Genomic DNA, 57671 nt, shown 5'->3' with positions numbered 1-57671 from the left:
TCACGCTGCTGACTGGCGGCTGCTACTTTCATCACGCCGACAGCTTCGCGATGATGCGCGGCGGCCATATCGACATTTGCGTGCTCGGTGCCTTCCAGGTCTCGGTAGCGGGCGATCTCGCAAATTGGCACACGGGTGAAGCGGGTGCGATTCCGGCGGTCGGCGGGGCGATGGATCTCGCCGTGGGCGCACGGCAGACTTTCGTGATGATGGAGCTTTTCACCAAAGGCGGCCAATCGAAGCTGGTCGAGGCCTGTACCTATCCGCTCACGGGGCTGGCCTGCGTTTCGCGCGTCTACACCGACCACGGCGTCTTCGAAGTGGGGTTGCAGGGCGCCGGGATTCTGCGCCTCGCCGATGGACTCGGCGCCGCGCAATTGCAGGACATGATCGGGATCGAACTCCCCGACAGGCGACTGAGCCGCTGAGCAGGTCGCGGTGCATCGCCGCCGCGTCGCAAAATCAAAAAAATGGATGGGAGAGGGCGGTGATGAAGCCAGTCGAGGAGCGTCGGAACGAATTTGCGACCGCATGGCCGGTGCTCGTCGCCGCCACGATCGGGCTCGCCATTGGCGTCCACGCGCTACCCTTCTACACGGCGGGAACCTTCATGGCTCCGCTCGCCGAGGAGTTCGGCTGGACACGCGCCGAATTATCGATCGGTCCCATGCTGCTCACGCTGGTCCTCGCGCTCGGCGCCCCGGCGGTGGGTGGTATCATCGACCGCTGGGGTGACCGCCTGCTGATCCTCTTTTCGCTCGCGAGCCTTGTGATCCTTGTCTTCCTGATGACCCGTCTCGACGGCAACATTCGCGAATATTGGCTGCTGTTCGCAGCGATGCCGCTCCTCGGTGCCGGTTCGGGAACGCTGGCCTTTTCGCGTATCGTCAGCGCTACTTTCTTTCGCCAGCGCGGGACCGCGCTCGGCATCGCGCTCACCGGAACCGGTCTCACCAGCGCCCTCGGGCCGGCCTTCTTCTCCGGGATTATTGAGACCGAGGGCTGGCGGCACGCCTATATGGTGATGGCGATCATCATCGCCGTGATGACACCGCTCGTCCTTCTGCCGCTCTGGCGGCGACCGCCTGCGGCAGCGGCGCCGGGAACCTCCGGGAAGGCTGCGCCGTCGCTCGATGGCGAAGCCACCTTCGGTGAGGCGCTGCGCAGCAGCATCTTCTGGCGCCTCGCCATCGCCTTTCCGCTCGTCAGTTTGAGCTCGATCGGGATGGTCGTCCATTTCGTGCCGCTGCTCCGCGATTCGGGCATGGCGGCCGCGGAAGCAACCGCGACCGCAGGGCTCATCGGTGTTGCGATGATCGGGGCGCGCCTCGTGTCGGGCGTGCTGATTGACCTCATATTCGCGCCCTGGGTCGCATCGGGCGTAATGGCGATCTGTGCCGCCGGTCTGGTTTTGCTCGCGCTCGATCCTGTAACCTTTGCGTGGTGCGGGGCGGTCGCGGTCGGCTTCGCGATCGGCATCGAATTCGATCTCATCGCTTATATGGCGGCGCGCTATTTCGGCTTGTCGGCCTTCGGTCGCATCTACGGCGTGCTCTACGGGCTCACCGCGCTCGGGGTGTCGGGATCCTCCCTGGCATATGGCTATTGGTCTGAAAGAGCGGGAAGCTATTCACCGGCATTGCTCTGCGCCGCTATGCTGCTCGTCGGTTCGATCTTCATTTTCCTGACGCTGCCGAAATTCCGCCACGAGGAATAGATCCGGCGGCGAACGCGGTTTTTCCTGAACTCCTCCCTGCCTGCGCCGGCGTCTTTCGCCGGAGCAGGCTTTTTTATTCTCGGTCGATTTTCCAGCGGGGATGCAGCGGCCAAAAGGATGTCGGATGGCCCCGGCGCCAACGCGCCGCCGGCCAATCGCTTGTCGAGCCCGCCGCCAGGGAATCCCGTACGGCGCCTGCCGGTTTTTGCGCGGTGGAAAAGGCTCGCAGGCCTGGAGGTCGGTGGTCATTGAGGCCGTCGTCCTCATTGCCGAAAGTTCGATTGTCCGAATTGGACATCTTGCCTCTCGTTCGGGCGCGCGGCCCCAATATGCTGGCCTCAAGTCCGAAGAGACGGTGTGAGCGTAGCGGCCCCGGCCCGCGCTCCGCACGGGAGAGGGAAGCAAGATGGATCGACAAGACCCGAGCGCCGCGCTTGATCGCCGCAGCGTCATGACCGGCTTTCTCGGGGCGGCGGCCGTGCTCGGCGGTGGGCGTGCGATGGCACAGGTCACGGGCGTATCGCCGGAAAGCGGACATCTACCGCTACCGCGGCCGCTCGGATCGCTGCCCTATCTCGACAAGCGTTTGTACATCCAGAATATGGAGGTGATCGCCGAAGTCGATGCGCCCTTCATGTCGGGCGGCGAACCATTGATGACGATGTGGGCCAAGGGTCACCGGCGGATGATCAACTGCTGGTTCGGCGGGTGGGTCGATGTCACCGACGCCCGCAACCCGGTTCACATCAAGACCGACTATATCACCGGGCTTTCCTCGATCGCTTATAATGAGAAGCTCAAAAAGTGGCTGTCGATTGAGGCGGCAACCCAACCCTTTTCCGACCCCATGCCGAACGCCCCGCTGGGAAAATATCAACATGACGTCGCCGAGCGCGTGCGTGCGAGCAAATCGCTGCGGGGCATCCGCGTCCGAGACGTCACCGATCCGTTGAACGCCAAATTGCTTGGCGAGTTTAGCGTCGGCGACGGCGCCTATGGCACCCACATGAATTTCTACGACGGCGGCCGCTACGCCTATCTCGACGCCGGCTGGGGCGACGAGCTGCGGAGCGAAAATGCCGCATCGCTCAGCGGCTCGGGCATGATGGTCGTCGACCTCTCCGACCCGGCGAACGTCAAGGAAGTGTCGCGCTGGCACATCCCCGGCAGCCTCCTCGCCGAGCAAGCCGAATATGAGCAGCAATGGTGGGCCGGAAGCCATGCGGCCTGGTCGCAGTCGCACGGCGGCCCGAGCGTGCCGATGCGCGTCGAGGAGGGGGGACGCTGGGGCTATGGCGGTTTCGGCCATTTCGGCATGGTCGTCTTCGACCTGTCGGACATCCGCAACCCGCGGGCCGTGGGCCGGGTACGCTCGGATCATCAGGGTCTCGGCACCATTCCCTTCCATACTTGTCTACCGTTGATCGCAGATGCCCGTTTTCCGCAACTTCGCAACAAGGTCGTCGGACTTTGCGAGCCGCTCGATCCCGACTGCCGCGAGAGCCCCGCGCTGAGTTGCATCGTCGATGTTGCAGACCCGGCGAAGCCACGGATCGTGAGCTATCTGCCCAAGCCCGCCGCGCCCGTGGACGCACCCTATAGCGATTTCTGCCTCGCGCGCGGTCGTACCGGCCACCACAACAGCCAGACCTTCGTCGCCCCCGGCAAGGCGCGACCCGACATCCTCGTGATCGCATCCTTCAATGCGGGGATTCGCGTCCTCGATATCGCCGATCCGACCAACCCGCGCGAGATCGCCTATTTCGTACCTCCGCAGACCGGCGACATCGAGAATTATCGCAGTTGGTATCGCGGCCAGGGCGAGAATGTCGTGGTCGAATGGGATCGCAACATCATCTGGTTCGGCACGGCGGGCAAGGCCTACGGCCTGTCCTGCCCGGCGCTTGGGGCTCCAAAGACGGCGCCGCAGAAAATAGCGCGCTGGACGCTCCCGCATCACAACCGTGGCTGGGATGGCTGAGAGCATCCCGTTCGCAGCCATCGCCCGTTCGGCATTCCGTCGCGCATGACAAGGGCCGCTCACATATTTGCCCGGTCGAACTGTCGCCGAAGCGGGAAAGGCCTCGCGCCGCAGATGCACGCAAAACCCCACGAAACACATCAAAACCAACGGTCTGAACAGGCCGGAATAAGAAGAAAGAGGAGGATATATTGTCTGATTTCAATCGCATGAGAAGCTATCGGGGGGCGTTGTTCGCTTGCTGCGCTTATGGAGCGCTGCTCGGCGCTCCGCCCGCGGCGCACGCACAGGCCGAGGCAGCGGAACCTGCCGCCCAATCGGAAACGCAAATCGAAGACATCGTCGTAACGGCCCGGCGCCGTGCGGAATCGCTCCAGGATGTGCCCGCCACCGTCGTTGCCGTCACCGCGGACCAGCTTGCCGAGACCGGTGCGCAGCGGCTCACCGACATTCAGTCGATGGTTCCCGGGCTGATCTTCAAGAATTTCGGCCCCGGCCTCAGCGTGATCTCGCTGCGCGGCTCGGGCAACCGTCTTGGCGCGGGATCGACTGTCGGCGTGTTCCAGGATGGGGTCAATCTGGGCGGAAGCCAGCTTTCGAAGGGCGCGATTGATCTCGAGCGCGTGGAAGTTGCCAAGGGACCGCAGAGTACTCTCTACGGACGCGCAACCATGGCCGGCGCGATCAACTTCGTGACCAAGAATCCCACCTCCGACTTTGAAGGGTCGGCGGAGATCGGCATTGGCGGCAGCTCGGCCGGCGATGAAATGCTGTGGCATGGCCGCCTGATCCTGTCCGGGCCGCTGGTCAGCGACACGCTGCTCGCCCGCCTCGTCATCTCGCGCGACAAACGCGACGGCTTCCTGCACGACCCGGTCACCGACTGGCGCGGTCTGGGCTATGACCGCACCTTCGTACGCGGCAAGCTGCTCTGGTCGCCAACGCCCGATCTCGATGTCAGCCTGACGGCCGAGTTTACGCGCGACGAACCCACGCTGGGCGCCGCCTACACCTATGCCGATCCGCCCAATACCCAGGTTCCCTTTGCCCCGTCATCGGGAGCCAACGCCTGGGATTATACGGCCAAGCCGCTGTTCTTCGGCAAGGACTTTTGGGACACGCGCTTCACGAGCAAGCCCTATGGCAAGCTTCGCGACAACAGCTATGTCCTCCAGGTTGACTGGCGGACGCCGATCGGAACCCTGACCTCGACGACGGCCCTGTCCAAATATAGCCAGGACGGGCAGAATGATGTGGATATGAGCCAATATCCGGTAGTCGAGTTCCAATATCCCGGCAACGGGAAACGCTTCAATCAGGAACTGCGGCTCGCAGGGGGCGATCGGCTCCGCTATCTCGTCGGCCTCTACTATCTCCGGACCAAGGGCTTCATCGGTCAGAGCATCGTCTTTGGACCGGGGGCGTCAGGCTATATCTCGGGTCTTACCAGGCAATATCAGCCCAGCGACCAGACGCTGCACTCCTATGCCGGCTATTTCGATCTCGACTATGATATCAGCGATCAATTCAGCATCTCGGGCGGTCTTCGCTTCGGTCGCGACAAGATCGAGCAGACCAATCAGGTCGTCTGGACCACGCGAGCCGGTAACGTTGTCAATGTGTTCGGACCGTTCACCCGCGATGTTGCCTTCAACACCTACGAAGGCAATGTTTCGGCGTCCTACAAGATCAATTCCGATGCGCTCGTCTATGTGCGCTATGCCCGCGGTACGCGGCCGGGCGGTCTTAACAACGGCAATTCGGTCGCGATCGCGTCTCTGCCCTATGATCCCGAATATGTCGACGCCTTTGAAATCGGGACCAAGGCCACGCTGTTCGACGGTCACCTTCGCACCAACGCGGCGCTGTTCTACAACAAATATCATGATCTTCAGGTCGGCCGAAACCAGGCGATCGGCAATCCTCCGGCGGTGTTCAACACCACCGCCAATGCCGCGGGCGCGCGCTCCTTCGGGCTCGATCTCGACGGCGAGCTGATCGTAGCCGACGGTCTGAAGCTGACCTTCGGCTACACCTATAATGACGCCAAGATCACCAATTTCGTACTCGCCGGGGCGACATCGGCGCGTGAGGATCTCAGTGGCCTGCCGATCCTCCGCTCCCCAAAAAACTCGGGCAACATCGGGTTGCGGTACGGGCATGAGTTTGGCGATGGCAGCGAACTCAATCTCGGCACCAGCCTCTACTTCAGCAGCCGCTATGCCAATGACTATATCGTGCCTCCGACAGCCGGACTGCCCGTCCAGCTTTTCGAGACGAAGCCCTACCAGACGGTCGGCCTGAACGCGTCCTACAAGTCGGGTCCTTGGGAACTCAGCGGCTATGTGAGCAACCTCTTCAACGAGCAATATCTCGCCTCGGGGTCGGCCAACTATTATAATCAGCTGACCTTCGGAATGCCGGGCGAGCCCCGGGCCTTCGAGGTGACCCTCAAGGTCAATTTCTGATAACTTGGTGATCGGCTACAACAAGGAAGTAGGCCGGGTGGACCCATTCCACCCGGCCTTTTCATTGCGGAGACCCGAAGACGTCGGTCGCGTTTTTTGCGAAGGGCGCTCGATGGTGTCGCGGATCATTCGTTCCGCGTTGCCGATCCGGACTCCAGTGTGAACGGCCCCGCTCTGCCGACTGCGCTGACTTGCCCAATCGGGGTCCAGTGAAGGAACGGACGGAGAGGGAAGGTGGGCCGGTCGACTATGCGCTTCGGTCCGGCACTTTTCCGCCTTGGACGGCGTGAGGCTGGCCGCTGCCGATAGATGTAATGATCGCTTCGAGAAGCGCAATATTGTCGATCATTTCCTGCCCGGTGATCGGATAGGGGGCTTCGCCGAGTATGGCGCGAGCGAAGGCGTCCAGATTGTCGCGCACCGGTTCGGCCTTGCCGACGGTAACCGTCTCGATCGGTTGGCCCGTAACGCCCTTGATGACGACCCACCCGTCCGGCGCTTCGACATGCGCGCGATCGCGCACCTCAACCCAGCCCTTGCTCCCGTAGACCGCGAAACGCGAAACAAACGGCGTCGCGAGTGTTGCGGATATATAGGCGGTGCCCCCACGGGCGAAGCGGACATAGGCGCTCATGGTGTCGCCCGACGGAAGCTCCGAGACCAGATTTTCGCTGGTCGCGCTGACGCTCGCGGCAGGACCCATCAGCCTGACCGCGAGGTCGGTGAGATGAATACCCGTCGCGGTCATACCCCCCGCCGGCGCCTGCTTGGGGTCGAGGCGCCAGTTCGCACTGTCGAGCCCCAGAAATTTGTCATGGCTGAAATTCGCCTCGATCTGCAGCAGACGGCCAAGCTCGCCGTCGGCTGCAGCGCGCAGGATGTCGGCGATCGGCGGCTCGAAGCGGCGCTCATGACCCATGCCGAGGACGAGCCCGGCCGCTTCGCACAGTCCGACCGCCCGCACCGCGCCTTCGCGGGTCAGCGCCAGCGGCTTTTCGCAGAAGATATGCTTGCCCGCCGCCGCGGCCGCTTCGATTTGCGCCGCGTGGAGTTCGTGCGGCGTTGCAAGGATAACGGCGTCGATCGCTTCGTTGGCCAGAACCGCGTCCATCGTCGCATGAAGCGGAATGCCATGCGCCTTCGCGAAGGGTTCGGCACCGGCAAGGTCGGGCTCGACTATGGCGGCAATCCGGAGCGTTCCAGCCTGTTCAAGGAGCAGTTCCGCCATCTTCCGGCCCCACCATCCAAGGCCGACGAGCGCCGCGCTGACTGTCTTCATTTTGCTATCCTTCGACTGAACATGGAGAGGGGCAGCCAGAGGGGCCGCGGGTCACAGGCGAGATAGGACGAGATCCTTCTCGACGCGCCAGGGCACGTCCGCTTCGCCCGCAGGCTCGAACCGGACGATCAGGCTGTCCTTGACGCCGAAGACCGCGTCGGACTCGAGATAGGGATCGCCTGCTGCGAAGATATGCGTCGTGAGGGTTTTGAAGCCGGGCGCCGAAACGATCATGTGGAGGTGGGCAGGGCGCCAGGGATGACGCCCGAGCGCCGCGAGCATTTCGCCCACCGGCCCGTCGTGCGGAATGGGGTAGGGGACGGGTTTGATCCCGAGAAACTCGAAGCCACCATCGATGCCGGTGACGAACAGTCCGCGATTGTTCCATCGGGGCTGCGTGTCGGGTTGCTGGACGTCATAGAAGCCCTCGGCATTGTCGGACCAGATGTCGAGCGTCGCTCCGGCTATCGGATGTCCTGCGAGGTCGAGAACACGGCCTCGGTAGCGGCAGGCTTCGCCGCCGCCATCGAGCGAAATGCTCTCGCCCATTGCTCGTCGCGGCGCCCCCACGACATGAAACGGGCCGAGAACGGTCGTCTCGGTCGCGCCTTCGGGGCGGCGATTGGTGATGGCATCGACGAGCATCGACACGCCGAGCGCGTCGCTGAGCAGGATGAACTCCTGCCGCTCGATCGAGCAGATCTGGCCGGTCCTGGTCAGGAAATCGATCGCGGTCGCCCATTCGCCGGGTGTCAGCTCGACGTCCCTGATGAAGGCGTGGAGGTGCCGCACCGCCGAGGCCATGACCTGGCGTAGCCGGGCGTCGGTCTCCGGTGCGATACGGTTGTTTACCGCGTCGACGGAATTATGCTCGGTAAAGCGGCTGGTCATCGCTCGCTCCGGGTGGATCGGGGGCGGTCGCCTGCCCAGGCCCGCTGGAGCAGGCCGCGGAGCGCCGTGCGCTCGACGGCGCGCGGGTTGGCATAGGGATTGGCGGTCGCGAGTTCGCCGGCCCGGTCGAGGTCATCCTCATCGAGACCGAGCGCGCGAAGCGAGGTCGGGGCGCCCAGCGAGTCCGAGAAGGACCAGAGACCGGCCGCGAAATCCTCGCCGAAAATGGAAACGAGCGGCGCCAGTTCGCGCGCCGCGGCGGCTGCGTTGAACGCCACTGCATGGGGCAATATGACGGCGTGGGTCTCGGCGTGCGGCAGGCCGAAACTGCCCCCCAGCGTATGGCAAAGCTTGTGATGCAGCGACATGCCGACCGCGCCGAGCACGCTTCCGCAAAGCCAACTCCCGTAAAGCGCGTCGGTTCGCGCTGCGAGATCCTGCGGGTTTCGGACAATCGCCGGCAAGGCGCGATGGAGCGCGCGGATGCCCTCCTCGGCCATCGCCGAGGAGACGAAGTTGGCGTCGGCAGCGTAGAGCCCTTCGATCGCATGCGCCATCGCGTTCAGCCCGCTGGTGACGCTCATCGCGACCGGCAGGCTCAGACTGAGTTCGGGGTCGTAGAGCACGAGGCCCGGAAGCAGCCGCGGTTCGCGGATCGTCGTCTTGAGACCATTTTCGGTTTGACCGAGAACCGGCGTTACCTCGGAGCCCGCGTAGGTTGTGGGCAGCGCGATCTGGGGCGCTCCGGTTCGAAGCGCAATCGCTTTGGCAAGGCCGGTGGTGCTGCCGCCGCCGATGGCAAGCACGGCATCCGCCTCCAGCTCTCCATATATCGCCACCGCCCGTTCGGTGATATCGGTGGGCGTGTGCATGACCGCGCCGTCGAAGATCCCCGCGACGCGGTTCCCGAGCATGGCCGCGACCGCTTCGGCGCCATCGCGCTGAACTTCGGTAGAAAGCAGCAGCAGGCGGCGGACGCCGAGCGCGTCTATTTCCGCCGGAAGCCTTGACGCCACCCCCGCGCCGAAGACGATCCGGGCGGGGAGCGTCGTGAAGACGAATGGCGCCTTGATGGTCACCGATTGTCGACCCGCTTGCTGAAGGGGTGAATCTCGATCCGTTCCCAGATGTTCGCGACGTTGAAGGGGTCGGCCGCGTTGAAGGCTTCGACTTCCGCCTTGGATCCGGCCTCGACGAGGAAGCAGGATCCGATCATCGTCTCGCCATCGTCGGCAAGCAGCGGCCCCGAGACGAGCGTCTTCATGGCCGCGCCGGCAAGATAGGTCTTGTGCGCATCATAATGGGCGAGCCGCCGTTCGGGGCCGCCGGGATAATCGAGCGCATGGATGATGAAGAACAAGAGCCTCTCCTGATCGGTTGTCGTCTGTTCGCCAAGATTATCCCGTCGCCATCGGGCGGGCAGCGGACGAGATGTCCAGTTTGGACATTTCACGCCTTCCTTTGAGCGGCCGGGAAGGGTCTCCATCGTTCGCACCAACGATAGGAGGGAAATGAGGATGACGGATCGGCCGCAGCGCGTAGGGTGGATCGGCATCGGCAAGATGGGCGCTCCGATGAGCCTGCGCGTGCTGCGCGGTGGCTATCCAGTGACCGCGCTTGATCCGTCGCCTGCCGAAATCGACACGCTGGTTGCCGAAGGCGGACAACGGGCCACGAGCCTCGCCGAGCTGGTGCGGGCGAGCGACCTGATTTTCCTCACCATTCCCAACGATCATGCACTTGAGCGTGTCGTTTTTGGCGACGACGGCATTCTTGACGCGCTTGATGCGACGAAGCTGGTGATCGAGATGAGCACCATATCTCCCGCATTGTCGGCGAAGGTCGCGGCAGCGCTCGGCTCGGCCGGAGCGGGCTATCTGCGTGCGCCCGTGTCGGGCAGCACGGTCACGGCGATGGATGGAAAGCTGACCGTTCTCGCGTCAGGGAGCGCGGCGGACTATCAGGCCGTGCTGCCTGTCCTGTCCTGCTTCTCGATCCGCCAGTTTCTGGTCGGCGCGTCCGAGGAGGCCCGCTATCTGAAGCTCGTGCTCAACCTGATGCTCGCCGGCACCGCGGCGCTGGTTGCCGAAGGTCTGACCTTCGGCGAGAAGGGCGGGCTTTCGGTCGCAACAATGCTGGATGTCATCGGGGAGAGCGTGGTGGGATCGCCGGTTATCGGCTATAAGCGCAATATGCTTGTCCAGCGCGATTTTACGCCGGCTTTCGCCGTTTCGCAGATGATGAAGGATATCGATCTCGCGCTCGATTCGGCGAAGACCGACCATGTTCCGATGGCGCTCACCGCGCTCATCCGGCAGCAATATGAAGCGGCGCACGCTCAGGGTCATGGCGCGCGCGACTTTTTCATGCTGCTCGAACAATGCGAGCGTGCCGCCGGCCTTACCGTGTGAATGACCATGAACTCCTTCGGCTGATCGACTTTCTCGCCGAAACGCGAGCGCCGTTACCGCGCCTTCTGCCGGTCGCCGACGACAGCCCAATATGGAATGTGACGCTCCAACTCGTGACTCACGAGATACGTGGGCAGCCCATGACCATCTCGTCGCTCGCGCAGGCGTCGGGCGTTCCCCACGCAACCGCGATGCGTCTGATCGCCAAGATGACAGAACAGGGGCATATCGTACGCCGACCTGTCGGCCGAAACGGGAAACGGCACACATTGCATCCGGCCGAGCATCTTTTGGCGGGGTTTCGGGACTATGCCGGCGAGGTCAAATCGCTGTTGGCGCGGGTCATCGGCATGCGCGAAAGCGGCGAGGCCGAGGCCGATTTCTACTTTGGCGGGGCGCCGATAGCGCCAGTCAAGCCGCGACAATCCGCTCCGATCCGCTTTCTCGTCAGCGATGATAATTATTTCCAAGCGTTGCGCGGAGCGTGGTCGGACCTTCGCGTCAATCTCGCTTCGACGCGCGATTTCGATCTCCGGCCGCTTCCCGACCTGCGCGCCGAAATCGTCACGAACGCGGCGCGCGCCGTGTCGAGCTACGACATCGTTGCGCTCAACGCGCCCTGGCTGGCCGAGCTCGCATCGCAGGGGCTGCTTCTCCCGCTTGAGGAGGTTTCCGAGGCGTTCAGAGAAAATCTACGGCAGGTGCATCCGGTCCTGCTCGGCCGCGGATGCTGGGATGGCCGGCGCTATGCGATCCCGATCTATGCCACGTCCTATATCGCCGCCTTGCGCCGGGATTTGCGCGAGGAGCAGGGCGTCCGGACGCCGCGCACGCCCGACGATCTCCTGGCGCTCGCACGCCGGCTGCACCGGCCTGCCGACGATCAATATGGCATCGTCTGGGATGCTGCGCGCGGCATGCCGCTGGCTTCGAGCTTCCTGATTTTTCTCGGTGCTTTCGCTGGTCCTCCCGATGCGGGGCGGGACGAGGCGGAGCAATTGGTGACGCGACTGCGGTCGCCGGCGGCACAGGAGACGCTGTCCTACATGCACCGGCTGCTGGAGGTTTCGCCTCCCGGGCAACTCGAGCGGGCATGGGATGCCAATCTCGATCTCTTCAATTCGGGGCGCGCCGCCATTGCCTATGGCTGGTCGATGCGGGCTGTCCGCATGGAGCATGACGTCCAGTCGGTCGTGAAAAGGCGTGTCGAATATCATGCGCCGCCCGTCGCTCGCGGCAGGCCGGTGGGTCCGCTCGGCGGCTTCTATCTGGCGGTTCCGGCCAATATACCCGAGGCAAGGCAAACCAAGGCGATCGCCCTCCTCGAGCGTCTTGCGGAAGATGTCGGCATCACGTCGGGATCGCAGAGCGGCTATCCGCTTGCACCGCGGTTTCTGGCGGCCGCCGAACCCGGCACCCGGGCAGGGTCGCCTATCCTCCGGCTGGTCGAGAAGCTTGCGCACGACCATGCGCTGGTCGGATGGCATCGACCCCAGCTTCCCGGTTATACTTATTTTGAACGCGTAGTCGGCGATGCCGTGTTTGCGGCGCTGAGCGGCGGTGCGAGCGACCTTGATGCGCTGGACGTCATATCGAAATCACTCGAATCGGCGATGCGCGCGCCTTAGTTTTCAGCGTTGCTATTCCTGTGTCTCAGCGACTGCGGCGCGGATCCAGTTGGAGAATTCGCAGGCGAGATGCCAGCGGTGGCCGCTGATGACCGACGGCAGGATGAGCGAAGGGAATTCCACCGTCAGCTTCGCGCGAAAGCCCCCGCCTTCATTCCGGAACTGGTGCCGCACGCCGCCGATCGCCGCGCCGTTCGGGGCTCGCGCGACGCCGGCCACCTGGACGGGGTAGGCGGGGTCCGGTTTCGACCGGAGGCTTGAGAGATCGGCATAGTCGACGAAGAAACGGGCGGGCAGGGGAGCGCCGCCATTGGTCTCGATGACCTCTTGACGACCGGAAGCGTCGGTCGCGATCAGATAGTGCTCCGGCAGCGCCGAGATCATCATATCTTCGCGGTTAAGTCGGGCCGCTTCCTCGAACCATTGCACAAAGGTCTCGGCCGTTCCGGTGGGCGAGAGTATCTCGATGACGCTGTAACGGCGACGGCCGCGCGACAGCCACGCAACGAAGCGTGCCAGCGCGTCGGACACGGCGAGTTCGCGGGCGAGAAGCTTGCGGATTCCGGAATGGCCGAATTCTTGTTTGCGTGCGACCAATTGCTCGCGAAGCCCGGCGATATCCTGGCTGGCAGGACCACCGCCGAGCTTGCGAAGTGCTTTCAACGCGCTCCGATGCTCCCATACCGTCACGCGCTCCTGCGAGACAGGCTTCCCTTCGATGAAGATTTCCAGATCGATCCCCATTTTCCTGTCGCTCCTGCCGCCTTTATGCTATATAGCAACTATAGTTGCTTTAATGATCGAAGGCAAGAGCTATGGCGCGAGTGAGTGAGCAGGAAACGAAATCAACGGCTTTCGACACAAGCGTGCCGCGTGCGCGACCGGGCGGCCGTGCGGCGGCGGTTGTCGCGGCGATCAGGAAAGCGACGTTCGAACTGCTGGCCGAGCGTGGCTATGATGCGATCGAGATACCGGACATTGCATTACGCGCCGGGGTAAACCGCACGACTGTCTACCGGCGCTGGCCGACGAAAACTGAGCTGTTGCTCGACATGATGCTCGGCGAGATGCAGACGAAAGTGCCGACGCCCGATACGGGATCACTGCAAGGGGATCTGGCTGAGCTTCTCACGAGCATCGCCCGGGTTTTGGGGGATCCCGTCATGCGCAGCGTGTTTCACATATTGACGACAGGCCCCCGTAACGATGGTCCGGTTGCAAAGGCGCGGGCGACTTTCTGGGCCGAGAGATTTGCGGTAAGCGGCGTGATCATTTCACGCGCGATAGCGCGCGGCGAAGTGCCCGAGGGCGTTTCGGCCCGCGCGATCCTCGAGCTCGCCGCTGCTTCACTCTTCTACCGCACGCTGATCTTGGAGGAGCAGGTGGATGATCAAGCGACGGCAGACCTCGCGGCGTGGGTGGTACGTCAGGATTTGCTGAGCTTTCCAACACTGGCCATCGCGAATTCCAATCCGGGTCGCTAGGGGCTGCTTTTGCGGGGGCACACCCAAAAGCCGACAGACGGCAATCGGCCAAATCGGCTCGGGCTGTACAGAAATAATTGTTTAGCTTCCATCAATCGAGCCGGAAAATTTCCGGGCGTGGGCGATAACAAATGGTCTTGTCAGCCTGCCTCGGTGAAACGCGTCGACGCGATGCACACCTGCTATGCGCGCGTTACGACTTGCAACCGTGGCGGTTGCCGATCATCATCCCGAAGGGCGGCACCGCCGGATTGAAGGGGAACCGACATGAAGCGTTCTGCAATAGTTGCTATTGGCCTTGCCACGATATTTGTCGCAACCGGATGCATGGAAAACATGCCGGGACCGGACCGCCCGCGCCCTGAGAGGCCGAAGGTCTGCACGCAGGAGTATGCGCCGGTCTGTGCGGTGAAAGGACGCCAGCGCAAAACTTTCAGCAATGCCTGTATGGCACGTGCCGAACGCTATACGGTCATAAGCGCAGAGCCCTGTAAAATCAGCACCCAATAGATCGGAGCCGGGGCACCGCTGCCGCGGATGCCGTCGCTATGCAAAACCGATCGCTGGAGTGCGCGGGCAGGTCATCGTGCGCGTTCCACGAAGCGGCCGGATTCGATTGTCTGTCCGCTTCCGGGCGGCTCGGCGCTTCCAACCAGCCTTGTCGCGGCGGAAAATTCAACGCAGCGCCCTCGTCAGGAAGTCGCTCATCTCACTTACGAAGATCTCGGCGTCGCCGGGTCGGCTGCCGATGGTCACACCCTTGCGCACGAAGCCGCCCGACACCGCATAGTCGGTGAAATCCCTAGGTGTCAGCGCCGAGTTCGCCTCGCCGGTGCGCAAGTCGTAATAGACGCCCCCGTCGTCCATATAGACGGTCGGAAAGATGGTGGAGGTCACGGCCTCGGCGATCCGGATCGGCGGCACGTCGGCGCGGTCGAATGCGTGCGCGGCGCCGGCGACGATCTTCATCGCGGCGTTCTGGCGCGCCACGATCATTGCATGGACGGCGTCCTGGCACTGCTGGACCGAGACCCAGTCGTCGCGGTCGCCCTGGAGGACGAGCAATGATGCGCCGGTCGCGAGCCGCGCGCTGCGGAACTGGGTACCGCACCATGGATAGCCCGCTACGGCCGCGCGCAGTCCTTTGCCCTTGCCGAGAATTGCGTCGGAGAAAGGGCCGGCGACCGCCATCATCACTGCGGTGCCGCCGCGGCTGCCGCCGAGCGCCCCGATCCGCGCCGGGTCGATGTTGCTGCGGGTGCGCAGATATTTGGTCGCGGCGAGAACGTCGTAAGCACTCGCGGCCCATGTCAGCCGCCCCTGATCGGCGATCGTGTCCGCGATGCCGCGCCCTTTGAACGGGTCGATCAGGAGGACGGTCAATCCCTTGGAAACCAGCTCTGAAGCCTCGGCCAGATGATGCGTCCCGAGGTTGCCGCTGCCGGGCACCATGATGACGGCGGCGGTCTGGCGTCTCGCGCCGGCGGGGCGGAACAGCTGGGCGTTGAGACGTACCGCCGGGCCAACCTCGCCGCGCAGCGCCGGCGCCCAGTCGGTGGGCGACCGGCTTTCGAAGGCCACGATCTCGCCGCGAGCGCCGTTGGACAGCGTGACGGGCCGGGCCGCAAAATCAGCGCTGCTCACGGCGGGCAGGGGCGCTGCCGGGTTTGCCGCCGCTGATGTCACGGAAAGCGCCGACAGGGTCATCGCGAAAATGGCGGCTCGGATCATGGCATGGGCTCCCTCTCGATATAGTTGATCACAGGGCGCTAGCAGCGAAGCCGTACGGCATATGTCATCGGGGGAACAATTGCCGTTCAGCCATCGCGGGCGAAGCGGTCGAGCTCGACCGGGTTGACCACCGTTATCCGGCCATACCCCAACTCGATCAGGCCTCTGGCGGCGAAATCGCGCAGGATCTCGTTAATCCGCGGACGGGTGGCGACGACCGACATTGCCAGTTCCTCCTGGCTGATGTTGCGGAGCGGTGCGACGGGCCCGACCGGATATTCATAGGGCGACCGGCCGAGATCTCCGAGCCGCGCCGCGACGCGCTGCGCCAGCGGCAGGCCGACATCGTCGACGATATAGCGCCCGAGTTTGCGGCGGATCGCGAGATCGGGCGCGATCAGCAGCCGGAAGGTCGGGACATCGCGCTCGAAGATTCGCGTCACGTCGGCGGGACGAAGCGAAAGGACCTGCGTCCGCTCGCGTGCGATTCCGGAATAGGCATGCGGCAGCGCGTCGATGCAGCTTAGGAAACCGGTCCAGTCGCCCGGCCGGATGATGCCCAGCGTGACCGCATTGCCGTCGGGCGACAGCCCGATGACATGAAGAATGCCGGTAATGACGGCGTGCAGCCCGCTCGGTTCATCCTCTTCCTCGTAAAGATATTTGCCGGGCGCGACGGTCCGGACCGTCCCCGCGGCCAGGACGTCGGCGCGAACATCGGGGGGGAGCGCCCTGAACCACGCCCCGGTGCCCAGCACCGCTTCCAGTTCCGCACGCACGTTCATCCCCAAATGTCTCCCCGAGAACAGTTATCCGGCGGGCACCGTGCAACAGTCGCGACGGGATGCGGGCTCAACCAGGGCCGCAGCATGAAAGATCAACGAAGCCGGCGCAAGCAAGCCGTCGGCACATGGGAGGGAAAACCAATGCGTCAATTCGGCCGGCTCGCCTTCATTCTGGCGACAGGAGCATCGTCGTTCGCCATCTGTCATGCGGCGGAGGCCCGGCAAGCAGAGCAATCCGCCCCGGCCGCAGCGGAGGATGGCGCCACCGGCGGCGACATCGTCGTCACCGCGCAGCGCAAATCCGAAAGCATCCAGAACGTCCCGATCGCGATTACCGCCTTTGATTCGGAAGCAATGGAACGGCAGCAGATCCGCTCAACCTCGGACCTGCAACTCTCGATCCCGAGTGTCACCTTCACCAAGAGCAATTTCGCCAGCTCGAACTTCACGATCCGCGGAATCGGCGATGCGGCGATCGCGACCAGCGGCGATACCTCGATCGGGATCGCGGTCAACGAAATGCCGCTGGTGACGACGCGCCTGTTCGAAACCGATTATTTCGACCTCGAACGCGTCGAGGTGCTTCGCGGTCCGCAAGGTACGCTGTTCGGTCGCAACGCGACGGGCGGCGTGATCAACTTCGTCACCGCCAAGCCGAACCTGTCGGGGATCGTGGCGTCGGCGACACTCCAATATGGCAATTACGACACGCGCCGCGCGGAGGCCATGGTCAACCTGCCGCTCACCGACACGCTCGGCGTTCGCGTCGCTGGTACATACCTGAAGCGCGACGGCTATACGAAGAATCTCTACACCGGAAACCGGATCGACGGGCGCGACCAGTTCGCGGTGCGGGGTTCGCTGCGCTGGCAGCCCACCTCCGATACGACGCTCGATTTCATGGGCTATTATTTCAAGGAAGATTCGAACCGCTCGCGCATCCAGAAACAGCTCTGTCATCGTGATCCCACCGGCGTGCTCGGCTGTTTGCCCGACCGGCTTGCCAACGAGACCGTCAACAACAATGCAACGCTCGGCACGACGCTGTCGTCGAGCGAATTTTTCCGGATCGTCAGCGGCAGCCCCGCCGTCGCATCGGTCGGCCTCGGCAGCGTATACGGCGCCGACAGCTTCGCGGGTGTCGTCAATCCGGCGGACATGCGCACGGTCAATATCGATTTCGAACCAACCTACCGTGCCAGCGAGCTGCAACTGATGGGCAAGCTCGCGCACAATTTCGGACCGGTGTCGCTCAATCTGACGGGCGGCTATACCCGCAATTCGGTGAGCTCGCGCACCGACTATAATCTTGCGGTCCAGAATGCGCCCGCGACGGGCCCCGGATCGGGCATCTTCGCGCTGCGCAATTTCCCGACCCCGCTCTTCGCCAAGGCGGTGTCGCATCTGTTCCAGGGCAATAATCTCTGCGTGTCGGAGGTCGATCGCAGCTATACCGGCTATATCAACGGCAATATCAACAGCTGCTCGCCGCAGGGTGCCGAATATGACAATTCGCGCGCGAAGAACCGCCAATATTCGGTCGAGGCGCACCTCGATTCCGATTTTGACGGCCCGTTCAATTTCCTCGTCGGTGGCATCTATGTCGATAACAAGGCCGACGTCGATTATTTCGTCGCCTCGTCGGGGCTCGACTATGGCACCGCCGTCGTCGGCGCGATCCAAACCGGCGGGCAGGGGGCGACCGCGTCACCGTTCGCTAACATCGAAACCAATCTCTACCGACTGAAATCCTATGGCCTGTTCGGTGAAGGATATTTCGATATCTCCGACAGGCTGAAGCTGACCGGCGGACTGCGCTATTCGCACGACCAGAAGTTCGTCCGCGACCGCGCGATGCTGTTCAATTTCACCATTCCTTATGACACCGTCGACGCTTTCGGGGCGCCGAATGCCGCGAACTATGACGCCGACGCGGCCATCGTCGGCAAGCAGCAGTTCCGCGAGACTCAGGCGACCTTCGGCAAGGCGACCGGCCGCGTCGTGCTCGACTGGACTCCCGATACCAGCTTCAGCGACAAGACGCTCGTCTATGCGTCCTTCTCGCGCGGCTATAAATCGGGCGGCATCAACCCCGCCTTCGACCCCAGCGTCGTGACCGCCCCCGCGCTGTACCGGCCAGAGATGCTGAACGCGCTCGAGATCGGCACCAAAAACACCTTCCTCGGCGGCCAGCTGCGGGCCAATCTCTCGGCCTTCTATTACGACTACAAGGGGCTCCAGATCAGCCGCCTGATTGCGCGGTCGGTGTTCAACGACAATGTCGATGCGAAGGTTTATGGCGTCGAGGGCGAGTTCGTGCTGGCGCCGACGTCGGCGCTGCAATTCAATGTCACCGCCAGCTATCTGCACAGCAAGGTCGGCAAGCTGCAACTGATCGACCCGCGCGACCCGAGCGGTGGACGGCCCGATTCGGTGATTATCAAGGATCTGGCGGGCGGCGCGAACTGCGTCGTGGCGCCGACCGCTGCGGGCAATGGCGCGCTTGCGAACGCCTTCGTCACCGCGGTGAATTCGGGACTAGGCCTGCGCGCGCCGGTCGCCGTCCCCGGCACGGGGACCACCGGCGCTTTCTCGATGTGCGCGGCGCTCGCGGCGGCGGCGGCGAGCCCGTCGACCGCGCTCAGTGCCCTGCTGGGCGTGGGGCCGGGACCGCTGCCGATCCAGTTGGACCCCAATGTTGCGGGCGCGAAGCTGATCGACGGCGTGCCGGTCGATCTGACCGGAAACCAGCTGCCCAACTCGCCCAAGTACAAGGTCGCGCTTGGCGCCCAATATACCGCGGATTTGGGCAAGGGCGGCATGAATGCTGTGTTCCGCGTCGATTATGCGCTGACCGGCGACGCCTATTCGCGCGTATTCAACCGGGCGATCGACCGCGTGCCGAGCTACGATGTCCTGAATGCCCAGGTGCAGCTCAACGGCCCCGACGATCGCTGGTTCGCGCGCGCGTTCGTCCAGAACCTGCTCGGCAATGACGCGATGACGGGACAGTTCGTCTCCGACGCTTCATCGGGGCTGTTCACGAACATCTTCACGCTCGAACCGCGCCGCTTCGGCCTCGCGCTGGGCGTCCGGTACTGAGGATCGTCATGCCCAAGCCTCCCGAAACCGTGTCGGCGCCTTGGCGGGCCTATTTTGCCGCAGCGCCCGACCCCGCGCTGACGCCAGCCACCCCTGCGCCGGGCGATCTTGCAGGCTGGGCGCGAACCCGGGCGGCGGTCGATGCGCCGATGCTGATCGCGACGGCCGAGGCGCTGAAAGGCTTCGGTGGGCATGTTATCGACCGGGTGCTCGGCGACGTGCCGGTGATCGAGATGCACCCGGCGACAAAGACGCCGGCGCGCGGCGCGATCGTCTATGTCCACGGCGGCGCCTACACATTGTTCAGCGCGCGGGCGCGGCTGACTTCGGCGCTGCCCATCGTTGAGCGGACTGGCATGCAGGTGATCGCGGTCGACTATACGCTGGCGCCCGCGGCGCGCTGGCCGGTCGCGATTGATGAAGTCGTTTCGGTGATCGAGGGTCTCTATCGTGAAACGCGCGGCCCGGTTGCCATCTATGGCGATTCCGCGGGCGGGGCGTTGGCGGTTGCGGCGGCCCTGCGGATGCGCGATCGCGGGCTGAAGCCGCCCGCGGCGCTCGTGCTTTGGTCGCCATGGTCGGATATCGCTGACGTGGGGGACAGCTATGCGACGCTGGCGGACGCCGACACCAGCTATCGCTACGACCTGCATCTCGCCAATGCGGCGCTCGCCTACGCCGACCGCGAGCGGCATCGCGATCCGCTCGTCTCGCCGGTCTACGCCGATTTTGCGCCGGGATTCCCGCCGACACTGATTCAGGGCGGCACACGTGAAATATTCCTCAGCAATTTCGTGCGTCTTTATCGCGCCTTGGTAGACGCGGGGCAGGAAGCGGTCCTCGATCTCTACGAAGGCATGCCGCACGCCTTCCAAGCGCATCCCGCACAACGCGGCAGCCCCGAAAGCCGCACCGCTCTCGACATGACCGCAAAGTTTCTGACCGACCATCTTCGGTCATGAAAGCCGGGCACTCGCAGGGGCGCGGGGCCGGCCTCCGCGCCCCTGTCTTTTTCGGACAGAGGCCGGCAGCAAGGAAATACAGATGACGACCGACCAAACCGCAGGCCCGTCCGCGGCCTTTCCCGACACGATTGTGAATGAAGACAGCGAAGGCTTCGCCGGCCCGTGGCGCGCGCCGCGCCAGATGCTCGCCGACCAGTCCTATGACCATCATACGTCGATCCACGATGATGAAACCGCGCAGAAGCTCGGCTTTAAGGGCGGCACCATCGAAGGACCGACGCATTTTAGCCAGTTCGCCCCGCTCGCGGTCGCCGCATGGGGCGAGCGCTGGCTCGAGGCGGGGTGCATCTCGGCACATTATCGCGCGCCCGTCTATGAAGGCGAAGAGGTGCGGGCGCACATGGCGCGCGTCGAGCCGGGGCAGGCGATTGCCGAAATCCGGATGGAGAAAGCCGACGGCGTCGAGGTGCTGCGCGGGTCCTGCTCGATCGGCCCGGATCATCCTGCAAGCGCTCTCGATATCCGCCTCGCTTCGCTGTCGGCGCTGGAGCAGCCGGTCATCCTCGAAGGCGTCGAAATCGGGACGCGGACGCCGCGCCGCAAGGTTGCGATGGGACTCGACCAGCATATGGGGCATCTCTATCCGTTCACGCTTCGGCAGAAACTCGATGTGATCACAGAGCCATCGCCCTTTTACGATGCGAAATCGTCACCAGCTGGCCGCGCTATCATCCCGGTCGAGATGATCAGCGTCCTGCTCAATCACGCATGGGAAAGTAGCGGCACTTTTTATCGCCGCGGTCCGGTCGTTGGCCTGTTTGCCGATCAGGAAATCCGGTTGCACGAGGGCCCGTTGTTCGTCGGCGAAGCGTATGAGATCGAGAGCGAGGTCGTCGCGATCAGCGGCAGCCGCCGCACCGAAAGCCTGTGGATCAGGACGCGCGTCTACCGTCCTGGCGAATACCAGTTGCTTGCAACGATGCTGCTCAATCAGGCGATCATGAAGGACAGCTATGCCGAATATGAGGCGGAGCGAGCGCGCCTATACGGTGCCAGACGTTAGTATCAGCACGAGCTAAGGGGTATGCGCAAACCTAACGATAAAGGTAATAACCAACGTCAACTATCCGGCATTTGAATTTGGAAGCCGACTATCTCCAGTCGGCCATCTTGAGCCGAAGAGAAACCGAGCAGAAATTGGTCGCTGGACTCCCGACATCCTCAAAAATTCCAGGAGAAGGTGGCCCGGCCATAGTGGGACTCGGCATGTCTCGCGACGTCGCCGCTGTACGCGATGCCGAATTTCACCTGCTCCGACAAGGCGATGTCCATTCCAATGTCGGCCGCAAAAGCATCGCGCGCGATCGGGGTTCCGGCAATGGCGAACGGGGGCGAACCGCCGAAGCGGTTGATAGTCGCCGGCATACGGTCGCCAAAGGCGTGGCGCCAGCCCGCCGACAATTGCAGGCCCGCATTCAGCGAGCCGAGCGAAAAGCCCTGATCCAGACGCGCGCCGAGCGTCGAGACGCTGGCCGACATCTTTGCACGCGCGACTTCGAGCGCCGCCGCGCCGCCGTGTTCGCCGAGCCGCTCGCTGTCGACCCATATCCGCGCGATCTGCGCAAAAGGTTCGATCCGCGTCGCCCCGATATCGAGCCGATAGCCGATCTCGGCAAAGGCCTGCGCGGTCGAAGCATCATAGTCCGCCGTGACCGTATCGGCGAAATTGGCGAATGCGATGCGGCGGGTGACGTCGGCCTGGTGCCAGCTGAACGCATAGCCGGCACGAAGGCTGAGCGCGCCGAGGTCGGCGCCCGTATAGACCCCGAGATGATAGCTGTCGATGTCGGCATCGGACGCGGCGTCGCGGACGCTGGCGTCGCCCTGCTGATAGCCGCCAAAGGCGCCAAGCTGTACCGTCTCGTCGGCAATCGCATCGACCCCGAGGAGGAAGCCGGCCGAATCCTGTTTCAACCGGCGTGCGTTGCCATCGCCGTCGAGATGTCCTCTGGATCCCAGTCCCTGCATCCAGAAGCGCAGGCCCGGTTCGGCATCGGCGGCGGCACCGGCATGGCGCATCCGGTCGAGCGCGGCGCCGCGCACAAAACGGCTTTCCTGAACGAACGCCGACTGCAGCGACGCGTAGATTTCCCCGGAGAGCAGGTCGAAGGCGCCACGGGCACTGGCTGCATCGAGAGTGAGGACGGTATCGAAGACCGCGTTCCCGAAGCCAAGCGCCTGTACCCCCGTTGCGGCACCGCGCTGATTCAGCGTGGTTGCCACGTCGGTAAAGTCGATGTCGTTGCGTTCGAGCGTGAGGGTGACCGCATTCGCGCTGTAACCCAGTTTCGGGTCGAGAAAGGCGAAGCGCGACGATATGTCGGCGAAGGTCCCCTGGACACCGCCTGCAGCGGTCAGGATCGCATAGGTCGCCTGGGGGCGATAATTGCCATTGAGGCCGATGTGCACCACCGACCCGCCGTTCAGGATCGCGCGGCCCGTGGCGGCGATCAGATCGGTCGCAGTGCCGGTCGGGTCGACCTCCACCTCATAGATCGAGCCTGCTGCGAATGTGATGTCGCCGTTGACGTTCAGCGTGCCGATTGAATTGCCCGGCGCGATTGTCGCACCGTTTGCCAAGGTGACAGTACCGACCGTCCCGGTGCCAGAGAGGCGCGCACCTGCAGCAACAGCAAGGCTCGATTGGGCGAGCGATCCGCTGACTGACAGTTCACCGCCTAGAAGGCGCGTCTGCCCCGCAAAGCTTGAGTTTCCGGTTAGCGTCAGGCGGCCGGCGCCGGTCTTCTCGAACAGCCCGGTGCCACTGATCTGGCCGGCGTAGCTGCCGGCTGCAGCCTGCGCGAATTCGATCGTACCGTCGGCGCGAATAGTGTTGACGCCGAATGCGACCGTGTCGCCGCGCAGCCGCCCGTTCGACACGACAAAGCCGCCGGTCAGATTGTTGGCGCCAGACAATATGGTCGTCCCCGTGCCCGCCTGAACAAGGCTACCCGTTCCTGACAGCGCGTTGGTCAGCGCATAGCTGTCGCTGCGATCGACGATCAGCGTGCCGTTGACTTCGATCGGGCCGCTGATCGAGCCCGAGGTGCCGCCATTGCCGAGACGCAGCGCGCCAGCCGAAATCAGCGTTCCGCCGCTGTGGCTGTTTGCGCCCGTCAAGGTCAGCGTCCCGGTGCCTGCCTTCACGAGACGCCCACTGCCAGTTACCGCTCCCGCGAAGAGCGAGGAGGACGCGTCGCCGACGGTGAGTGCCGACCCGGCGTTGCTGCCGAGCTGGACCGTTCCTGCGCCACTGAGCGCGCTGATGGTCGTGCTGAAGCCGACAAGGTCGAGCGTCGCCCCAGCCGCCTGATCGAAACGGGTGATGCCGCCCGTGGCTCCGGTCAGGGTGATCGTGCCTGCGAGGTTGCTGATATTGCCCTCAACGCGGTTCTGCAGCGATGCAGCACCGCTGTTGACAAGGCCGCCCGCAAGAATCCCGGTACTGGAAAGGGTGCCGGTGTTGCGCAACGCGCCCGACACCGTGCCGGCATTGTGGAAAGTCGCGTTGTTTTCGACATCGCCTGCGAAACTGCCGGTCGAGGCCAGCACCAGCGTGCCCGCACCGATCGTCGTGATGCCAGCATAGCTGTGCGCACCGGTCAGCGTTAGCGTTCCGCTGCCCACTTTCGCGAGGCCCCCGGCGCCGGCGATGGTGCCGGCGTAGAGCGTCGAGGACGCGTCGCCGACCGTCAGTACCGATCCGGCGTTGTTGCCGAGCTGGACGGTTCCTGCACCGTTCAACGCGCCGATCGCGGTGCTGAAGCCGGCGAGGCCGAAAGTCGCGCCTGCCAGCTGATCGACGCGCGCTATGCCGCTCGTCGTCCCGGTCAAAGTGATCGTTCCGGCTAGGTTGCTGACATTGCCATCGACGCGGTTCTGCAGAGAAGCGGTTCCGCTGTTTACAAGCCCGCCGGCAAGAATGCCGGTGCTGGTGAGCGTCGCATTGTTGGTGACGCGCCCCGCCACGGTCCCGGCGTTGTTAAAGATCGCGCTGTTCTCGACATTGCCCGTCAGGCTTCCTGTCGGCGCCAGCGCGAGCGTGCCCGCGCTGATCGTTGTGACGCCCGCATAGCTGTTCGCACCGCTCAGCGTCAGCGTGCCAGCGCCGGTCTTGGTCAGGCCGCCCGCACCGGCGATCGGGACCCCGATCGTCGCGCCGAGGCCATTGTCGACATCGACCACCGAGAACCCGCCCGTCGTTGCGAGTCCGCCGCTTCCTGCCAGCGCATAACCATCGGTCACGAAACGCAGTTCCTGGAAGCTTTGCGTGCCGTCGATCGTCACGGAGCCGCCGGTGGCGCCGCCGAAGACGCCGACCTGGCTTTGCCACCGGTCGTTGACCGCATAGCCGGTCGGGGTCGTCCAATTGGTCCCTCCCGCGCTCCAGATGCCCGCACCTCCGTTACCATTTGCAGCCGCGCCGGAGCCGGTCATGTCGGCGCCATCCCAATATTGGACGATCTGCCCCGCGCCATCACCGAGCAGCAGGTTCACCTGTCCGTCGATATTGGTGAGAAGGGTCGGGGTGAAGCCGCCGGCGATCGATCCGATCTGCAGGCCGTTGTCGGTCAGCGTCCCGCCATAGTTGAACAGACGGTAGTAGCCGGGGCCATAAGCGGGCGTTGCAGCAATGGTATTGAGCGTGCCGTCGAGGATCAGATTGCCGCCGACGTTGACCAGGTCGTTGTCAGGTCCGCCGACCGTGCCGGCTTCACCCAGTTCGAAATTGAGGATCGTCCCTGCACCGAGTGTCAGATTGCCGGCGATCGTCAGGGTGCCGGGACTGTTTCCGGGAGCGAGCGTGCCGCTTTGCGCATCGACATTGCCGAAGAAGGTGCCGTTGCCGCCGAGCGTACCTGCGGCACCAACCACGAGCTGCGCACTGTTGCCCGTCACGTCACCGAAATCGCCGTCGATCGCGAGGCGCCCGGAATCGACGAACGCGGTACCGGTGAAGGTCTGCCCGGCGATATTGTTGCCCGTCAGGACCGTCGTACCGATACCCGACTGGCGCAGCGTGCCGTTGCCGGTGATGCGGTTTGCGGCGGTGAGGGTATCGGATCGGTCGAAGACGAGCTGACCATTGTCGAGGCTAAGCTGACCCGTCCCGAGCGACCCTGTCGTGCCACCATTGCCGATCTGCAGCGTCGAATTGCCGTTGAAGGTCGTCGCGCCCGAATAGCTGTTGGTGCCCGTCAGGATTAGACGGCCGCCGCCGCGCACCAAAAGCGATGTCGCGCCGACCCCGTCGTTGATCGATCCCGCGAATGTGCTTGTCGCCGTCTGCTGGGCCTGGAATTGCGCCAGCCCGGCGAGTCCATTGGTGATCGTCCCGCCGCCGGTCAGGTTGACGCCCGCGCCCGTTGATCCGTTGATGTCATATGTCGCACCTGACGCGATGCTCATCCCGCCGTTGGCGTTGAGGAAGCAAAGCGCGAGCGACGAGTTTTGCCGCAGGGTTCCGCCGTCGATAGCGACCGACCCGGCGTTGGGAACAAAGCCCAGACTCGTGAAATTGGCGTTGACCGTGCCGGTCTGCGTCGCCGATCCGAACCGCAGCGATGTTCCCGCGGCCGTTGCCATTTGCAGCGCGCCGGCGAGCGTCAGCGTCTGGCCGGCAGCAGCGCCGACCGTTGCAACCGCCCCGCCACTGATCCCCAGATTATTGACAGTGGCGGAGACGCCCGCCGTCGTGCCGAGCGTCCCCGTTCCGGCGAACTGCACCAGGCCCGTGCCGAGCGCGCCGTTGGCGCCGATCTCGACGGTACCGGACTCGATGATCGTTCCGCCGCCATAATTATTACCGGCATTGGTGAGCCGCAGCGTGCCAGAACCGCTCTGCGTCACCGTTCCGCTGCCGCTGATCAGATTGCCGAACGCAAGAGTATCGGAACGGTCGATGACCAGCGCCGCATTGTTCACGATATTGCCCATGCCCAGCGAGCCCGTCGCACCGCCATTGCCGATCTGGAGCGTGCCCGCGCTGATCGTCGTCGTGCCGGAATAGCTGTTCGTGCCGCTCAGCGTCAAAGTGCCCGTGCCAATCTTGGTAAGGCCGCCGGCCCCGAGCTGCTCGACGCTAATTCCCGAAAATATCGTCGAGCCATTGTCGCCGCCGGTCGTCAGGATTGCGCCGGATTGCAGAATGAGGCTTCCGGTGCCCGACAACGACCCGATCGTCTCCGACGCTGAGACCCGCAGGGTGCCGGAACCGTTCACGACGACGGTGCTGCCATCACCTATCGCGCTGCCGCTGTCGAGTTGGAGGGTGCCGGCGTTGACCGTGGTCGGGCCGGTATAGCTGTTGGCGCCGTACATCACTGCGATTCCGGTGCCATCCTTGGTCAGCGACGAAATGCCGTTGATCGTGGCAGAGAAATACACACCGCCTGCGCCGCCGACCGTCAGGCCGTTCCCGCCGCCGTTGACAGCATTGGTGATAATGAAACCACCGTCCCCATTGATCCGCGAGTCCGAGCCGAGCGTGATGACACCGGAATAACCGCTGGTGCCCGTGCCACCACGCAACGCACCTCCATCGGCCTGGCCTGTGCCGTTGATCGTCAGCGCCTCATTGGCGACCGTGTGGCCGCCCTGGACTTGCAAAGATGCTCCGCTCTGCACGACAGTACCGCCAGCGATTGTTCCCAGCGCCAATGCATTGGCGGCGACAAGCGTGCCGGCTTGAACGATGGTCGCGCCGGTGTAACTGTTCGCGCCGGTCAGTGTCATGGTACCGGTGCCGGTCTTGGTGAAGGCGCCGCCCGGGTTGCCTTCCAGAAGTGCGCCCGAGAAGGTGGTTGAACTGTTGTTGCCCCCGGCCGTGAGCGTGGTTCCGGAGAACATCTGGACGTTGCCGCTACCGGCAAGCGAGCCGATCGTCTCCGAATTGGCGAGTTGAATAAAGGCGGGCGAATTGACCGTAACGGCTGCATTATCGGCCACCGCCGCCCCGCCGATGAACTGCAATATTCCCGCGTTAATCGTGATCAGAGCGTTGACGTTGGTGTTTGTCAGGGCGAGCACGCCGGCGCCATCCTTCGTCAGCGACGCGATACCATTGATCGCCCCGTTCGCCGAAGTGCGGCCGGAGCCCCCGAAGGTGAGGGCGAAATTATTGCCGGTGAGGGGGCCGTTCAGCACCAGTTCGTCGACGCCGGGGCTGGTCGTGGGGCCGTCGCCGTTGATGCGCGTGTCCGACTGCAATGCGATCGCGCCGTCGATGAAATTATAGCCGGATACGCTGCGCAGCGCGCCACCATTGGCAACGCCGATCCCGTTGAGTGTCAGCGCGTCGCTGAGTATGATGCTGCCCTGTACCTCAAGCGCGGCGCCGCTTTCGACGACTGTACCAGCCGCCGCTGACCCCAGCGCGCCGCTGCTGCGGACGTTGAGCGTGCCGGAATGGACTGTTGTCAGGCCGGAAAAACTGTTCGCTCCGGTCAGCGTGAGTGTACCCGCGCCGCTCTTGCTGATCGATCCCGCACCCGAGATCATGTTGCCCAGAGTGACGTTGGTCGGCTGCGCAAAATCGATATTGCCGCCGTTATCGACTGCGATCTCGCCGACAACGCCCCATCCGGTCCCCAGCGTCAGTTGGCTCGATCCGCCCAGCCGCAGCGCCGTGGCGCGCGTGACGCCATCGCCTGCCAGTCCGCCGGACACCACGGCGTTGAGGGCCAGATTGACATTGCTGCCGACGATCCCGGTGCCACCGCCACCATTGTTTCCGGTGGCACAGCAGCCGCTGGCGACAAATGCTCCGGCCGCGCCGCCATTTCCGCCCGAGACCGCGCCGTTGATCGTCGCCGTCGCGCCGCCTGCGAAGGCCAGGCCGTGCCCGCCATCGCCGCCGCTGCCGCCATAGAAATAGCCGTTGCCGCCGCGGCCGCCATTGCCGCCGGTGATCGCATTGTTGAAGACAAGGGGACCGCCGGTATCGACGACGATACCGTAACCGCCTGCGCCGCCGCCGCCGCCGTCGCCGTCGGCCGAATCTCCGCCGGTACCGCCCATGCCGCCGATAACGGCGCCGCCGGGCGTGCTGGCGGAGACGAGGACCGCACCATGCGCGCCGCCGCCGCCGCCGCTTGCCCGGCTACCGATTCCACCGCCGACGCCGTTCCCCCCCGACGCGCCCGGAGTGGCGCCGCCCGCGCCGCCGAGGCCGCCATTTGATGCGTCGCCGCCCTTGCCCCCGATCGCGCCGGCCCCGCCGCCGCCAGCGCCTTCGTAGGTTTCACTGGTGCCGGAACCCGCGCCCCCCGTCCCGGTCAGGCTGCTGGCTCCGCCCACGGGCAAGGAGGCGGGGTTATTGCCTTGCCCGCCATTGCCGCCCCTGGTGTTTTGCGCCAATGTCGGCACCGCGAGCAGGGCCGTCGCCACCAGGCCACTCACTGCGGCGATGCGAACGGTGCTTTGCAGGGCGGTAGTGTAAAGCAAGCGTGCCGGGCTGCGGGGCGGCGTAACCGGCGATCCCATGGAATGGCCCTTTGCCAGAATCGATCGTGCCTGCAGAACGCCGCTCATAAATCCCCCCCTGTTAGCCGCCCACGTACCGGCCGCGACGGCGAAACCGTCGGTCGCTAAAGGTGCGATTCGCACGACGGCGGCGAAAGCTAGCGTCTGCGCGAAGCGAAGGCCAGCCGCTAAGGCTTTGAAAAGGACAGGTCAGGAGCAGGGCGGAGTCAGACTGCTGCTCCGCCGGTTTTTGATCGATGGGCTCATACAGAAGCGATCTGCGGAGCTCTACAAGTTCATCGGATATTGTCGCGCCTATTGGCAGTGTAGAATGCTGGCCCTTCGTTCGAACTCCATGCGCAAAGGATCAAATGACGACAGACTGTCTATTGAGGCATTCGCCTCGGCGAGAGGTCGCAATTGGTCGATCGCTACGGCAACGTATCCAATGTCCGCTCCCCGCGATTTTTTGTCTCAAAGTGGCTGACCGCCAACGGCCAGTTGCGCTAATGAGCTTCGGTCTGCGGAAACACGTCACTGGATATTGAGCGTGTCGCTGCTCCGTCGTTCCGGAATGGCATTCACCTGACCTTTACCAGGATTATAGCATCCCTTCCCACCAACCGGATCGGGAATCCGATTTTTCGTCATTGGTCGGGTGTATGAATTATTATAACGTCATAGGAATTTTGAACACGAGCATGGCGGCGATATTCTGCATCGCGCTGCTGGCGATATGGCGAAACAACCGCACTCTGAATTATATCAGGGTATTCGGCCTGTCGTACGCGATCAGGTCGCTGTGCTTCGGCATATTCTACTTCGCCTTCTCGTTGGAAAACCCGGTTTTGCGCTATTCGGCGAACATCTTCCTGCTGTTCGCGATCATGCTGCTGTCCATCGGTTTGTCCAATCGGCGCGGGCGACGGCCTCGCTACGGTGCTCTCCTTGCTATCGGAGCGCTCACGCTGGGGCCTCTCCACTATTATCAATTCATGGATCCGAACCTGCTGGCCCGGGTCATCATCCTCAATTGCGGGCTGGCTGTCCTCAGCCTTTTGATGCTGCTGGATGTTGCAAGGGCACCGCGCCGTACGCCGGTAGAGCAGGTGCTTCTCGGTTTGCTCCTCGTCTCCTTCGCCGGCTATCTTCTTCGGCCGTTGTTCCTGATTGCATCAGGCGCTTCGGGCCAGCGGTTCGAGGGTTCGTACTGGCTTGTGGTTTCGATTTCCGATGCGCTCATCTGTGCGATGACGGCGGTTGGGATCCTCGCGGTTATCGCCAGCGACGTGATGGACGGCATCAAGTCCGACGCGCTGATCGACACTCTGTCGGGATTGTTCAACCGGCGCGGTTTCGAACCTCGCGCGCTCAGGGCAATGGCGAGGCAGACGGCCGGAAAGCCGGCGGCGATCATTCTCAGCGATCTCGACCATTTTAAATCGATCAACGATCTGTTCGGTCACAGCAGCGGCGATTTGATCATCCGGCACTTCTCGGACATCCTGAAGGAGGAAGCCCCAGGCGGTGCGATTATGGCGCGTCTGGGCGGTGAAGAATTCGCGATCATGCTACCTTCAGGCGCGGCCGTCTCCGCGCACGAACTGGCCGAAGAGATCAGAACGTCATTCAAGCAAACCGCTCCGGCTCTTATGTCCGGCGAGGCAAATCCTACGGCAAGCTTCGGCGTCGCAATTGCGAGGGAAGACGAAAACCTGCAGGCTCTGATGGAGCGCGCCGATCGTGCACTTTACAGAGCCAAGGGCGACGGTCGCGACCGCGTGCAACTGTCCGAGTAGACCAAGCCCACACGGTTCCGAGAGATTGCAAACGCGCGAAGAATGTCCGCTCTCTCGCTTGGATTTCTCAAAAGCGGACCGGCCGTAGCCAGCCAACACTGGAGCGAAGCGCATCGGGATATCGCATCGATTCACGCCAAAATGGACAATTTTTGCTAATCGAACTATCGTTATGGCATAAGAAATGTGGGGAAAAGTGTGGGGGTACGAGAGCTTATTGACAAAATAAATCTATAGAAAACATATGGATAATATATAGGTTCGATACAAGCCCTGCCACCATTTTCCTATTCACCAGTAGCCGCAGGGGTCTGCAGAAAGCCCTGGACAAACTGCGGAAGCAATGGCGGCTGGACATCCCATGCCGACCGTCCACGGATGATTTGCTTTCGCCCGGAAGCAGCCATTCCATCGACACCAGGTTGAACCCTTCGAGCTCGGGCCATTTGTGCCTCTACGATCTAGCCGCCGCCGTCGGACTTATCGCGATAATCGAGGGGCGGGGCGCGATCGCCAACCAGCGCCTGGTAGCGGAAGTCCGGCCCGCGCTTCCTGTCGAATTCCGCGCGCGCCGCTTTCAGCACCTCGGGTTGGCGGAACAGGTCGGCCGCCGAAAGCGCGAGGGTCTTGGCGGCGACCACGGCGCCGCGGGCACCGATCGGCGCGCCGCTCGCAGCAACGGCCTGCCAGCTATGCGCGGGCGTGCCCGGAACCCAGGTGGCGACCGTCAGGCCAATCGTCGGGCTGGCCCAGCTGACGTCGGCGACATCGGTCGAGCCGCCGGTGGGGTCCGAGCCGATCGCGCCGATCTCCGAAACGCTCGTCAGCGGCTTGCGGGTCGGCAGCCCCGGCTGGATCTGCTCGGCCCAGGCGCGGTCCGCGTCGGTCCAGCGCGGGCCGCCGACTTCGACCAGGTTGCGGTGCATCACCGCGGCCAGCGCTTCGTTGCCGAGCATCGCATAGACGCCGCCGGTGATCTCGGGCTCGACCTTGGTTTCGGTCGCAAGCGCAGCGCCTTCGCCCGCCTTGACGACACGGCCCCAGACCGAACGCACGACATCGACGTTGGTGCTGCGGACATAATAATAGGATTCGGCGAAGTCGGGCACCACGTTGGGGGCTTGCCCGCCGTTCGTGACGACATAGTGGATCCGGGTCCCGATCGGCACATGCTCGCGCAGATAATTGGCCGCGACATTCATGATCTCGACGCCGTCAAGCGCCGATCGCCCTTTGTCGGGCGCGGCCGAGGCGTGCGAGGCGACGCCGCGAAAGCGAAACTTGCCGCTGATATTGGCCTGGCTCGAACCGATGCTGACGCCGTTGGTATCGGACGGGTGCCAATGTAGCGTCGCCGCGACGTCGTCGAAGAGCCCGGCGCGGACCATATAGACCTTGCCCGAGCCGCCTTCTTCGGCGGGCGTCCCATAGACGCGGACCTCGCCCTTGATGTCGTTCGCCGTCATCCATTCCTTGACCGCGATCGCCGCGGTGACCGACGCGGCCCCGAAAAGATTATGGCCACAGGCATGACCTGCCGCCTGACCGGCGATCGGCGCGCGTTCGGGCTTGGCGTCCTGCGCGAGCCCGGGCAGCGCGTCGAATTCGGCGAGGATGGCGATGACCGGCCCGTCGCCGCGCTTGAAGGATGCCTTGAACGCCGTGGGCATGCTGCCGATACCGGTCGTCACCGAAAAGCCCGCCTTTTTGAGCTCACCCGCGAGCAGCGCCGAGCTGCGCTCTTCCTTGTAGCCGACCTCCGCAAACTCCCAGACCGACCGCGCGAGCGCGGTGAGCGAGGCTTCGCGCTTTTCGACCAAGCCAGTTATCGCCTTATGGTCTGCGTCGGCGGCATAGGCATAGGGAGCGCCGAGCGAGGCGGCGGCTGCCGCCGTCAGAAGATAAGTAAATTTCATCGGATTTCTTCCTTTTCAGCGGACGCCCGCGGCGAGCGCGTCGGGGCGGCGGGTGTCGGCGGCGCCCAGGAACAATTCGCCCTCGATCATGATCGATTGCGTGCTGCCCATCGTGTTCGACGGTTTGACGTCATGGCCTTTGGCGCGAAGCAGGTCGCCGAGGTCGGGCGAGAAGCCCTCTTCGAGTTCGAGCGCCGCATCGCCGCCGCCCTGATTGATCCTCGGCCGCATCGCCGCCTCGGCAATGTTGAGCTTGTGATCGATCACGTTCGACAACATCTGCACCATCGTCGCGACGATATATCCGCCGCCCGGCGTGCCGCTGACGAGCCACGGACGCCCATTCCGGAAGACGATCAGCGGCGTGATCGTCGACCCCACCCGCTTGCCCGGCACCGGCAATGTCGCCTTCTGCTCTTTTGCGCGTGCGCCCCAAGCGAGGTTGCCCAGCGAATTGTTGAGCAGGACCCCGGTCCCGGTCGCGACGACATGCGCGCCGTAGGAGGCCGAAAGCGTATAGGTGTTGCTGACCGCATTGCCCTGCGCGTCGGCGACCGAGAAATGCGTCGTATCCTTGCTTTCGAAAGGATAGGGATTGCCGTCGGGCAGGGTCTTCGCATCGAGGACTGCATCGGGTCGCACCAGCTTGGCACGTTCGGCGGCATAGGCCTTGCTGGCGAGCCCGGCGACGGGCGTCCGCCAGTCGGGGCCGCCGCCGAGGAGGCGGCGGTCAGCTGCCGTGATCTTCAGCGTCTCGGCAAGGATATGGAGGCCCGCGGCGCTGCCCCATTTGAGCTCGCCGACGGGAAAGGTCTCGAGGATGTTCATCGCCTCGGCGACGCTCACGCCCGACGAGGTGGGGGGCATATAGGCGATCCGGTAGCCGCGATAATCCGACCAGATCGGCTCGGAGACCACCGCCCGGTAATTGGCCAGATCTTCAAGGTCGATGATCCCGCCGCCGGCCTTCATGCTCGCGGCGATGCGGTCGGCGACCGGGCCCTTGTAAAAGCCGTCGGGCCCTTTTTGCGCGATCTGGCCGAGCGTCCACGCCAGATCGGGCTGTTTGAAGCGTTCGCCTGCGGCATAGGGCGTCCCGCCCGGCTTGAAATAGGTCGCAAGCGCGGCAGTATCGCGGCTCATGACGTCCTTGCGCGCCGCGGTCGCCTGCGCTTCGTCGTCGCTCAGGATGACGCCCTTTTTCGCGAGTTCGATCGCCGGCGCGACAAGGCTCGCCCATTTCATGCTGCCAAAGCGCTTGTGCGCTTCCCACAGCCCCATGACCGTGCCGGGGATAGCGACGCCCTTCATCGACATGCCCTTGCGGCTGTCGAATTCGCCCTTCTCATTGAGGAGGAGATCGGGAGTCGTCGCGTGCGGCGCTTGGCCATAATAGTCGATGGCGATGGTCTGCGCCGGCGCCGCGCCATGCGCCGCCATATGCACGACCATATAGCCGCCGCCGCCGACATTGCCGGCGCGGGGCAGAGTGACCGCGAGTGCGAAGCCGGTGGCGACCGCGGCATCGACGGCGTTGCCGCCCTTGCGGAGGATGTCGACGCCGACCCGGGTCGCGATCTCATTCTGGCTGACGACCATGCCGCCGCGGCCGATTTCCGGGTTATGGATCTGGCCATAGCCGACCAGATCGCCTCCGCTTGGCCCCCGCGCCGGGCTGGCGGGGGAAGCGATTTCCGCCGGTGCGGCCTGTTGCGCCAGGGCGATATGGGGCGGCGCGATGAGCGCCACCCCGATCATCCATCCAACGGCGCGCGTGCGCAGCCGCGCCGTCCGCATCAGAAGGACACCTTCACATTGGCGTACCAATAGCGGGCATAGGGGTTGTAGAGGCTGGCAAGATAACCGCTCGACGATAGGGGCGGCTTCTTGTCGGTGAGGTTGCGGACGCCGATCCGGACCCGGTACCGGCCCGCGGTATCGTCGCCGACCTCGACCTGCCCATAGAGGTTGAAGGTGAGCTGGTCGTCGATCACCCAGCGCGTGCCGGTGGCGTTGACGAGGCCGGTGTCCTCCACATCGCCGGTATATTGGGTATAGGCACCGATCTGGAACTTGTCATAGTTCCAGACGAGCGATCCCGACGCTTTCCATTTCGGCTTGCCGTTGCGGCGGATGAGATTGCCCTGTTCGGCAATGATCGTGCCCGCGTTGATCGTGCCGGCTGCGCGCGCTTCCAGAAGGGCCTGCACTTCCGGCGAGGGCTGGAGGAAGAATTTGTCGAGATAGGCCGCGTTCAGATTGAGGGTGAATTTCCCGATCGATGTCTCGGGCAAACGCCAGCTCAGCCCAAGGTCGATACCGGCGACCTCCTGCGGCAGGAGGTTGCGATACTGGTCCTGGACGAAGAGGACACGCCCTGCGGGTGTAAGGCCGGTGCCGGCAAACAGGGTCGTGTCGTCGGCGGTCGGCGCGGCGCGGACGACGTTCGGATCGGTGCCGCCGCCGACGCGCTGCAGATAGTCGTTGATCAGCGCGTTGCCCTCGCCGAACAGACCGACGACCCCGGTTTGCCGGATGTTCCAGTAATCGGCGGTCAGCACGATCCGGCCCAGTGCGGATTCGAGAAAACGCGGTTCGACAACGATGCCCGCCGACCATGCCCGCGATTCCTCGGGTTTCAGGTTCGGGTTGCCCGACCGCTGCGCGCTGGTCGAAAAACTGTCGGTGCACTGGGTGAAGTTGGCGATCTCGTTTTTGCGCAGCCGCGCCTCGCAGCGGACATAGTCGGTCCGCGTGTTGGAGCGCGTGACCACCGTCGCGTTGACCTGCTCGAGATTCGGTGCCTTGAAGCCTTCGGCATAGGAGCCGCGCAGACGCAGCCCATCGACGATGTCCCATGCGGCGGCGATCTTGGGCTTGGCGACCGAGCCGACGTCGTCATAATGCTCGAAACGGCCCGCGATCTGGACATCGAGCCTGTGGACCAGCGGGATGTTCATTTCCGGCGAGACGAGCGGGATCGCCAATTCGCCATAGGCCGCGAAGACGGTACGCTTTCCGCGGGTGTCGGGCGAAGCGCTCGACCCCACGAGGTCGCTCGGATTGACGAAGCCGGTGACCGTGTCGCGGAAGGTGATCGTGCCGTCGACGTGCGGATCGCGATCGTCGAACTGGGTCTCGCGCCGGGCCTCGGCGCCGAAGGCTATGCCGACATCGCCTGCCGGCAGCGCGAACAGATCGCGCTTACTTGCTTTGATATCGGCGAGCGCCAAACTCGACTTGCTGAAGCGCTCGGTCGTGATCCGGATCGCATTAAGCGCCGCCGCATTGCTTGACGTCGTGTCGAAACTCGCGGGGTTTGCGAGATTGCTGCCGTTGAACGGGTTGTACGCGTCGGGCGTCGAGAGCGCCAATTGGCGCTGGAGGAGCGTCTGGCTGATGCCGTCCGAACGGTCGCGCACCGTCGCTTCGGAATAGAGCGCCGCCGTTTCGACATCGAAGCCAAGCACCTCGAAACGCAGGCCTCCGAGCAGGCGGAACTGCTCATTCTTGACCCGGACGATATTGGGTCCGACGTCGGCGAAGCCATAAGTGCTGAGCGTCACCGGCACGCCCTGCGCCGGCGCATTGATTCCCGGCAGGCGATTGGGATTGGGCTGGCCGTTGGGCAAGGTGACGGCGCCGAACGGGTTGTAATAATTCGATGCCGGGATCACGACCGGCCCCGCTGCGAGCGTTCCGGTCGAGCTCTGCACGCTACGCGAATTCGCGCTATAATATCCCGCTTCGCCGAAAAATTCGACGCCTTCGGTCAGCTCATATCGTCCGTTGACGAAGATATTGGTGCGCGTGATCTTCGGCATCACGCTGGTGTTGAATGCGGCCGGTGCGTCGAAGCGAAGATTGCGGTCGCCCGCCGCGGCGTTGGTCCCGTCGTCGATGCAAATGCCATTGCCGAGCGAGGTCTGGCATCCCGCATTGGTTGCCGGCTGGATGTGGAACTGGCCCGAGGCGTTGGTGAGCGCGGTCGCGCCCTGGCGCACGACGAAATTGCCCACGGTCTGGAACGAGCCCCAAGGCGAAATGGTGGTGCGTCCGTCGACGGATGTGTTGTCCGCATAGGCGGTGCCCGCGAAAAGCGGGCGCAGGTCGGCCGATGCCGTATAGTCCTGATCCTTGGCCTCGAGCGCGGTGCGGCGGTCGTGGCTCACGAACAGCGAAATATTGCCGCGATTGCCGAGACGGGTTCCCGCCAGCAGGTTGAGGTTCATTTCCTGAAGGCTGGTGCCTTCGGCCCAGCCGACTTGGGCTTCGCCGGTAATGCCCTGATAGTCCTTGCGAAGGACGGTGTTGACCACGCCCGCCACGGCATCCGATCCATAGATGGCGGCCGCGCCGTCGCGGAGCACCTCGAGGCGCTCGATCCCGAACACGGGGATTGCGTTCGTGTTGTAGGTGAGGACGGGCACGAGATTGTCGTCGGCGCGGCTCGTCGGATGGGCGACGACGCGCCGGCCGTTGATCAGCACCAGCGTGTTGCCAACGCCGAGGCCGCGAAGGTTGACCGAACCGATGTCGCCGCGCGCCGAGTTCGAGCTGTTGGGCAGATAGGCGCTGTTGAAGCTCACATCGCCCATCTGCGGAATCGAACGAAACAGCTCGTCCCCCGAGACGGCGCCCGTCGCCGCGATGGCCTGCGAATCCACGACCGTCACCGGCAGCGCACTTGTGATCGAGCTGCCCTTGATCTGGGACCCGACGACGACGATTTCGTCCTCGGGCGGCGCCATCGCTTCAGCCGGTGCCGACGTCTGTTCCCCCGGCTGAAACGCGCCGCCGGGTTGAGGGGCCTGAGCATAGGAGACGCGCTCCGCAGCGCTGCGCGACTGCTCTTTGCCAACGATCCGAACGACATTGCTGCTCGCGAAACGGTAAGTGTAGCGGGTATTTTTCAAAAGAGCCGAAAGTGTTTCGTTGATCGTCAGGTTTCCCGAGATCGCCGGTGCCTTCAGCTTCGCGATGGCCGGATCGGTAAAGACAAGCTGAACGCCCGTCTGCTGCGCGACCGAAAACAATGACCTGTCCAGACGCTGCGCTGGCAGTTCCAGCGTGTAGCGTGTCTCCTGCGCAGACGCCGGCGCCGCAATTGCGCAAGCAGCCAGACCAGCAAGAAAATATCCCCTCATCATATGAGCCCCCATATTTTCGCAGACCATCTGTAGCGTCTGCTTCCCTGGCGGCCCCGGCCCTGTCGGGTTCGGTTACCGCCTACTATGACGAGGCAGGCATCCAAATGCGAACCTCGCGCGTCAGTTTTGTTTATTTTTTTGTGACGATGTTTTTGAGGTTCGCTTTTGATGACCTCAACCGTCATACTTCCCAAATGCCATTCTAACGGGGAGAAGGGGTTGGGCCTGTTCGCGAATGGACGCGATGCTCCGCGCGAAGGCGTGCCGCTGGATGCGGCGCGGCTCGCGTCGCTTCGGGCGGCACTCCATGCGTTCGTGTCGCGCCGTGTTTCGAATCCGGACGAGGTGCAGGATCTGGTCCAGGAAGCCTGCGCCCGGCTCATCCAGTCGTGCCAGGAGCGCCAGGTCGACGAGCCGCAAGCTTATCTTTTTCGTATCGCCGCCAACCTGATCACCGACCATCATCGAAGACTGAAGAATCTCCAACATGCGACTGACGCCGACGAGCCCATGGCGCGAGCCGAGCAAGAAGACGGAAAACGCTATGTCGACCTTCGGGAAGCCCTTGAGGCGGCCCTCGGCGAGTTGCCTCCGCGCTGTCGGCAGATCTTCATAATGCGGCGATTTGATGAGATGTCGACGACATCGGTGGCGTTCAAACTCAGGATCACGCCGCGCATGGTTCAAAAGCATCTGGGGCGGGCGCTCGAACATCTCTACGATCGCCTCGGGCCGTTGAGGAACGGGCTGTGAAGCGATTTTCGAAGTCCGACCTGGGCTCGCGCGCTGCGAGCGTGTTCGAGGCGGCGCTCGGCGACCGGCGGCATCAGGTTCATCCCGACGACCTTGAGGAAGCCGACGCCTTCTGGCAATGGCTGGGTACGATCGAGCGGCCGGCCGACCAGCCCGATGCGCCGCGGCGCAGCTGGCGCCGTCTTTCGCAAATCGCGGCCGCCATTCTCCTCTTCGTGTCGGCGACGCTGGCCTGGCAGTTTTACCCGCGAAATGGCAGCGACTTCGCCGAGACCTACCAGTCGGCACGGGGCGAGCGGCGCGTGATCGAACTCGCCGACGGTTCGGTCATTACCCTTGCGCCTGAAAGCAGGGTCGAGGTTCGTTATAGCAAAGCTCAGCGCCGCATCCTGCTGTCGCGCGGACAGGGCTTGTTCGACGTCGCGTCGAACAAGGCGCGGCCCTTCATCGTGCAGGTCGCGCAAGGCGAAGTGCGGGCGGTAGGGACTGCCTTCGATGTGGTCGCCGGCAAGGACGAGGCGATCGTGACGGTCGTCGAAGGGGTGGTCCGCATCCTGCTGGCCGATGCGAAGACCGGGGTGGTGAATGGCGGCAAGGAGGCCCGAAAGGGCGAACTCGTGCGGTTCGGCGTCACTCGCGGCCAGAATAATCAGGTCAGCTTCATTTCGCAGTCGAACGGCGCCGATGTCGAAAGTGCGACGGCCTGGACGCGCGGCATTCTGATCTTTCGCGGCGAACCGCTGTCGCGCGTGATCGAGACAGTCAATCTCTACTCACAGGAAACCGTGCAACTCCGCGACCCGTCGCTCGCGGAGCTTCCCATCTACGGCGTCATCAAGCAAGGTGACGCAACGGCGCTTAAGGACATCATCGCGAATCCCGGCACGATCGAGATCAGCGACGAATAGCGATATGCGTAAGGGCCGCGCATTGTTCTGCGGCTCGATAGACACGCGGATGAGTCGCGTCGATTGACCAGAGTTTTTCGAAGATGTTGGGAGGGCACCGGCAGACGAATCTCCTCACCAGGCCCCGCATCGGTGGGGCAGGGGGAGTGATTGGATGGGCTGCCGGCGACTGTGCCTATTTGGATCGGGATGATCTTCGGGGTCTCCATCGGCTATCTGGTGCAGGTCTAGTTGCGAACACGACCAAAAGATCGGCCGCGTCTCCTTTCCAAAGATGTGTTTCCAAATGCCGCCGTTCCATGATCGGCCGTCAAGGGGCACCCAGCTTCACCCCATAAAGTTCGGCCGGTCGAAACGCGCCGCCTTCTTCACGTTCGCCGGTCCCCTCGATCCAGCCCTTGTCGAGCATGCGGCGGCGGAAGGCGGGTTTGTTGAGGCCGATCCCGAGGATCGCTTCGTGGACGTCCTGCAGCGCGCGTAGGGTGAAGCGCGGCGGGAGCAGCGCGAAGGCGATAGGTGAATAGTCGAGCTTGCCGCGCAGCCGCTTCACCGCATGGCCGAGGATGTCGTCATGATCGAAGGCGAGGGGCAGGGGGCGGCGATCCGGACCGAGTGCGGCGACTGGACCGCCCTGTTCTCCCGGCCAAGGAATGTCGAGCGGAACGAGCGCGAGATCTTGGCGCCTGTCGAGCGCCTTCGCCAACGCCTCGTGCGGTAGCAGCGCAAAATAGGCGACGGTGACGATGCGCATCCGCGGGTCGCGGCCGGGATCTCCGAAGCTGTAAAGCTGTTCGAGCCATGCGTGCGAGAGTCCGGCCTTATCGGTGAGGATGCGCTCTGCGGCCTCATCGAGGCTTTCTCTCACGCCGACAAAGCCGCCCGGTAGCGCCCAGTCGCCCTTGTGTGGCGGCTCGTTGCGCCGCTGCAGCAAAACCGCCAGCCGGCCGTCCGAGACCGTCATCAGCACAAGGTCGACGGTGACCGCGAGCGATGGAAAATCAGCGGGATTATAGGCATCGGACATGGCATCTTCTTATATCTTGACTAGATATATGTCAAATGAATATAAGTTACCCGGCGCCACCGAATCGGAGGCGGGCCGCCCCGGGGAGTCCGGGGCGGAAGTTGGATCGAGGGAGTCTCGAGCGATGAAAAAGGCAGATTTCGGCGTCTTCATCGGGCGCTTTCAACCGCTGCATGTCGGGCACGAACATGTCATCCGGGAGGCGTTGCAGCAGGTCGAGCGGCTGATCGTGCTGGTGGGGTCGGCAAATGTCGCGCGCGACCCACGCAACCCCTTCACCTTCGACGAGCGCGCCGCGATGCTGCGTGCCGCCTTTCGCCACGAAATGGCCGAAGAGCGGCTGATCGTCGAACCACTCGACGATCATCTCTATTCAGACACTGCGTGGGTGACCGAGGTGCAGCGGCGCGTGAACCGGATCATCCTCGATATCGGCAATGGCCATGGGTTCGGCAGTCACGGGATCGCCGATTTCAAAGTCGCGTTGACCGGCTACGGGAAGGACGCCTCCTCCTATTATCTCCGTCTCTTTCCCGAGTGGGACAACATCCAGATCGACAGCCAGTACGGTACCTTCAGTTCGACCGACGTGCGGCGGCGCTATTTCCAGCGCATCCCGGAAGTGCCTGCGTCGATCCTGACCGCCGACGTCGCGTCCTGGCTCGACGCGTTCAAGCTGGGTGACGATTTCCGCTCCCTGCTCGACGAATGTGAATATCTCGCGGACTATCCCGGCCAATGGGGCAAAGGGCCGTTCGTCACCGCCGACGCCGTCGTTGTACAGTCGGGGCATATCCTTCTCGTCGAGCGCGGGCGGCTGCCGGGCAAGGGACTGCTCGCGCTGCCCGGCGGGTTCGTCGATGCCGGCGAACGCATCCGCGACGCCGCGATCCGCGAACTGCGCGAGGAAACGGGGATATCCGACAGCAAAGGGCAGATCCCGCCCGCAATGCTCGGCAGCTTCGTCGAAGATCATCGCACGCGGGTGTTCGATGCACCGAACCGCAGTCTTCGCGGCCGCGTGATCACCCACGCCTTTCTGTTTCGCCTGCCCGAACGGCGCAAGCTGTTCGCGGTCAAGGGTGGTGACGACGCCGCGCATGCGCGCTGGTACCGGCTCGGCGACCTGTCGCCGCAGATGTTCTTCGAAGACCATTGGTCGATCATCGAAGAGATGGCCGATCTCTAATTACTGGCAGGGGAGTCCTGCCGACAGACACGAATGTGAGGAGTTCACATCATGAAAAACCCGATCCTGGCGACTGACAGCTACAAGCAGAGTCACTTCCTGCAATATCCGCCCGAGGCACGCGTCATCAGCGCCTATGTCGAGGCGCGCCCGAACCCCTTTTCCGACGAGATAGTCTTCCTGGGGCTCCAGCCGCTGTTGCTCGACTATTTCACTCAGCCGGTGACGAAGGCTGACGTCGATGAAGCCGAGGCAATCTGCGCCGCGCACGGTGTGCCGTTCAACCGCGGAGGCTGGGAGGCTATCGTCGCCGACCATGGCGGATATCTGCCGCTCGAGATCAAGGCGCTGCCCGAGGGGGCGATCGTTCCCGCAGGCGTACCGCTGGTGCAGCTCGAAAATACCGATCCGCGCATGCCTTGGCTGACGACCTTCATCGAGACGGCGATGTTGCGCGCGATCTGGTATCCGACGACGGTCGCAACGCTGAGCTGGAAGTGCAAGGCCGTGATCCGCGCGGGCCTCGAGAAGAGCTCCGACGACGTTGAGGGGCAATTGCCGTTCAAGCTCCATGATTTCGGTGCGCGCGGCGTATCCTCTGCGGAGAGCGCGGGGCTGGGCGGCTTGGCGCATCTTGTCAACTTCCAGGGCACCGATACGATGGAAGCGCTGGTCGCGGCACGGCGCTATTATGGCGCCGACATGGCCGGCTTTTCCATCCCGGCGGCCGAGCATAGCACGATGACGAGTTGGGGCCGCGCGCGCGAGGAAGCGGCCTATGCGAATATGCTCGATCGTTTCGACGGCGAAGGACGGATCGTAGCGGTCGTGTCCGACAGCTATGATCTCGACGTTGCGGTTGCCGACATCTGGGGCGGTAGCCTGCGCGAAAAGGTGTTGGCGCGGCAGGGCACGCTTGTCGTGCGGCCCGACAGTGGCGACCCGATCGAAACGCCGCTGCGCACAGTCAAGAAACTGTGGGAAAAGTTCGGCGGCAGCGTGAATGGGAAGGGTTATCGTGTGCTCGATCCGCATGTCCGTGTGATTCAAGGCGACGGGATGACGGTCGACAGCATCGGACTGCTCGTCGATCGGATGATCGAAGAAGGCTTTGCGATCGACAATATCGCTTTTGGTATGGGCGGCGGGATGTTGCAGCATGTCAACCGGGATACGCTGCGCTTCGCGATGAAGGCGAATGCGATGCTCGGCGCCGACGGCGAGTGGCACGACGTGTTCAAGATGCCGAGCACCGACCCCGGCAAGGCGAGCAAGGCCGGGCGGCAGGCGGTGGTGATGAAGGACGGACGGATGGCGGCGGCAAGGCTCGATGGGATCGCGGTGGAGGAAGATCTGCTCGTGCCGGTGTGGCGGAACGGCGACCTGCTTGTGCGTCATGACTTCAGCACGGTGCGTGCGCGGTCCGAAGGCCGATGATGGCCGATCCGTTTGGGAAGCCGACATTCGCCCAGACGGATGTCGGCTTATTGCAACTTGGCCCCGAAAGCCGCCCGACCGCCAGCGGCCAGATTGCGACTGGCAGCTTTGCGCCTCATACCGGACATTCCGGATGTCAACTTGAATGCTGGGATTCGGGCATTCGCGCGACCTCAACGCCCACTACCACCCCGCGCGCGCCAAACGGATCAGGCAAAATAGTCATATGCGACATTTTGTCGTTCATGAGCTCTCCCAAGGTCGCCCGCGCCCGGTTTGGCCCCGAACGAGGCCATATCCTGGCGCATCAGGTCGATGCGGCGATCAATCGCAGTCGCGCTATCATAGGAGGTGACGGACTGCGGCTTGCGCGCCGAGGCGTTGGTGCCGCCGGCCGACATACGTAACATGCCTTCGCTGACATCCGCGACGGTGATTGCAATCGCCTGTGTGTCGGCGAGGCTGCCGTCGCTCCCCTGGACGACGACGTCATAGATATTGTTGCCGTCAGCATCGGCGGGCGCTTCGAAATCGGGCGCGGCGAGGAATTTGAGCGCTCCGGTCGTCGCATGGATCGTGAACAAGGCGGCATCGGCGCCGCCAGCGATGCTGTATGTGCGCGCCGTGTTTTCAGGGTCGGTCGAGGAGACCGTCGTGACAGCCGTGCCGTTTTCGTTGAGGGTGATCGCTGCGGTTTCGCCGCCGCCGTTGGATGTAATAAACGGCGCTTCGTTGACGTTGGTCAGGGTGATCGTGAGGTTTCTGGTCGCGCTCGTCGTCCCGTCGCTGGCGGAGACGTTGACGTTGTAAACGCGGTTCGCGCCCGAATCATTCGGCGCTTCATAATTGGGAGCGGTCACAAAGCTGAGCGCGCCGGTTGCCGGGTCGATTATGAATCGCGCGGCGTCGAGCCCGCCCGAAATCGAATAGGTTCGCGTCTCGTTTTCGGGGTCGGTCGAAGTGATCGTCGTCACTGCGGTTGTGTTTTCCGCAACCGAAAAGCTGCTTGCTAGGCCAATGACGGGCGTTTCGTTGACGTTGGTCACGGTGACAGCGATCGCCTGCGTGTCGATTAGGCCGCTATCGCTGGCCTGCACGATCACGTCATAGACATTGTCGGTTCCGGCATCAGTCGGTGCCTCGTAGTTGGGCGCGGTAATGAAACGCAGGGCACCAGTGGGGCTATGGATCGAAAAGCGCGCGGCATCGGCGCCGCCGACAATGGCATAGGTAATGCTGTCGGTCGTCAAGACTCTCCCGACGGACAGGATATTCTCCGCGACTGAGAAGGCGCTGGTTGTGATGACGGGCGTTTCGGCGACATTGGTGACGGTGACTGCGAGGCTCTTCGTCCCGCTTGACGTCCCGTCGCTCGCTGCAACGATGACATTGTAGATGTTATCGATGTTGGAATCTTTTGGGTCCTCATAATTGGGTGCGGTTACGAAGCTGAGCGCGCCGGTCGCGGAATCGATCGCGAACCGCGCGGCATCGTTGCCGCCAGCGATCGCATAGGTTCGGGCCTGGTTTTCCGGATCGGTCGAGGTGATCATCGTGATCGAAGTGCTGTTCTCCGCGATCGAATAGGTACCGGACGAGGTGATGACCGGCGCTTCGTTCGCGTTCAGCACGCTGATCGTGATCGCCTGTATAGCGATCAGGCCGCTATCGCTGGCTTGCACGATCACGCCATAGACATTGTCGCTCCCGGCGTCGGCCGGCGCCTCATAATTGGGCGCGTTGACGAAACTCAGGCTGCCCGACGCGGTGTTGATCGAAAAACGCGCGGCGTCGGCACCGCCGACGATGGCATAGGCGATGCTGTCGGTCGCCGCGATGGTTCCTACGACCAGATTGTTTTCCGTGACCGAAAAGGTGCTGGACGAGGTTATGACGGGCGTCTCGGCAACATTGGTCACTGTGACCGCGAGGCTCTTTGTGCCGGTCAACGTCCCGTCGCTGGCGGCGACGTCGATATTATAGATGCGGTTGCCCCCCGAATCGTTGGGCGCCTCATAATTGGGAGCAGCCACGAAGCGGAGCGCGCCTGTCACCGAATCGATCGTGAAACGTGCAGCATCGAAACCACCGGCAATCGAGTAGGTCCGCGGCTGGTTTTCGTCATCGGTCGAGGTTATCGTCGTCACTGCGGTGCTGTTTTCTGCGACCGACAAACTGCTCGCCGAGGTGATGACCGGTCGTTCGTTGACATTGGTTATTGTGACCGCGATCGCCTGGGTGTCGGTCAGGCTGCCGTCGCTTGCCGCGACGATCACATCATAGACATTGTCGGCCCCGGCATCGGTCGGGGCTTCGAAATTGGGCGAGCCGATGAATCTTAGGCTGCCCGACGTTGCATTGATCGAAAAGAGAGACGCGTCGGCGCCGCCTATGATCGCATAGGTCGGGACCACGTTTTCCGGATCATTTGCGTAGAGCGTCAGTACGGACAGGTAGGGATTCTCCTCGACCGAAATGGACACCGTGTCGCCGCCACCGTTGGAGGTGATGCGCGGCGCTTCGTTGATGTTCGTTATCGAGATCGCGAGCGCCTGCGTATCTGTTTGCAGGCCATCGGTTGCGGACACCGTTACATCGTAAATCCGGTTCATTCCGAAATCGTTCGGCGCTTCGTAATTGGGCGCGGTGATGAAAGTAAGAACGCCGGTCGTTGCGTCGATCGCGAATTTGGCGGCGTCATAACCGCCCGAAATCGAATAGGTGATCGATGGGCCGACTTGGTCGCGTGCGACGACGGTCGTTGCGATCGTCAGGTTTTCGGCGATCGAAAAAGCGGCGGTGGCCCCGCCGCCGTTCGACGAGATGGTCGTCCCTTCGGCGACATTGCCGATCGTGATCGTGATCACCTGTGCTGTCGAAGGGGATCCATTCGCGTCGGTCGCGCGGACGAGGAGATTATACACGTTATCGCCGCCAAAGTCCGCAGGTGCTTCATAGTTGGGCGCCGAATTGAACGTCAGCACCCCGGTCATCGGATTCAGGTAGAATTTCGTTGAATCATAATAAGCGGCGGTGGAATGGGCGAGAGCTTCGGAGCCACCTACGATCATGTAGGTGATGCCGTCACCTTCCTTGTCGACCGCTGTGATCGTCCCGGCGACCGGGTTGTTTTCCGATGCCGCAAAGGTTGTAGCGGACGTGATCGTCGGTCCCTCGTTGAGGTCGGAAACAAGGACGGTAAGCGTCTGGCTGTCGCTCAGCACGCCATCGCTCGCGGTTACGACGATCTCGTAGCTGTTGTCGCCGTCGAAGTCTGCTGGGGCCTCGAAATCGGGCGCCGCGACAAAGCGTAGCAGTCCGCTGTTTGCGTCGATCGAGAAACTCGCTGCATCGCCGCCGCCGGTGATGGAATACTGGATCGGGCCGCTGGTCGCTGCCGGGGTCGCGCGGACGAAGGCCGCCGCCCGCTCATTTTCAAACACCTCGACCAAACCCTCAGCGCCGCCACCTGCCGACGTGATGATGACGTCGGTGGCGGGCGTCGTGCTTGTGTCGGGCGTGAAAATCTGCGCGCGCACGGCGTCATTGTCGGCGCCTGATGCGTTGAGGTCGGTCCAGTCGACGACGAAGCCGCCATTGGCGAGCGCCACGATCGACGGCAGGACCTGGTCGCCACCGATCTGGCTGTTGACGAGTTCGTGCCCCCCGACCGGCTGGCCGCTGGCGTCATAGGTCTGGATGAAGATGCCGGCACCCGAACCATCCGAAAAAGCGCCTGAATCTGCTTTCCAGCCGATAACAAAGCCGCCGTCCGACAATCCGGCGATAACCGGCCCAACCTGTATCCCGTTCAAGCTTGTCGGCACGCTGATCGGGGTTCCAACGGCAGTACCCGTCGCCGAGAAAATCTGGATACGGTGCTCCGAGCCGCCGCCGTACCACGCTACGGCAAAATTCCCGTTTGCCAATGTGGTTACCGACGATTCGACCGAGCCGGTGGTAGTACCATTGATGTCGATCTGGAATTCGGAACCGACCTTGTTGTGCGACGCGTCGAACAGCTGCCCCTTCGCGCGCCATGGCGATATGCTGCGATCGGTCCAGGTGATCACATAGCCGCCGCCGGGGAAGGCCGCGATCGACGCATCGCCCTGATTGCCGCTAGTCACCGTATTGACTAACGTCTGGCTAGTGACCGCCGCGCCATATTGATCGAAGGTGCTGACCCTTATGCCGGTTCCCGAAGCATCGCTGCCGGTCGTCCGCGTATCGTGCCAAGCGATCGCAAAGCCGCCGCCCGCAAGCGCGGCCACCTCCGGATACTGCACCGAGTTGCCGGCGGGTACGGCCAGCCGCGAACTCATGGCCACGCCGCTGGCGTCATAGACTTGCGCGTACATCGTCGCGAGCGAAGTCCAGATCACGACGAAGCCGCCACCCGCCAGTCCGGTGATCACCGGATTGCTGCTGCCGTCGTTGGAGCTGTCGAGGGTGAGTTCGGTCCCGACCAGTGTGCCGTCGGGCTGGAAAATTTGGGCTCGGACAAATCGACCGGCAGTTGTGTTGAAGTCTGCATCGATCCAGGTGATGACGAAATTTCCATTGGCCAGAAGCGTGCCGTCGGACTGCGCCTGACTTCTTGGCATCGCCGTGTTGACGATAAATTCGGATCCCGAACGAATGTAACCAGCCATCGAATAACCCCCCCGAGACTATTTTGCACTATGTCGATACGATCTTATTATCTCAGAGTGAACAGTAAGTTACAGTGATGCTTGGCCAGGACCAAATCGAGGTTTACGATATCTAGTGGCCACGTTGCCGCACGTGCCCGAGAACATTCGTGCGGGCGGAGCAAAGTTGGCGCAGCGCTCGCGTCCGCTTTCGCCAATTTCGCTTCAAAGGCAGACCGTCTTCTACCGGCCAGATCGCGACTGGCCGACTTGCGCTTGATCTAAGTCGTAGCCGGCCGCGAGACCGCTGCCCGAAACCTGCCGTTCGCGCGTGTGGAAACAGGGTGTCAACACCGTGCCCTTGGTAACATTTGCCGTCCACATGATCCAGAAACCGCCCGCCAAGCCGCCTGAGTCCGTCGATCAGGGCTGTTGCCCGACCCGCAACTTGTAGCCGCCAATTGCGCGCTCGCTGCCCGCGCTGGTTGCGCGGACGATATACTCGCCGCTTTCTTCCGGCGTGAAGATCAGAAAGGCGTTCATCCCGTCACCGCCATCGTCGTCGCTCGCGATGGGGTCGGTGCTATAGCGGTCGCTGCCGGCATGGACTTCGACGACCGGATCGAGGCCGTCGGCATCGCGGTCCATGAAAATCATGATCTGCTTGCCTGCCTCGAAGCGGAACAGATAATCATCGACACGGCGACCGCGAATTTCGCCGTCGGTCCGTGTGAGGGCTCCGGCATAATGTTTGAAGGCGATGGAACTGCTACCCACTACGGTCGGCTGCTGCGGCGCCGGCAGCGGTGCCAGCTCACGCACGTTTAGCGTATAGCTTCCCATGCTGTCGCCCACCGAGACCACACGCAACCGGTATTCGCCGCTCCGTGCAGGTACGAATTCGAGATAGGCATTATTGCCTTCGCCGCCATCGTCGTCTTCGGCGATTTCCTCGTCCCCGGCATTGGCGAAAGAGAGTCTGAGTGCGGGATCAAACTCTTCCGACTCCGCGGTGAAAGCGTAGCGTTTGCCTGCCTCAAGCGTCATTGTGCGTACCTGATAAGGCCGACCGTCGCGCTGGCTATTTTCGTCGAGCTGGCCCGGCAATTGCCTGTCGCCTTTCTGTGCGAGCGCCGGGGCGCTGAAGCTCAAAGCACCTACAACCACAGCGCCGGCCAGCCATTTCATTTGGGTCCCTATCATTCCGATCCTGTCCTCTTCAAACCACAAAACCCCCGCGATCATAAGGCTCTAAGGCATCAACACCATTCTGGCCAACCATGAATCCGGTCATTGCCGCCTGGCGCCTATGGCGGGCCTTGATCGAGTGGTCCGCTTGGATTGTTAGGGCATTCGCCGCGTCACCTCAGCGGGAGGAGATCCTTGAAACCAACGCCAGTGATGCCTATCGAATGTCGGCGCTGTTCAAAATTCGCCTGAAAGCAGAACGTCTTCAATCGGCCATATTTCGTTATCGGTGTCACAAGATTTATGAAATTTTCGGTCTTCCACTGATGCCGCGCCGCGCCGGACTTCTTACCATCGGAGTGATAGTCCTCAGCGCAGTTCTGGCTGCGATTTACTGGAGTCGCGAGGAGAGCTGCCATCGGATGCTGCAGACCGTGGAACTGGCCCAGGGTTCGGAGGTTCGCGCAGCGATTTTTGGCGGGTGCCACATTGTAGGACCTGAGGAGGCCTCCGAGTCCCATCACCGATAAGGGCCAGCGATCATCTGCGCGCCGCTCACCGCCATAGCCCCGCCGAATGCCAGCAGGGTGAATTCGATTGAGATATTATTGCAAATAATTCGCAAGAGCTATATCTGATATCCGGCCGGCTCGTTGATTCACTCAATTCGCGGGCAATGCGATCGGGGATGTGAAGTGAACGCGAGAGCGGCACAACGGGAAATCGGCTCCCTTTACGAAGCTCACGCCGATTGGCTGCGTGAGTGGCTCTACCGGCACACGCGCTGCTCGCACCGGGCGGCGGATATCACGCAGGACGCATTCTGCCGGTTATTGGAACGTCCGTTATTTGCCGCGCCGAACACGCCCCGCAGCTATCTTGCGACGGTCGCTCGGCGCCTTCTGATCGATGACATCAGGCGGCGCGAGGTCGAGCGGGCGGTGGTTGACGCGATTGCGATATCGGGGCCCGACGCGGAGGACATCACGCCCGAGCGGATCGCCGACGCAATCCAGCTCCTCCAGGCCGTCACGGACTTGCTCGAAACCTTGCCTGCGCAAACGCGGCAGGCCTTCCTCCTTCGACGCCTGGAAGGGCTGGAGCAGAAAGAAATCGCCGTTCGGTTGGGAATCTCGCTAAGCTCTGTGAAACGGCATATCGCGTTGGCCTATGCACGTTGCTATTCGATCGCCTACATGGGCTGAGTGACCGAAACTTTCCAAGCACATCCGACGTCGGACATGATCGAGCAGGCCGCGCAATGGGCAGCTGCGCTCGACGCAGGCGATATGAGTGAGAAGGAACGGCTGGCGCTTGCGGCCTGGTGTGCCGAGGATCCGCTTCACCAGACTATACTCGACAATATGCGCGCGTTCGATGACAGGGTGGACCGTACGGAGGATTTCGAGCGCGCTGCGTTGCATGCCATGCTGGAACGAAACAGCTCCAGCTATGCCCGCCGCGGTGGGAGATTGCTCGGGATCGCCCTGCTTGTCGCCTTCGGCTGGGCCGGAATACGCAGTGATTTTGTTCGCGATCATTTTCCGGACTATCAAACGGGACGGGGCGAGCTGCGTACCCTCGCGCTGGCGGATGGCAGCGAAGCCGTCATCGATACCGACAGCGCTATCGGGATCGACCTGGACGAGGGGCGGCGGGAAGTTCGCCTGATCAGCGGCCAGCTTTTTGCAAAAGTCGCCAAGGACGGGCCCGCTCCCTTTGTGGTGAAGACGGCTCACGGCTCCGCTACGGCGATGGGGACCGCTTTCGCTGTGCGACGCGAGCAAAACTACACGCTGGTTACCGTCATCGAATCGCATGTCCGCGTCTGCCCTGGCAGCACGGCGGCGAATGAAAGGGAATGTCGCGTCCTTTCCGCAGGCGAGCGGGCGCGTGTCACGCCCGCACGGGTCTCGACCGAAACTCCTGTCGATCCGTCAATGGCTGCCATGTGGTCGAGTGGCTGGCTCGAAGTCGATGATGAGAATGTTGCCGACGTGCTGGTCGAACTGAGCCGCTACAGTAAGCGGCCTATCCGCTTCGACGCGGCGTTGCTCGAGGGCGTCAGAATAACGGGAAGCTTCCCATTGCGCGACATCGACCGCGCGATCGAAGGGGTTGGCAGGATCGGCAATCTTCAGGTCCGCCGCTCTGCACAGGAAATCCTTGTCACGCGCCGGTTCTGAATTTTCTTTGAGCCGTTTGCCGATCCGCATCGTCCCCTTTGTGAAAGCAGTGACACAAGGGGGTTTTGAATGCATGATTTCCGCACGCGCATCCTGCATGGCGCGGCCGCGATAGCATTTGCCGGTGCTGTCGGTTTGACGGGGGCCGAGGACGCCCGGGCACAGACGCAGATGCAAGCGCAGTCGACGCGCAGTTTCGATATTCCGGCCGGCTCGCTGGGGTCTGCCATCGCGCGATTGGGGCGGCAGGCCGACGTCATGGTAACGGTGGATCCGGCACTTGTCCGGGGGCGGCGCACCGGTGGGCTGCGCGGAAGCTTTACGCCCGAGCAAGCCTTCAGCAGATTGTTGGCAAACAGCGATCTGATCGCGCGCTACGACGGGAAGGGCGGCTTCTCCGTGGTCGCCGCGCGCGGTGCCCGCCCGCGCCCCGTTGCCGTCCGCCCGCCGAGGCGTGCGGCTCCTTCGTCTGTGTCGTCGAATGCGGAGACCGCGCAGCTAGACGACATCATCATCGTCTATGGCGCGCGCGAAACGGCCACATTGGACAAAGTCGCATCCAGTGTCGGCGTCGTCACCTCGCGAAATATCGAGGACGGCCAGATCCGCAACACGCAGGAGACATTCCGCCGTCTCGGCAACGTCATGGATTCGGCGTTCACCAACTCGGGCTTCGTCATCCGCGGTATCAGTTCGGAAGGCTTTACCCCGGCCGGCGCGCCGACCGGGTCACTCTATGTCGATGGCGTGCTGCAGACCCGATACGGTGCGCGCTTCGGTGCACGCAACCTCTGGGATACCGAGCAGGTCGAAGTTTATCGCGGGCCGCAATCGACGCTCAGCGGCCGGGCGGCTTCGGCCGGTGCGATCTACATCAAGACCAAGGATCCGACATTCGAACGCGAAGCCGAACTATCCGGCCTGATCGGAAACCGCGATTTGCGGGGCGGCGCTTTCATGGTCAACATGCCCATTCTCGACGACCAGATATCGGTTCGCGTCGCTGGCGTATATCAGGTGCAGGACACCGACGTGCACTATCCGCGATATGCAAATTACAATTATCTGGATGATCTCAGAACCGAATTGAGCGGTACGATCAGGGCCAAGGTCCTGCTGACGCCATCGGAGATGCCCGATACCCGGGCGGTGGTGAGCTATTCCTATTCGGATGATCGCCCTAATGAACGGCTCATTTTCGAGAATGGCGACTTCACGCTCGATGATCGGCGCGGCGATGGCTACAATCTCAGCGGAATCCTGCTCGACAGCTTCGCCGAATATCGCGAGATCAAAGTCCACAACGTTGGTCTCGAAATCACCCATGATTTTTCCGACAGGCTGAAACTGACCTCTCAGACGGGTTTCACGTCGGGCAAGACCCGCCGCCTGTCGGTCGATGCCGGAGAGCCGGGAGTTCCTGACGGGATGAGAGGCATCGTCGTCGACGAGATGGTCTCGCAGGAACTGCGCCTTAACTATAAGGGCGACCGCTGGACCTGGGTGGCGGGGATATTCGGCAGCAGCCAGAAGTTCGATTCAGCGCTGAATCTCGTCTCGACGCCCTTTTTTACCAGCCTTGATGAAATTTTCATTCGCAAGACCAACAATGTCGCGCTCTTCGGTGAGGTCACCTATGAGTTCGTACCCACCTGGCATCTCACGGTTGGCGGCCGTCTCGACTATCTGGAGGAGGAGACCACCGAGGTCAGCGACAGCATTTTTGCCGGTGCCCCTCAGCTATTCGGGAACTACAATAAATTCGACGAGACCAACGCGGTTCCCCGGATAGGAATCGCAAAGGACCTATCGAAGCAGCATCGGATAGGTTTTACCTATTCGGAAGGGTTTCGCACGGGTGGCTTTTTCCTCGACCGCGACACCGGCGACAACGTCTATTATGGGCCTGAAGCCGCCCGGAACTACGAGCTCTTCTACAAAGGACAGATGCTGGGCCGAAGACTGACGCTCAACGCCAACATCTTCTTTACGGAGTATAGCGACCAGCAGGTCGAGATTGCGCCGGACTCGTCGAGACCCGGCTACACGATCACCGTCAACGCAGCATCTTCGCGGAGCTGGGGTTTCGAAATCGAACCGACCCTTATGCTGGCCAGGAATTTCTCGCTCTTCGCGTCGCTCGGCTATCTCAATACAAAGTTCAAGGCGTTCGATACCGCAGCATTCGGTGACATGTCGGGAGAGCGGTTCCCCGACGCGCCGGAATTGAGCCTTGCTTTCGGCGGACGCTATGCCTTCGAAAATGGCCTGTTTCTGGGCGGCGATGCCAAATACACGACCGCCTACACCGCGCGTTTTGGCGAAGGAACGCCTGACGAGATCGCTTCGCGCATCATCGTCAATGCGCAGGCCGGCTTCAAACGAGGCAATTGGGAAATTGCGGCTTTCGCCGAAAATCTGTTCAACAGGAAATATCTGGCCTTCGCTGATCGCGACGCCGCATCGGTATATGGACAGGCGGGAGCGCGGCGTACCTTCGGCGTCAACGTCAAGACGAAGTTCTGAAGTTGGACCCGCAGCGCGCGCCGCTCGCCGGACCGGCCTTGAGGATCGCCGGCCGCGTGGCGGCCGCGACAGTGGGCGCTTATGCGACGACCGCGGGCGCGGCGGCGTTGATCGGCGTTTCGCTGGTCGTCGGAGCCGGACTTGGCCGGTCGGACGCACTGATCATCGGCAGCGTTCTGGGCTATCTTCTCTTTGCTTTCCTGATGCTGTGGTGCTTTGCCGAACGGCGTCTCCTGCGCGTGTGGGCCGCCCTGATCGTCGCGGCGGCGACGACGCACGGCACGGCATGGATGATCGCCCCCGCCATGCCCGTCGGCGGGGTCATGCCATGAGCGCGCCGACGCTTCCCGATGATCCGGGCGACCTTCGTCTGGCGCTGAACTGGTTCCACACCTGGTTCGGTCTGGTCGTCGGCGCTTTGCTCTTCATCATTTTCTGGACCGGGACGCTCGCGGTTTTCGATCGCGAAATCGATCGCTGGACGATGCCGGCCACCCGGTTGCCGATTGCTCAACCCGTGTCGGCCGATGCGCTCGTGCCGGTTGTGCGCGATCTGGTCGCAGGATCGCGCGGGTGGCGGATGATCCTCCCCGACGAACGCGTTCCGGTCGCGGAGGTGCAAGCGAGCTTCGCTGACGGCTCCCATCTGCGCCGCTTCATAGATCCGGCCGCGATGAAAATCCTGCCCGACGAGGGGACGGCGGGCGCGACCGATTTTTTCTATCCCTATCACTATAATCTCAACTCGGGCGGTATTGGACTCTTCCTCTGTGCGTTCGCCGCCGTGATCATGGTCGCGCTGTGCATTTCGGGAGTGATCATTCACCGCAAGATATTCGCCGATTTCTTTACGCTGCGTATCGTCCGAAAGCCGCAGCGAACGACGCTTGACCTTCACAATCTGTCGGGGGTGCTCTTCCTGCCCTTCCTCTTGATGATCTCGTTCACCGGCGTCGCGATCTTCACCTACACCTATCTGCCGTCGGCGCAGGCGATCATGTTCAGGGGCGATCCGCAGGCGATGGCGGCGGGCTATTTCTCGCGCGAAGCTGCAGGGAGGCCCGGAGGCCCTCCCATAGCCTTGGACGCGCTGCGCGATCAGGCGGAAGCCTATTGGGGAGCGCGGCCCAACTATGTCCAGATCGTCCACCCGGGCGATGCCAACAGCTACATCGAGCTTCGTCCTCCGAACGGTGGAAGCATTTCGTTCAGCACCGAAGCCATGTGGTTCGATGCGGCAACCGGTGCGCGTCTTGGCGCATCGCCGTCGACGGGCACACGGCGGGCCTATGATTTTCTCTATGGTATCCACCTCGTCCAGTTCGACCATTGGCCACTGCGCTGGCTCTATTTCCTATCGGGCCTCGCCGGATGCTTGCTGATCGCGACCGGCATGCTCTTCTGGGTTCAATCGCGCCGCAAGCGGCACGCAAGGGAAGGGCGTCGGGGCGTTCGGTTCGTCGAGGGTTTCGCGATTGCAGCGACGGTGGGGCCACTGCTGGCAACGCTTGGCTTCTTCATCGCCAATCGCTTGCTACCGATCGGTCCGGCGGACCGGGCAGCGAACGAAATATGGGTCTTCCATCTGGTCTGGATCGCTTCGGCCGTTCACGCATTGGCGCGCGGCCATGCCGCATGGCGCGAGCAGGCGTGGGCGGTTGCGGCAGGATGTGTCCTCGCGGTCGCTCTCAACGCATTGACGACGGATACGGGCCTTTCGGCAGCGATTTCGGCGGGGCTCTGGCATAGCGCCGGTGTCGATCTGTCCTTGCTGGCCGGCGCCATGCTTGCCGCCGGAAGTGCCTTCATGCTGGGCAGTGGTGACAAGGCGGCTGCCTTAGCAGCGCGGGGCGTAGCTGAATGAAGATGCTCCTTCTTTCTATCGGGGTCCTTCTTGCATCGCTTGGCTTTGCTGCGCTGGGGCTGAGCCAGGTGCAGCATTGGCGAACGGTGCGGCGTGACCTTGGGGCTCAGCCGCCACGCCTGCTTCGTCCGGCGGGTTGGATTCTGATCGGGGCGTCGAGCGTGCCACCACTGCTAAGCGACGGCATCGCCTTTGGAACCTTGCTTTGGACCGGATTGTTGAGCGTGGCCGCGATCTGTGTCGTGGCCATCAATGTGTGGCGCACGAAGATATTATGAAACCAGCTTTGTTGCGTCGGCAATTAGAGACTTTTTGTAAAAGCTGCCTTTCCGCCAACGACCAGTAAACACCCAGCGTCGGGCGGCGAGGTAGGCCGCCCGACGCTTGACGAAAGTTCGTTTCGCAGCGGGTTGACCCCGCATCCGGAAGCCGTCGAACGCATGGGCATCGAAGAAGGCGAACGCCCGAACGATCCGTCCGTCCTTCAGCGTCAGGATCCACGCATAGCTGTTGATATAGGGCTTGCCGTTGCGCACCATGCCTTTGGTATCGGAATGCGCAACCACCGTGTCGCCTTCGGCATAGAGCGCGTAGACGTTCGGGATCAGCCGTGTGCTCATCCGCGCATTGAACGGGCGGATCGCGCCGTGCCGGCCGCCGCGATCGCGATTGCGCGCCCGATGCGCCGGTGACGATGACAGTCTTGCCTTTGAGAATGTCGCTCATTGCCTGTCTCCAGAGGTGGGTGGTGAGGTCAGGCGGCCGCGGCTAGGCGGAACTTTGCCATGTCCTGCAGCACGCTGTTTTCCTCGGTCTTTTCGGCGAGGCGATATTTGGTGATGTCGCCAATGCTGACGAGGCCGACGACGAGGCCGTCCTCGATCACCGGCAGGTGCCGGGCGCGCCGGTCGGTCATTAGCTTCATGGCCGCGGCGATGCTGTCGGTGGGCGCTGCGGTCGGCACCGCGAGCGTCATCACATCGTCGACCGACTTGCTGAGCACGGCAGCACCGTAGATGTCGAGGCCCAGCACGATATCGCGTTCCGACAACACGCCGATCAGGCGGCCGTGGCCAGACTGGACGATCAGGGCGCCGATCGCTTCGGCGCGCATCCGCGACAGCGCCTGACTGATCGGGGCGCTGCCCGCAACGGTGACGAGCCGGTGGTTCTTGTCCCGCAGGACGTCCGAGATACGCATGTTTTTTCTCCTTCTGAGGGGGGCGTTCAGCCCTGCTTGATCAGGCTGTGGACCATCAGCGCGCCACCGAACTGCTGAAGCCGGCCGCCTTCGTCGATCCGGCCGAGTGCGAGCGGGGCAAAGCCAAGCGCATCGATCAGGTTTGCGGCGGCAGCGGTTGCTTCGGCATCGTTGCTCGACACGAAGATCGTGCGGCGACCGCCGGAGGCTTCGGGCTCGGCAGCAAGGACTGCGGCGGGGAGAGTGTTGAAGCCCTTGACCAGCCGGGCGCCGGGAAGCTGTTTCGCGACAAGGTCACTCGACAGTTCGCCGCCCAGATTGGCGGGCGAGAAATCGGTGAAGTCGATCGCGTTGGTCGCATCGATCACGACGCGGCCCTGCCAGTCATCCACCGCGGCGACCGTTTCGCCGACCGCCGTGAACGGCACCGCCAGGATGACGATGTCGGCGGCCAGCGCTTCTTCGAGTGCTGCGGGCTCGATTGCCGATCCGAGCTCGGCGGCAAGCGGCGTGATCGAGGCGGGGCCGCGGCTGTTCGCGACGCGGACGGGGATGTTCTTGCGTGCGAACTGACGGGCGAGGGCGGTGCCGATCGCACCGGATCCGATGATCGAATAGGTCATGATGTTATCCTTCTTTCTTTGGGGTTGGTTGGAGGGAGTGTTCACGCCGCGCGGCGCGGGGTTTCGGGAAGCGGGATGAACTCGGTTTCGCCGGGGACACCGGGGAAGCGGCGCTCGCGCCAGTCCTCGGCCGCCTGTTCGATCCGCTCCTTGCGGCTCGACACGAAGTTCCAGAAGATGTGCCGCTGGCCGTCGAGCGGCTCGCCGCCGAGCAGCATCAATCGGCTCGGCCCATGGCTGCGCAGGATGATTTCGGCGCCGGGTTTAAAGACGATCAGCTGGTCCCGGAGGAAATGCCCGTTCAGGCC

Annotated in this window: 41 protein-coding genes (1 of these 41 running past the window's edge); 23 read left to right on the top strand and 18 right to left on the bottom strand. The window is 63.0% G+C overall.

The genetic code is table 11. The annotated features are described in order from the left end of the window. The 4 genes from AC07NV_RS00205 to AC07NV_RS00190 form a co-directional block, all read left to right on the top strand. A protein-coding gene (locus AC07NV_RS00205; protein ID WP_495164328.1) for a 3-oxoacid CoA-transferase subunit B crosses the window boundary here: on the top strand, window positions 1-428 show its 3' portion. Its footprint begins 223 nt before the window's first position; only the last 428 of its 651 coding nucleotides appear in the window; its start codon lies beyond the left edge, outside the window; it ends in the stop codon at window positions 426-428. A gap of 62 nt (window positions 429-490) precedes the next feature. Next, entirely contained in the window at window positions 491-1717 is a 1227-nt protein-coding gene (locus AC07NV_RS00200) for an MFS transporter (protein WP_495165131.1), read from the top strand. 406 nt (window positions 1718-2123) lie between these two features. Next, complete coding sequence (locus tag AC07NV_RS00195; protein WP_495164327.1) at window positions 2124-3698, top strand: LVIVD repeat-containing protein; 1575 nt, start codon at window positions 2124-2126, stop codon at window positions 3696-3698. A gap of 209 nt (window positions 3699-3907) precedes the next feature. Then, entirely contained in the window at window positions 3908-6166 is a 2259-nt protein-coding gene (locus AC07NV_RS00190) for a TonB-dependent receptor (RefSeq protein ID WP_495164326.1), read from the top strand. A gap of 247 nt (window positions 6167-6413) precedes the next feature. Here the strand turns inward: AC07NV_RS00190 and AC07NV_RS00185 are convergent, their stop codons facing one another. From AC07NV_RS00185 to AC07NV_RS00170, 4 genes are read right to left on the bottom strand one after another with little or no spacing between them, the layout of a single operon-like run. Further along, a complete protein-coding gene (locus tag AC07NV_RS00185; protein WP_495164325.1) occupies window positions 6414-7445 on the bottom strand; it encodes a Gfo/Idh/MocA family protein in 1032 nt (343 codons plus the stop codon). Window positions 7446-7496: 51 nt separating this feature from the next. Next, window positions 7497-8336, bottom strand: a complete 840-nt coding sequence (locus AC07NV_RS00180) for an intradiol ring-cleavage dioxygenase (protein ID WP_495164324.1) — start codon at window positions 8334-8336, stop codon at window positions 7497-7499. Next, window positions 8333-9415, bottom strand: coding sequence for a maleylacetate reductase (locus tag AC07NV_RS00175; protein ID WP_495164323.1), 1083 nt, complete (start codon window positions 9413-9415; stop codon window positions 8333-8335). The genes AC07NV_RS00180 and AC07NV_RS00175 overlap by 4 nt, the downstream gene beginning before the upstream one ends. Then, on the bottom strand, window positions 9412-9696 hold the full coding sequence (locus tag AC07NV_RS00170) for a YciI family protein (RefSeq protein WP_495164322.1): 285 nt from the start codon (window positions 9694-9696) through the stop codon (window positions 9412-9414). Before AC07NV_RS00170 ends, AC07NV_RS00175 begins: the two co-directional genes overlap by 4 nt. A gap of 157 nt (window positions 9697-9853) precedes the next feature. On the opposite strand from AC07NV_RS00170, the gene AC07NV_RS00165 reads away from it, so the two are divergent. After that, complete coding sequence (locus AC07NV_RS00165; protein ID WP_495164321.1) at window positions 9854-10747, top strand: NAD(P)-dependent oxidoreductase; 894 nt, start codon at window positions 9854-9856, stop codon at window positions 10745-10747. After that, the gene (locus tag AC07NV_RS00160) at window positions 10744-12375 is read left to right on the top strand and encodes an extracellular solute-binding protein (protein ID WP_495164320.1); all 1632 of its coding nucleotides are present in this window, start codon (window positions 10744-10746) and stop codon (window positions 12373-12375) included. Before AC07NV_RS00165 ends, AC07NV_RS00160 begins: the two co-directional genes overlap by 4 nt. Before the next feature lie 12 nt (window positions 12376-12387). On the opposite strand, the gene AC07NV_RS00155 is transcribed toward AC07NV_RS00160, so the two are convergent. Then, window positions 12388-13119 (bottom strand): hypothetical protein, encoded by a 732-nt coding sequence (locus AC07NV_RS00155; RefSeq protein ID WP_495164319.1) that lies wholly within the window; start codon window positions 13117-13119, stop codon window positions 12388-12390. Between the two features lie 80 nt (window positions 13120-13199). Between AC07NV_RS00155 and AC07NV_RS00150 the strand changes: the two genes are divergently transcribed. Next, window positions 13200-13859: a TetR/AcrR family transcriptional regulator gene (locus AC07NV_RS00150; RefSeq protein ID WP_495164318.1), complete on the top strand. Its 660-nt coding sequence runs from the start codon at window positions 13200-13202 to the stop codon at window positions 13857-13859. A 267-nt stretch (window positions 13860-14126) separates the two neighbouring features. Beyond that, window positions 14127-14369: a hypothetical protein gene (locus AC07NV_RS00145; RefSeq protein ID WP_495164317.1), complete on the top strand. Its 243-nt coding sequence runs from the start codon at window positions 14127-14129 to the stop codon at window positions 14367-14369. Between the two features lie 165 nt (window positions 14370-14534). Here AC07NV_RS00145 and AC07NV_RS00140 read toward each other — a convergent pair whose 3' ends face one another. Further along, window positions 14535-15590, bottom strand: coding sequence for a dienelactone hydrolase family protein (locus tag AC07NV_RS00140; RefSeq protein ID WP_495164316.1), 1056 nt, complete (start codon window positions 15588-15590; stop codon window positions 14535-14537). An 86-nt stretch (window positions 15591-15676) separates the two neighbouring features. After that, entirely contained in the window at window positions 15677-16375 is a 699-nt protein-coding gene (locus tag AC07NV_RS00135; RefSeq protein ID WP_495164315.1) for a Crp/Fnr family transcriptional regulator, read from the bottom strand. A 141-nt stretch (window positions 16376-16516) separates the two neighbouring features. Between AC07NV_RS00135 and AC07NV_RS00130 the strand changes: the two genes are divergently transcribed. The 3 genes from AC07NV_RS00130 to AC07NV_RS00120 all read left to right on the top strand — a co-directional run bounded on the left by AC07NV_RS00130 (window position 16517) and on the right by AC07NV_RS00120 (window position 21505). Then, window positions 16517-19477: a TonB-dependent receptor gene (locus AC07NV_RS00130; protein ID WP_495164314.1), complete on the top strand. Its 2961-nt coding sequence runs from the start codon at window positions 16517-16519 to the stop codon at window positions 19475-19477. An 8-nt stretch (window positions 19478-19485) separates the two neighbouring features. Continuing rightward, window positions 19486-20439 (top strand): alpha/beta hydrolase fold domain-containing protein, encoded by a 954-nt coding sequence (locus tag AC07NV_RS00125; RefSeq protein WP_495164313.1) that lies wholly within the window; start codon window positions 19486-19488, stop codon window positions 20437-20439. A gap of 82 nt (window positions 20440-20521) precedes the next feature. Next, window positions 20522-21505, top strand: a complete 984-nt coding sequence (locus AC07NV_RS00120) for a hypothetical protein (protein WP_495164312.1) — start codon at window positions 20522-20524, stop codon at window positions 21503-21505. Between the two features lie 158 nt (window positions 21506-21663). Here the strand turns inward: AC07NV_RS00120 and AC07NV_RS00115 are convergent, their stop codons facing one another. Further along, window positions 21664-29034, bottom strand: a complete 7371-nt coding sequence (locus AC07NV_RS00115) for an autotransporter-associated beta strand repeat-containing protein (RefSeq protein ID WP_495164311.1) — start codon at window positions 29032-29034, stop codon at window positions 21664-21666. 593 nt (window positions 29035-29627) lie between these two features. Between AC07NV_RS00115 and AC07NV_RS00110 the strand changes: the two genes are divergently transcribed. Further along, window positions 29628-30764 (top strand): GGDEF domain-containing protein, encoded by a 1137-nt coding sequence (locus AC07NV_RS00110; RefSeq protein ID WP_495164310.1) that lies wholly within the window; start codon window positions 29628-29630, stop codon window positions 30762-30764. Between the two features lie 461 nt (window positions 30765-31225). Here AC07NV_RS00110 and AC07NV_RS00105 read toward each other — a convergent pair whose 3' ends face one another. Genes AC07NV_RS00105 through AC07NV_RS00095 form a run of 3 tightly spaced genes read right to left on the bottom strand, consistent with a single transcriptional unit; the run spans window position 31226 to window position 37830 of the window. Beyond that, the gene (locus AC07NV_RS00105; protein ID WP_495164309.1) at window positions 31226-32680 is read right to left on the bottom strand and encodes an amidohydrolase; all 1455 of its coding nucleotides are present in this window, start codon (window positions 32678-32680) and stop codon (window positions 31226-31228) included. Window positions 32681-32695: 15 nt separating this feature from the next. After that, entirely contained in the window at window positions 32696-34477 is a 1782-nt protein-coding gene (gene ggt / locus AC07NV_RS00100; RefSeq protein ID WP_495164308.1) for a gamma-glutamyltransferase, read from the bottom strand. Beyond that, entirely contained in the window at window positions 34477-37830 is a 3354-nt protein-coding gene (locus AC07NV_RS00095; protein ID WP_495164307.1) for a TonB-dependent receptor domain-containing protein, read from the bottom strand. Before AC07NV_RS00095 ends, ggt begins: the two co-directional genes overlap by 1 nt. A 219-nt stretch (window positions 37831-38049) precedes the next feature. Here AC07NV_RS00095 and AC07NV_RS00090 point away from each other — a divergent pair, with 219 nt between their 5' ends. Then, complete coding sequence (locus tag AC07NV_RS00090) at window positions 38050-38583, top strand: RNA polymerase sigma factor (RefSeq protein WP_495164306.1); 534 nt, start codon at window positions 38050-38052, stop codon at window positions 38581-38583. Next, window positions 38580-39491, top strand: coding sequence for a FecR family protein (locus AC07NV_RS00085; RefSeq protein WP_495164305.1), 912 nt, complete (start codon window positions 38580-38582; stop codon window positions 39489-39491). The genes AC07NV_RS00090 and AC07NV_RS00085 overlap by 4 nt, the downstream gene beginning before the upstream one ends. A gap of 310 nt (window positions 39492-39801) precedes the next feature. Here the strand turns inward: AC07NV_RS00085 and AC07NV_RS00080 are convergent, their stop codons facing one another. Beyond that, window positions 39802-40515: an NUDIX hydrolase gene (locus AC07NV_RS00080; protein WP_495164304.1), complete on the bottom strand. Its 714-nt coding sequence runs from the start codon at window positions 40513-40515 to the stop codon at window positions 39802-39804. 124 nt (window positions 40516-40639) lie between these two features. Between AC07NV_RS00080 and AC07NV_RS00075 the strand changes: the two genes are divergently transcribed. Continuing rightward, the gene (locus tag AC07NV_RS00075; RefSeq protein ID WP_495164303.1) at window positions 40640-41704 is read left to right on the top strand and encodes a bifunctional nicotinamide-nucleotide adenylyltransferase/Nudix hydroxylase; all 1065 of its coding nucleotides are present in this window, start codon (window positions 40640-40642) and stop codon (window positions 41702-41704) included. 51 nt (window positions 41705-41755) lie between these two features. Further along, on the top strand, window positions 41756-43141 hold the full coding sequence (locus AC07NV_RS00070; RefSeq protein WP_495164302.1) for a nicotinate phosphoribosyltransferase: 1386 nt from the start codon (window positions 41756-41758) through the stop codon (window positions 43139-43141). 209 nt (window positions 43142-43350) lie between these two features. On the opposite strand, the gene AC07NV_RS00065 is transcribed toward AC07NV_RS00070, so the two are convergent. Together AC07NV_RS00065 and AC07NV_RS00060 are read right to left on the bottom strand one after the other, a co-directional pair. Beyond that, window positions 43351-47796 (bottom strand): beta strand repeat-containing protein, encoded by a 4446-nt coding sequence (locus AC07NV_RS00065; protein WP_495164301.1) that lies wholly within the window; start codon window positions 47794-47796, stop codon window positions 43351-43353. Window positions 47797-48198: 402 nt separating this feature from the next. Beyond that, on the bottom strand, window positions 48199-49020 hold the full coding sequence (locus AC07NV_RS00060; protein WP_495164300.1) for a hypothetical protein: 822 nt from the start codon (window positions 49018-49020) through the stop codon (window positions 48199-48201). 35 nt (window positions 49021-49055) lie between these two features. Between AC07NV_RS00060 and AC07NV_RS00055 the strand changes: the two genes are divergently transcribed. The 7 genes from AC07NV_RS00055 (at window position 49056) to AC07NV_RS00025 (ending at window position 55817) form a co-directional block, all read left to right on the top strand. After that, window positions 49056-49493 (top strand): hypothetical protein, encoded by a 438-nt coding sequence (locus tag AC07NV_RS00055; protein ID WP_495164299.1) that lies wholly within the window; start codon window positions 49056-49058, stop codon window positions 49491-49493. A gap of 165 nt (window positions 49494-49658) precedes the next feature. Further along, window positions 49659-50168 (top strand): sigma-70 family RNA polymerase sigma factor, encoded by a 510-nt coding sequence (locus AC07NV_RS00050; RefSeq protein ID WP_495164298.1) that lies wholly within the window; start codon window positions 49659-49661, stop codon window positions 50166-50168. A gap of 36 nt (window positions 50169-50204) precedes the next feature. Next, window positions 50205-51149, top strand: coding sequence for a FecR family protein (locus AC07NV_RS00045; protein WP_495164297.1), 945 nt, complete (start codon window positions 50205-50207; stop codon window positions 51147-51149). A gap of 69 nt (window positions 51150-51218) precedes the next feature. After that, window positions 51219-53675, top strand: a complete 2457-nt coding sequence (locus AC07NV_RS00040) for a TonB-dependent receptor (protein ID WP_495164296.1) — start codon at window positions 51219-51221, stop codon at window positions 53673-53675. Window positions 53676-53731: 56 nt separating this feature from the next. Then, window positions 53732-54007, top strand: coding sequence for a hypothetical protein (locus AC07NV_RS00035; protein WP_495164295.1), 276 nt, complete (start codon window positions 53732-53734; stop codon window positions 54005-54007). After that, window positions 54004-55539: a PepSY-associated TM helix domain-containing protein gene (locus AC07NV_RS00030; RefSeq protein ID WP_495164294.1), complete on the top strand. Its 1536-nt coding sequence runs from the start codon at window positions 54004-54006 to the stop codon at window positions 55537-55539. Before AC07NV_RS00035 ends, AC07NV_RS00030 begins: the two co-directional genes overlap by 4 nt. After that, window positions 55536-55817 carry a DUF3325 domain-containing protein gene (locus AC07NV_RS00025; protein WP_495164293.1) on the top strand — a complete coding sequence of 94 codons (282 nt, stop codon included), beginning with the start codon at window positions 55536-55538 and terminating at the stop codon, window positions 55815-55817. The genes AC07NV_RS00030 and AC07NV_RS00025 overlap by 4 nt, the downstream gene beginning before the upstream one ends. Here the strand turns inward: AC07NV_RS00025 and AC07NV_RS00020 are convergent. From AC07NV_RS00020 to AC07NV_RS00005, 4 genes are all read right to left on the bottom strand, one after another. Then, window positions 55812-56159 (bottom strand): nuclear transport factor 2 family protein, encoded by a 348-nt coding sequence (locus AC07NV_RS00020; protein WP_495164292.1) that lies wholly within the window; start codon window positions 56157-56159, stop codon window positions 55812-55814. The genes AC07NV_RS00025 and AC07NV_RS00020 overlap by 6 nt on opposite strands. Window positions 56160-56293: 134 nt before the next feature. Further along, entirely contained in the window at window positions 56294-56740 is a 447-nt protein-coding gene (locus AC07NV_RS00015; protein ID WP_495164291.1) for a CBS domain-containing protein, read from the bottom strand. 26 nt (window positions 56741-56766) lie between these two features. Next, window positions 56767-57363 (bottom strand): NADPH-dependent F420 reductase, encoded by a 597-nt coding sequence (locus tag AC07NV_RS00010; RefSeq protein ID WP_495164290.1) that lies wholly within the window; start codon window positions 57361-57363, stop codon window positions 56767-56769. 41 nt (window positions 57364-57404) lie between these two features. Continuing rightward, a partial coding sequence (locus AC07NV_RS00005) for a pirin-like C-terminal cupin domain-containing protein (protein WP_495164289.1) occupies window positions 57405-57671 on the bottom strand: 267 nt, incomplete at its 5' end.

This window comes from Sphingopyxis sp. GW821-FHT10B01, assembly GCF_059415685.1.
The sequence above is the reverse complement of the archived record's forward strand: the minus strand, read 5'-3'. Positions and strand labels throughout refer to the sequence as shown.

Bases quoted from the DNA above. Each gene is read 5' to 3' on its own strand.
- AC07NV_RS00075 (WP_495164303.1), top strand. From the start codon at position 40,640: ATGAAAAAGGCAGATTTCGGCGTCTTCATCGGGCGCTTTCAACCGCTG.
- AC07NV_RS00055 (WP_495164299.1), top strand. From the start codon at position 49,056: ATGAATCCGGTCATTGCCGCCTGGCGCCTATGGCGGGCCTTGATCGAG.
- AC07NV_RS00030 (WP_495164294.1), top strand. From the start codon at position 54,004: ATGAGCGCGCCGACGCTTCCCGATGATCCGGGCGACCTTCGTCTGGCG.
- AC07NV_RS00110 (WP_495164310.1), top strand. From the start codon at position 29,628: ATGAATTATTATAACGTCATAGGAATTTTGAACACGAGCATGGCGGCG.
- AC07NV_RS00060 (WP_495164300.1), bottom strand. From the start codon at position 49,020: ATGATCGCGGGGGTTTTGTGGTTTGAAGAGGACAGGATCGGAATGATA.
- AC07NV_RS00015 (WP_495164291.1), bottom strand. From the start codon at position 56,740: ATGCGTATCTCGGACGTCCTGCGGGACAAGAACCACCGGCTCGTCACC.
- AC07NV_RS00040 (WP_495164296.1), top strand. From the start codon at position 51,219: ATGCATGATTTCCGCACGCGCATCCTGCATGGCGCGGCCGCGATAGCA.
- AC07NV_RS00070 (WP_495164302.1), top strand. From the start codon at position 41,756: ATGAAAAACCCGATCCTGGCGACTGACAGCTACAAGCAGAGTCACTTC.
- AC07NV_RS00010 (WP_495164290.1), bottom strand. From the start codon at position 57,363: ATGACCTATTCGATCATCGGATCCGGTGCGATCGGCACCGCCCTCGCC.
- AC07NV_RS00190 (WP_495164326.1), top strand. From the start codon at position 3,908: ATGAGAAGCTATCGGGGGGCGTTGTTCGCTTGCTGCGCTTATGGAGCG.
- AC07NV_RS00165 (WP_495164321.1), top strand. From the start codon at position 9,854: ATGACGGATCGGCCGCAGCGCGTAGGGTGGATCGGCATCGGCAAGATG.
- AC07NV_RS00065 (WP_495164301.1), bottom strand. From the start codon at position 47,796: ATGGCTGGTTACATTCGTTCGGGATCCGAATTTATCGTCAACACGGCG.
- AC07NV_RS00145 (WP_495164317.1), top strand. From the start codon at position 14,127: ATGAAGCGTTCTGCAATAGTTGCTATTGGCCTTGCCACGATATTTGTC.
- ggt (WP_495164308.1), bottom strand. From the start codon at position 34,477: ATGCGGACGGCGCGGCTGCGCACGCGCGCCGTTGGATGGATGATCGGG.
- AC07NV_RS00135 (WP_495164315.1), bottom strand. From the start codon at position 16,375: ATGAACGTGCGTGCGGAACTGGAAGCGGTGCTGGGCACCGGGGCGTGG.
- AC07NV_RS00140 (WP_495164316.1), bottom strand. From the start codon at position 15,590: ATGATCCGAGCCGCCATTTTCGCGATGACCCTGTCGGCGCTTTCCGTG.
- AC07NV_RS00185 (WP_495164325.1), bottom strand. From the start codon at position 7,445: ATGAAGACAGTCAGCGCGGCGCTCGTCGGCCTTGGATGGTGGGGCCGG.
- AC07NV_RS00200 (WP_495165131.1), top strand. From the start codon at position 491: ATGAAGCCAGTCGAGGAGCGTCGGAACGAATTTGCGACCGCATGGCCG.
- AC07NV_RS00125 (WP_495164313.1), top strand. From the start codon at position 19,486: ATGCCCAAGCCTCCCGAAACCGTGTCGGCGCCTTGGCGGGCCTATTTT.
- AC07NV_RS00120 (WP_495164312.1), top strand. From the start codon at position 20,522: ATGACGACCGACCAAACCGCAGGCCCGTCCGCGGCCTTTCCCGACACG.
- AC07NV_RS00130 (WP_495164314.1), top strand. From the start codon at position 16,517: ATGCGTCAATTCGGCCGGCTCGCCTTCATTCTGGCGACAGGAGCATCG.
- AC07NV_RS00155 (WP_495164319.1), bottom strand. From the start codon at position 13,119: ATGGGGATCGATCTGGAAATCTTCATCGAAGGGAAGCCTGTCTCGCAG.
- AC07NV_RS00105 (WP_495164309.1), bottom strand. From the start codon at position 32,680: ATGAAATTTACTTATCTTCTGACGGCGGCAGCCGCCGCCTCGCTCGGC.
- AC07NV_RS00025 (WP_495164293.1), top strand. From the start codon at position 55,536: ATGAAGATGCTCCTTCTTTCTATCGGGGTCCTTCTTGCATCGCTTGGC.
- AC07NV_RS00080 (WP_495164304.1), bottom strand. From the start codon at position 40,515: ATGTCCGATGCCTATAATCCCGCTGATTTTCCATCGCTCGCGGTCACC.
- AC07NV_RS00020 (WP_495164292.1), bottom strand. From the start codon at position 56,159: ATGAGCACACGGCTGATCCCGAACGTCTACGCGCTCTATGCCGAAGGC.
- AC07NV_RS00180 (WP_495164324.1), bottom strand. From the start codon at position 8,336: ATGACCAGCCGCTTTACCGAGCATAATTCCGTCGACGCGGTAAACAAC.
- AC07NV_RS00115 (WP_495164311.1), bottom strand. From the start codon at position 29,034: ATGAGCGGCGTTCTGCAGGCACGATCGATTCTGGCAAAGGGCCATTCC.
- AC07NV_RS00195 (WP_495164327.1), top strand. From the start codon at position 2,124: ATGGATCGACAAGACCCGAGCGCCGCGCTTGATCGCCGCAGCGTCATG.
- AC07NV_RS00045 (WP_495164297.1), top strand. From the start codon at position 50,205: ATGATCGAGCAGGCCGCGCAATGGGCAGCTGCGCTCGACGCAGGCGAT.
- AC07NV_RS00095 (WP_495164307.1), bottom strand. From the start codon at position 37,830: ATGATGAGGGGATATTTTCTTGCTGGTCTGGCTGCTTGCGCAATTGCG.